This is a genomic window from Natrinema salsiterrestre (assembly GCF_029502005.1).
Lineage (GTDB): Archaea > Halobacteriota > Halobacteria > Halobacteriales > Natrialbaceae > Natrinema > Natrinema salsiterrestre.
Genome location: NZ_JAMQOT010000003.1, coordinates 227,523 through 283,414, shown reverse-complemented (window position 1 = coordinate 283,414; position 55,892 = coordinate 227,523). Strand labels below are relative to the sequence as shown.

At 66.5% G+C, this 55,892-nt stretch carries 55 protein-coding genes (2 of these 55 cut by a window edge); 28 read left to right on the top strand and 27 right to left on the bottom strand.

The window, feature by feature from the left end; all coding sequences use genetic code 11:
* Positions 1–1,223, top strand: the end of a protein-coding gene (locus NDI89_RS10880) for an FAD-binding and (Fe-S)-binding domain-containing protein (RefSeq protein WP_277521591.1). The gene continues 1,840 nt to the left of window position 1, outside the view; 1,223 of the gene's 3,063 nt are visible here — the last part of the coding sequence; the start codon falls outside the window, past its left edge; it ends in the stop codon at positions 1,221–1,223.
* Between the two features lie 38 nt (positions 1,224–1,261).
* Here the strand turns inward: NDI89_RS10880 and NDI89_RS10875 are convergent, their stop codons facing one another.
* Positions 1,262–1,945 (bottom strand): RNA ligase partner protein, encoded by a 684-nt coding sequence (locus tag NDI89_RS10875; RefSeq protein ID WP_277521590.1) that lies wholly within the window; start codon positions 1,943–1,945, stop codon positions 1,262–1,264.
* 122 nt (positions 1,946–2,067) lie between these two features.
* Here NDI89_RS10875 and NDI89_RS10870 point away from each other — a divergent pair, with 122 nt between their 5' ends.
* The gene (locus tag NDI89_RS10870; RefSeq protein WP_277521589.1) at positions 2,068–3,201 is read left to right on the top strand and encodes an RNA ligase; all 1,134 of its coding nucleotides are present in this window, start codon (positions 2,068–2,070) and stop codon (positions 3,199–3,201) included.
* Between the two features lie 45 nt (positions 3,202–3,246).
* Here the strand turns inward: NDI89_RS10870 and NDI89_RS10865 are convergent, their stop codons facing one another.
* Both NDI89_RS10865 and purF read right to left on the bottom strand, forming a co-directional pair.
* Positions 3,247–5,010: a sensor histidine kinase gene (locus NDI89_RS10865; RefSeq protein WP_277521588.1), complete on the bottom strand. Its 1,764-nt coding sequence runs from the start codon at positions 5,008–5,010 to the stop codon at positions 3,247–3,249.
* A 541-nt stretch (positions 5,011–5,551) separates the two neighbouring features.
* Positions 5,552–7,024, bottom strand: coding sequence for an amidophosphoribosyltransferase (purF, locus tag NDI89_RS10860; protein ID WP_277521836.1), 1,473 nt, complete (start codon positions 7,022–7,024; stop codon positions 5,552–5,554).
* A gap of 534 nt (positions 7,025–7,558) precedes the next feature.
* Between purF and NDI89_RS10855 the strand changes: the two genes are divergently transcribed.
* Positions 7,559–7,936: a hypothetical protein gene (locus NDI89_RS10855; protein WP_277521587.1), complete on the top strand. Its 378-nt coding sequence runs from the start codon at positions 7,559–7,561 to the stop codon at positions 7,934–7,936.
* A 103-nt stretch (positions 7,937–8,039) separates the two neighbouring features.
* Positions 8,040–9,815 carry a MutS-related protein gene (locus NDI89_RS10850; protein WP_277521586.1) on the top strand — a complete coding sequence of 592 codons (1,776 nt, stop codon included), beginning with the start codon at positions 8,040–8,042 and terminating at the stop codon, positions 9,813–9,815.
* A 24-nt stretch (positions 9,816–9,839) separates the two neighbouring features.
* Here NDI89_RS10850 and NDI89_RS10845 read toward each other — a convergent pair whose 3' ends face one another.
* Together NDI89_RS10845 and NDI89_RS10840 are read right to left on the bottom strand one after the other, a co-directional pair.
* Positions 9,840–10,445, bottom strand: coding sequence for a DUF6735 family protein (locus NDI89_RS10845; protein WP_277521585.1), 606 nt, complete (start codon positions 10,443–10,445; stop codon positions 9,840–9,842).
* 200 nt (positions 10,446–10,645) lie between these two features.
* Positions 10,646–12,202, bottom strand: coding sequence for an HTTM domain-containing protein (locus tag NDI89_RS10840; protein ID WP_277521584.1), 1,557 nt, complete (start codon positions 12,200–12,202; stop codon positions 10,646–10,648).
* A 180-nt stretch (positions 12,203–12,382) separates the two neighbouring features.
* On the opposite strand from NDI89_RS10840, the gene NDI89_RS10835 reads away from it, so the two are divergent.
* Complete coding sequence (locus NDI89_RS10835) at positions 12,383–13,042, top strand: HAD family hydrolase (RefSeq protein ID WP_277521583.1); 660 nt, start codon at positions 12,383–12,385, stop codon at positions 13,040–13,042.
* A 208-nt stretch (positions 13,043–13,250) separates the two neighbouring features.
* On the opposite strand, the gene dps is transcribed toward NDI89_RS10835, so the two are convergent.
* Positions 13,251–13,913: a DNA protection during starvation protein gene (gene dps, locus NDI89_RS10830; protein WP_277521582.1), complete on the bottom strand. Its 663-nt coding sequence runs from the start codon at positions 13,911–13,913 to the stop codon at positions 13,251–13,253.
* 175 nt (positions 13,914–14,088) lie between these two features.
* Between dps and NDI89_RS10825 the strand changes: the two genes are divergently transcribed.
* Both NDI89_RS10825 and NDI89_RS10820 read left to right on the top strand, forming a co-directional pair.
* Positions 14,089–15,369 carry a DUF7405 family protein gene (locus NDI89_RS10825; RefSeq protein ID WP_277521581.1) on the top strand — a complete coding sequence of 427 codons (1,281 nt, stop codon included), beginning with the start codon at positions 14,089–14,091 and terminating at the stop codon, positions 15,367–15,369.
* Between the two features lie 180 nt (positions 15,370–15,549).
* Positions 15,550–17,157, top strand: coding sequence for a cupredoxin domain-containing protein (locus tag NDI89_RS10820; RefSeq protein ID WP_277521580.1), 1,608 nt, complete (start codon positions 15,550–15,552; stop codon positions 17,155–17,157).
* A 62-nt stretch (positions 17,158–17,219) separates the two neighbouring features.
* On the opposite strand, the gene NDI89_RS10815 is transcribed toward NDI89_RS10820, so the two are convergent.
* Both NDI89_RS10815 and NDI89_RS10810 read right to left on the bottom strand, forming a co-directional pair.
* Complete coding sequence (locus NDI89_RS10815) at positions 17,220–17,654, bottom strand: thiol-disulfide oxidoreductase DCC family protein (RefSeq protein ID WP_277521579.1); 435 nt, start codon at positions 17,652–17,654, stop codon at positions 17,220–17,222.
* An 80-nt stretch (positions 17,655–17,734) separates the two neighbouring features.
* Positions 17,735–18,109, bottom strand: a complete 375-nt coding sequence (locus tag NDI89_RS10810; protein WP_277521578.1) for a 2Fe-2S iron-sulfur cluster-binding protein — start codon at positions 18,107–18,109, stop codon at positions 17,735–17,737.
* Between the two features lie 164 nt (positions 18,110–18,273).
* On the opposite strand from NDI89_RS10810, the gene NDI89_RS10805 reads away from it, so the two are divergent.
* From NDI89_RS10805 to NDI89_RS10795, 3 genes are all read left to right on the top strand, one after another.
* Positions 18,274–19,287, top strand: coding sequence for an alcohol dehydrogenase catalytic domain-containing protein (locus NDI89_RS10805; RefSeq protein ID WP_277521577.1), 1,014 nt, complete (start codon positions 18,274–18,276; stop codon positions 19,285–19,287).
* 285 nt (positions 19,288–19,572) lie between these two features.
* Positions 19,573–20,379, top strand: coding sequence for an NAD-dependent epimerase/dehydratase family protein (locus NDI89_RS10800; RefSeq protein WP_277521576.1), 807 nt, complete (start codon positions 19,573–19,575; stop codon positions 20,377–20,379).
* A gap of 108 nt (positions 20,380–20,487) precedes the next feature.
* On the top strand, positions 20,488–20,853 hold the full coding sequence (locus tag NDI89_RS10795) for a DUF7535 family protein (protein WP_277521575.1): 366 nt from the start codon (positions 20,488–20,490) through the stop codon (positions 20,851–20,853).
* Between the two features lie 21 nt (positions 20,854–20,874).
* Here NDI89_RS10795 and NDI89_RS10790 read toward each other — a convergent pair whose 3' ends face one another.
* Both NDI89_RS10790 and NDI89_RS10785 read right to left on the bottom strand, forming a co-directional pair.
* Positions 20,875–21,885: a glutathione S-transferase family protein gene (locus NDI89_RS10790; RefSeq protein WP_277521574.1), complete on the bottom strand. Its 1,011-nt coding sequence runs from the start codon at positions 21,883–21,885 to the stop codon at positions 20,875–20,877.
* A gap of 99 nt (positions 21,886–21,984) precedes the next feature.
* Positions 21,985–22,962 carry a calcium/sodium antiporter gene (locus NDI89_RS10785; RefSeq protein WP_277521573.1) on the bottom strand — a complete coding sequence of 326 codons (978 nt, stop codon included), beginning with the start codon at positions 22,960–22,962 and terminating at the stop codon, positions 21,985–21,987.
* 118 nt (positions 22,963–23,080) lie between these two features.
* Between NDI89_RS10785 and NDI89_RS10780 the strand changes: the two genes are divergently transcribed.
* The gene (locus tag NDI89_RS10780; RefSeq protein WP_277521572.1) at positions 23,081–24,193 is read left to right on the top strand and encodes a DNA methyltransferase; all 1,113 of its coding nucleotides are present in this window, start codon (positions 23,081–23,083) and stop codon (positions 24,191–24,193) included.
* Between the two features lie 183 nt (positions 24,194–24,376).
* Here NDI89_RS10780 and NDI89_RS10775 read toward each other — a convergent pair whose 3' ends face one another.
* Complete coding sequence (locus NDI89_RS10775; protein WP_277521571.1) at positions 24,377–25,039, bottom strand: potassium channel family protein; 663 nt, start codon at positions 25,037–25,039, stop codon at positions 24,377–24,379.
* Positions 25,040–25,256: 217 nt separating this feature from the next.
* Between NDI89_RS10775 and NDI89_RS10770 the strand changes: the two genes are divergently transcribed.
* Together NDI89_RS10770 and NDI89_RS10765 are read left to right on the top strand one after the other, a co-directional pair.
* Complete coding sequence (locus NDI89_RS10770) at positions 25,257–26,672, top strand: NCS2 family permease (RefSeq protein ID WP_277521570.1); 1,416 nt, start codon at positions 25,257–25,259, stop codon at positions 26,670–26,672.
* Positions 26,673–26,779: 107 nt separating this feature from the next.
* On the top strand, positions 26,780–27,037 hold the full coding sequence (locus NDI89_RS10765) for a glutaredoxin family protein (RefSeq protein ID WP_277521569.1): 258 nt from the start codon (positions 26,780–26,782) through the stop codon (positions 27,035–27,037).
* 148 nt (positions 27,038–27,185) lie between these two features.
* On the opposite strand, the gene NDI89_RS10760 is transcribed toward NDI89_RS10765, so the two are convergent.
* Positions 27,186–28,151 (bottom strand): transcriptional regulator, encoded by a 966-nt coding sequence (locus NDI89_RS10760; protein WP_277521568.1) that lies wholly within the window; start codon positions 28,149–28,151, stop codon positions 27,186–27,188.
* 167 nt (positions 28,152–28,318) lie between these two features.
* Here NDI89_RS10760 and NDI89_RS10755 point away from each other — a divergent pair, with 167 nt between their 5' ends.
* Positions 28,319–29,632 (top strand): tRNA(Ile)(2)-agmatinylcytidine synthase, encoded by a 1,314-nt coding sequence (locus tag NDI89_RS10755; RefSeq protein WP_277521567.1) that lies wholly within the window; start codon positions 28,319–28,321, stop codon positions 29,630–29,632.
* 93 nt (positions 29,633–29,725) lie between these two features.
* On the opposite strand, the gene NDI89_RS10750 is transcribed toward NDI89_RS10755, so the two are convergent.
* On the bottom strand, positions 29,726–29,929 hold the full coding sequence (locus tag NDI89_RS10750) for a VNG_1110C family protein (RefSeq protein ID WP_277521566.1): 204 nt from the start codon (positions 29,927–29,929) through the stop codon (positions 29,726–29,728).
* Positions 29,930–30,183: 254 nt separating this feature from the next.
* Positions 30,184–31,815 carry a COG1361 family protein gene (locus tag NDI89_RS10745; RefSeq protein ID WP_277521565.1) on the bottom strand — a complete coding sequence of 544 codons (1,632 nt, stop codon included), beginning with the start codon at positions 31,813–31,815 and terminating at the stop codon, positions 30,184–30,186.
* A 224-nt stretch (positions 31,816–32,039) separates the two neighbouring features.
* Here NDI89_RS10745 and NDI89_RS10740 point away from each other — a divergent pair, with 224 nt between their 5' ends.
* The 3 genes from NDI89_RS10740 to NDI89_RS10730 all read left to right on the top strand — a co-directional run bounded on the left by NDI89_RS10740 (position 32,040) and on the right by NDI89_RS10730 (position 35,921).
* Positions 32,040–33,152, top strand: coding sequence for an OBG GTPase family GTP-binding protein (locus NDI89_RS10740; RefSeq protein ID WP_277521564.1), 1,113 nt, complete (start codon positions 32,040–32,042; stop codon positions 33,150–33,152).
* Between the two features lie 216 nt (positions 33,153–33,368).
* On the top strand, positions 33,369–35,084 hold the full coding sequence (locus tag NDI89_RS10735) for a Na+/H+ antiporter NhaC family protein (RefSeq protein WP_277521563.1): 1,716 nt from the start codon (positions 33,369–33,371) through the stop codon (positions 35,082–35,084).
* Positions 35,085–35,132: 48 nt separating this feature from the next.
* A complete protein-coding gene (locus NDI89_RS10730) occupies positions 35,133–35,921 on the top strand; it encodes a VOC family protein (RefSeq protein ID WP_277521562.1) in 789 nt (262 codons plus the stop codon).
* Between the two features lie 92 nt (positions 35,922–36,013).
* On the opposite strand, the gene NDI89_RS10725 is transcribed toward NDI89_RS10730, so the two are convergent.
* The 4 genes from NDI89_RS10725 to NDI89_RS10710 all read right to left on the bottom strand — a co-directional run bounded on the left by NDI89_RS10725 (position 36,014) and on the right by NDI89_RS10710 (position 38,252).
* On the bottom strand, positions 36,014–36,397 hold the full coding sequence (locus tag NDI89_RS10725; protein ID WP_277521561.1) for a universal stress protein: 384 nt from the start codon (positions 36,395–36,397) through the stop codon (positions 36,014–36,016).
* Positions 36,398–36,748: 351 nt separating this feature from the next.
* Entirely contained in the window at positions 36,749–37,060 is a 312-nt protein-coding gene (locus NDI89_RS10720) for a DUF7521 family protein (RefSeq protein ID WP_277521560.1), read from the bottom strand.
* On the bottom strand, positions 37,057–37,404 hold the full coding sequence (locus NDI89_RS10715; protein ID WP_226007240.1) for an ArsR/SmtB family transcription factor: 348 nt from the start codon (positions 37,402–37,404) through the stop codon (positions 37,057–37,059). Before NDI89_RS10715 ends, NDI89_RS10720 begins: the two co-directional genes overlap by 4 nt.
* A gap of 107 nt (positions 37,405–37,511) precedes the next feature.
* Positions 37,512–38,252 carry an alpha/beta hydrolase family protein gene (locus tag NDI89_RS10710; RefSeq protein WP_277521559.1) on the bottom strand — a complete coding sequence of 247 codons (741 nt, stop codon included), beginning with the start codon at positions 38,250–38,252 and terminating at the stop codon, positions 37,512–37,514.
* A gap of 192 nt (positions 38,253–38,444) precedes the next feature.
* On the opposite strand from NDI89_RS10710, the gene NDI89_RS10705 reads away from it, so the two are divergent.
* From NDI89_RS10705 to NDI89_RS10685, 5 genes are all read left to right on the top strand, one after another.
* On the top strand, positions 38,445–39,407 hold the full coding sequence (locus NDI89_RS10705) for a S49 family peptidase (protein ID WP_277521558.1): 963 nt from the start codon (positions 38,445–38,447) through the stop codon (positions 39,405–39,407).
* Positions 39,404–40,435, top strand: coding sequence for a hypothetical protein (locus NDI89_RS10700; protein WP_277521557.1), 1,032 nt, complete (start codon positions 39,404–39,406; stop codon positions 40,433–40,435). Before NDI89_RS10705 ends, NDI89_RS10700 begins: the two co-directional genes overlap by 4 nt.
* Positions 40,436–40,530: 95 nt before the next feature.
* Positions 40,531–40,695: a hypothetical protein gene (locus tag NDI89_RS10695; RefSeq protein ID WP_226007244.1), complete on the top strand. Its 165-nt coding sequence runs from the start codon at positions 40,531–40,533 to the stop codon at positions 40,693–40,695.
* A gap of 202 nt (positions 40,696–40,897) precedes the next feature.
* Entirely contained in the window at positions 40,898–41,035 is a 138-nt protein-coding gene (locus NDI89_RS10690) for a hypothetical protein (protein WP_277521556.1), read from the top strand.
* Entirely contained in the window at positions 41,032–42,180 is a 1,149-nt protein-coding gene (locus NDI89_RS10685; RefSeq protein ID WP_277521555.1) for a tyrosine-type recombinase/integrase, read from the top strand. The genes NDI89_RS10690 and NDI89_RS10685 overlap by 4 nt, the downstream gene beginning before the upstream one ends.
* Positions 42,181–42,262: 82 nt before the next feature.
* Here NDI89_RS10685 and NDI89_RS10680 read toward each other — a convergent pair whose 3' ends face one another.
* The 9 genes from NDI89_RS10680 to NDI89_RS10640 are packed head-to-tail and all read right to left on the bottom strand — an operon-like array spanning position 42,263 to position 50,736.
* Positions 42,263–44,116, bottom strand: coding sequence for a Na(+)/H(+) antiporter subunit D (locus tag NDI89_RS10680; protein WP_277521554.1), 1,854 nt, complete (start codon positions 44,114–44,116; stop codon positions 42,263–42,265).
* Positions 44,116–46,056 (bottom strand): proton-conducting transporter transmembrane domain-containing protein, encoded by a 1,941-nt coding sequence (locus tag NDI89_RS10675; protein WP_277521553.1) that lies wholly within the window; start codon positions 46,054–46,056, stop codon positions 44,116–44,118. The genes NDI89_RS10680 and NDI89_RS10675 overlap by 1 nt, the downstream gene beginning before the upstream one ends.
* Positions 46,056–47,645 (bottom strand): proton-conducting transporter transmembrane domain-containing protein, encoded by a 1,590-nt coding sequence (locus NDI89_RS10670; protein ID WP_277521552.1) that lies wholly within the window; start codon positions 47,643–47,645, stop codon positions 46,056–46,058. Before NDI89_RS10670 ends, NDI89_RS10675 begins: the two co-directional genes overlap by 1 nt.
* Positions 47,638–48,015, bottom strand: a complete 378-nt coding sequence (locus tag NDI89_RS10665; protein ID WP_277521551.1) for a cation:proton antiporter subunit C — start codon at positions 48,013–48,015, stop codon at positions 47,638–47,640. The genes NDI89_RS10670 and NDI89_RS10665 overlap by 8 nt, the downstream gene beginning before the upstream one ends.
* The gene (locus tag NDI89_RS10660; protein ID WP_277521550.1) at positions 48,008–48,526 is read right to left on the bottom strand and encodes an MnhB domain-containing protein; all 519 of its coding nucleotides are present in this window, start codon (positions 48,524–48,526) and stop codon (positions 48,008–48,010) included. Before NDI89_RS10660 ends, NDI89_RS10665 begins: the two co-directional genes overlap by 8 nt.
* Positions 48,526–49,065: a DUF4040 domain-containing protein gene (locus NDI89_RS10655; RefSeq protein WP_277521549.1), complete on the bottom strand. Its 540-nt coding sequence runs from the start codon at positions 49,063–49,065 to the stop codon at positions 48,526–48,528. Before NDI89_RS10655 ends, NDI89_RS10660 begins: the two co-directional genes overlap by 1 nt.
* On the bottom strand, positions 49,062–49,427 hold the full coding sequence (gene mnhG / locus NDI89_RS10650) for a monovalent cation/H(+) antiporter subunit G (protein ID WP_277521548.1): 366 nt from the start codon (positions 49,425–49,427) through the stop codon (positions 49,062–49,064). Before mnhG ends, NDI89_RS10655 begins: the two co-directional genes overlap by 4 nt.
* Entirely contained in the window at positions 49,424–49,702 is a 279-nt protein-coding gene (locus NDI89_RS10645; RefSeq protein WP_307729352.1) for a cation:proton antiporter, read from the bottom strand. Before NDI89_RS10645 ends, mnhG begins: the two co-directional genes overlap by 4 nt.
* A complete protein-coding gene (locus tag NDI89_RS10640; RefSeq protein ID WP_277521546.1) occupies positions 49,702–50,736 on the bottom strand; it encodes a monovalent cation/H+ antiporter subunit E in 1,035 nt (344 codons plus the stop codon). Before NDI89_RS10640 ends, NDI89_RS10645 begins: the two co-directional genes overlap by 1 nt.
* A gap of 241 nt (positions 50,737–50,977) precedes the next feature.
* Here NDI89_RS10640 and NDI89_RS10635 point away from each other — a divergent pair, with 241 nt between their 5' ends.
* The 6 genes from NDI89_RS10635 to NDI89_RS10610 form a co-directional block, all read left to right on the top strand.
* Positions 50,978–51,163, top strand: a complete 186-nt coding sequence (locus NDI89_RS10635) for a CbtB domain-containing protein (RefSeq protein WP_277521545.1) — start codon at positions 50,978–50,980, stop codon at positions 51,161–51,163.
* Complete coding sequence (locus NDI89_RS10630; RefSeq protein ID WP_277521544.1) at positions 51,163–51,927, top strand: CbtA family protein; 765 nt, start codon at positions 51,163–51,165, stop codon at positions 51,925–51,927. The genes NDI89_RS10635 and NDI89_RS10630 overlap by 1 nt, the downstream gene beginning before the upstream one ends.
* Entirely contained in the window at positions 51,924–52,256 is a 333-nt protein-coding gene (locus NDI89_RS10625; protein ID WP_277521543.1) for a (2Fe-2S) ferredoxin domain-containing protein, read from the top strand. Before NDI89_RS10630 ends, NDI89_RS10625 begins: the two co-directional genes overlap by 4 nt.
* 69 nt (positions 52,257–52,325) lie before the next feature.
* The gene (locus tag NDI89_RS10620) at positions 52,326–54,008 is read left to right on the top strand and encodes a class I adenylate-forming enzyme family protein (protein ID WP_277521542.1); all 1,683 of its coding nucleotides are present in this window, start codon (positions 52,326–52,328) and stop codon (positions 54,006–54,008) included.
* 75 nt (positions 54,009–54,083) lie between these two features.
* On the top strand, positions 54,084–55,289 hold the full coding sequence (locus NDI89_RS10615) for an acyl-CoA dehydrogenase family protein (protein WP_277521541.1): 1,206 nt from the start codon (positions 54,084–54,086) through the stop codon (positions 55,287–55,289).
* A gap of 31 nt (positions 55,290–55,320) precedes the next feature.
* On the top strand, positions 55,321–55,892 hold the 5' portion of the coding sequence (locus NDI89_RS10610) for a MaoC family dehydratase (RefSeq protein WP_277521540.1). 16 nt of this gene lie beyond the right edge of the window; 572 of the gene's 588 nt are visible here — the first part of the coding sequence; its start codon is at positions 55,321–55,323; its stop codon lies beyond the right edge, outside the window.

Here is a 55,892-nt window from a genome sequence, read left to right as displayed (position 1 = left end):
ACGTGATGTGTCCGACCTACCGGGCGACCGAGGAGGAGATCGCGACCACGCGAGGGCGGGCCAACCTGCTCCGGGCGGCGATCAGCGGCGAGATCGATCCCGAGGAACTCTACGGCGAACGGTTCCAGAACGAGGTGCTCGACCTGTGTATCGGCTGCAAGGGCTGCCAGAGCGACTGTCCCACCGGGGTCGACCTCGCGAAGCTCAAGGCCGAAGTCAAACATCAGTACCACGACCGCGAGGGAACGAGTCTCCGGGAACGGCTGTTCGCGAATATCGATCGGCTCGCAGCGATCGGAAGCACCCTCGCGCCGGTCGCCAACCGCGCGACCGAACTGCCGGGTGCGCGGACCGCACTCGAGAAGACGCTCGGGATCGCGGCCGACCGGACGCTGCCGACGTTCCGGCGGGAGTCGCTGGTCGAGTGGTTCGAGGGGCAAGGCTCGCGAGTCGACCCCGACAGCGCGACCGCAGGGGTCGTCCTCTTCCCCGATACGGACACGAACTACTCGAACCCCGAACTCGGAAAGGCCGCCGTCGAGGTCCTCGAGGCCGCGAACGTCCGCGTCGCGATCCCGGATCTCGGTCCGACCGGGCGGGCGGCGTACTCGACGGGGATGCTCGACGCGGCCGCGGAACGGGGGCAGGCGTTGCTGGACGACCTCGATCCGTTCCTCGAGCGGGGCTGGTCCGTGCTGTTCGTCGAACCCTCGGACGCAGCCATGGTCGTCGACGAGTATCGGTCACTGCTCGCGGACGACCGAGTCGAGACGCTCGCCTCGAACGCGTACGGCGTCTGCGAGTACCTCGACGAACGCCGGCTGGACGAGGAGCTGTCGTTCGACCAGTCAGCGACCGCGGAGGAGCGGCTGACGTTCCACGGCCACTGCCACCAGAAGGCTCGCGGTGCGGACCACCACGCCGTCGGCGTGCTTCGACGGGCGGGGTACGCCGTCGACCCCGTCGATTCGGGCTGCTGTGGCATGGCCGGCAGCTTCGGGTACGAAGCCGAACACTACGACCTCTCGACGGCGATCGGCTCGTTACTGCGGGAGACACTCGAGGAGAGCGGGACTCGCGATCCCGAGAGCGGTCAGTCACGACCGAGCGACGGGACGACCGTCGCGCCCGGCACCTCCTGTCGGACGCAGATCGGCGACTTCGAGGGCCACGACCGGCCGGCCCACCCCGTCGAACTGCTCGCGCGGGGGCTCGAGTCGTAGCGCCCGGCGACGGGACGACCCCGAGGTCGCGGCGATCTTCACTCGTCCTCGACGCCGGTCGCGCGCAGGTACTCCTCGAGCAGCGTCGGGAACTGGCCGCCGCGGACGTACCGGAGGCCGAACTCGTCGGCCCACGAGATGATGCCCCGATCCTCGGTGACCACGCCGGCGTCGAGTTCGCGGGCGAGAACGAGCAGGTCGAAATCCTCGCGCGAGTCGAGGACGCCCCGTCTGAGCGCCCGGCGGTACTTGTCGCGCATATCCGAGAGGATCCGATCGGCGTCGGTCATGTACTCCTCGCGCCCGTCGTCGTTCCCACCGCCCGCGAGCGCGTCGGGATCGAGCTGTTCGACCTCGCGGATCGCCTTCTCGGAGACGCGGAGGCCGCGGTCGACCCGGTCGCTCATCTCGTCGATGAAGTTGTAGACGATGTTCGCCGGGATCGTGACGCCGTACCGGTCGGGGCTCTTGCGGACGACCCACGTATCGAGCCGCGAGAACACCGCCTCGTCGACGTCGCGCTCGCGCAGCATCGTCGCGAGTTCGTCGTGAATCGACGGCGGGACGTAACAGGAGATATTGAGCTCGAGCCGCGCGGTCGCCACGAGGTCCAGGAGGCGGACGACGGCCTCCTCGAGCGATTCGTCGTCCCGACGGATCTCCTCGGTGATGAACAAGGACGTGTCGAGAACGAACCGTTGGCGCGGCAGTTCGCCGGGCATAGGCTGACGTTGAACGGTGCGCTACAAAGGTTTCACCCAGCGTTCGGTCCGTCAGTGGAGTGCCCTGACCGACGACCGGATATCGACCCGGTTTTTTCACCGAGAACGTGGTCGAGCGACGTATGGACCGCGAGGAGTACCGCGCGCGGCTCGGGGCGACCACCGACGAGCCCGACGACCTCTTCGAACACTTCGAGCAGCGGTCGGTGGCCGGCCGGACGCACTACGTTCTCACCGCCGGTCGCCACGGCGTCGAGCGCGGGACCGTCATCGTCGAGGAGACCGACACCGTCGTCCGCGGCTATCCGAGCGTTCCCCGTCTCCTCGTGCTCGATCCCGGGGTTCCGTCGTTCTTCGAGGGGGGCGAATCCGTCGCGATCGAGGAGAAACTCGACGGGTTCAACGTTCGGATCGCAGCCGTCGACGGCGGCGACCCGCTGGCGTTTACCAGAAGCGGCTACGTCTGTCCGTACACGACGGCCCGTGCGCGCGACCTGCTGCCCCTCGAGGACTTCTTCGCCGCCCGTCCGACGGAGACCCTCTGCACGGAGCTGATCGGACCCGAAACGCCGTACACGACCCGCGACTACGAGGAGGTCGACTTCCACGAGTTCCGCGTCTTCGACGTCCGCGACCGCGAGTCCGGGACGCCTCTCCCGGTGGCCGATCGGCGGTCCCTCTGCGAGGAGTACGGGTTCGACCAGCCCCGATACTTCGGACGAGCGGAGCCGTCGGACGCGGTCGGAACGGTCCGCGGCGCGATCGGCGAGCTCGATTCCACGGGCCGAGAGGGCGTCGTCCTGAAATCGGCGGACGGCGAGTCGATGGTCAAGTACACGACCGAATCCCAGCACCACCAAGAGCTCGCGTACGCGTTCTCGCTGCCGTTCGATCGCGGGCGGGACTTCGTCTTCTCGCGGATCGTTCGAGACGCGTTTCAGGCGGCCGAGCTGGACGAGACCGACGACCGGCTCCGAGAGCGGGCGCGGGACCTCGGCGAGTCGATCCTCCCGCCGATGGTATCGGCCATTCGACGCGTGGAGAACGACGAGCCCGTCGGCGAGCGACACACGGTCAGGGGCGAGGCCGACACCGTCGACGCGCTCCTCGAGCACCTGCGCGGACAGTCGCTGACGATCGACGTCGAATCCGACCGCCGCGAAGACGGCGAGCACGTCGTCGAATTCCTCAAAGTGGCGGACTCGAGTCGCGACCGGATCCGGTACTATCTGGAAGGTGGCACGCGGGACGAATGACGAGGCGCTCGTGTCCGTGACCACACCGGCGACTCGATGAGCGGCTCAGGATCGCGACGACTCGGCCTCGAAATCCGATTCGGAGCCGTCGGTCGGGGTCGCCTCCGTGGTCGGTTCGACGCCGCGGAACTCGAATCTGGCACCGCCGCTCTCGCTCTCCGTGACCGTCACGGTCCAGCCGTGGGCCGTCGCGATCTCGTTCACGATCGAGAGGCCGAACCCCGTTCCGTCCTCATCGGTCGTATAGCCGTCAGCGAAGACGTCGTCGCGGTCGGACGGCGGGATCCCGATCCCGTCGTCCGCGACGTAAAACCCCTCGACGGATCCGTCGGCAGCGTCGCCGAGCGTTCCCACCGCGATCTCGAGGTCGTCCCCGTTACCGGACTCGGTCCCGTGTTCGATCGAATTGCGGAACAGGTTCTCGAACACTCGCGCGGTCCGATTCGGATCGGCGAGAATCGAACCGTCGGTGTCGATCTCGATCGTCGCTGCCCCGGTAGCGACGCCGTTCCACGCCCGCTCCGCGACGTCTGCGAGGGAGACCGGCTTCGGGTCGGTAACGTCGGCGCCCTCACGAGCGAGCGCGAGGACGTCCTCGATGATCGTCTCCATCCGCTCGTGGGACCGCTCGATCTCGTCGAGATACGCCTCGGGATCCTCGTCATCGCGAGCGAGCTCGAGGTAGCCGTCCGCGACGTTCAGCGGATTGCGCAGGTCGTGAGAGACGAGATCGGCGAACCGCTCGAGGCGTTCGTTCTGGCGCTGTAACTGCGCTTCACGCCGTTTGCGGTCGGAAATGTCGCGAACGATGAGCAGCCAGCCGGCGTGGCGGTCCCGCCCGTCCTCGATCGGCGTCGCCCGGATGTGATAGTGGCCGCCGAACAGTGCCAGTTCGCGGTCGGTCTCGACGGGGCGTTCCGTGAGTTCGTGGTACTCGTCGCGTAATTCGGGAATCCCCTCGAGCAGCGAGTCGAGGCTCGCTCCGATCGGCGATTCGTCGATCTCCTCGAGCATCTCCCGGGCCACGGGATTGATATCGATGAGCCGATTCTGCGTGTCGACGACGAAGACCCCGTCAGTGACGTTGTCCAGGACGCGGTCGCGAGCGATCGGAACGATGTCGACCAGGCGGTAGCGGACGATCGCAATCGCGTACAGCGTGCCGGAGAGGATGAACCCGATCGGTGTCGTATCGAACGGGATCTCTCCGATGATATCGAAGATGTGGATCGCGTTCAACAGTACCGGGAGCGTCGTCGCTCCGAGTAACGCTCCGGCCTGGCCCCGATACAGCGCCCGGGAGTTGTACAGTAATTCGATGATCATCACCATCCCGGCGAGAGAGAGGCCGTACGAGTAGAGGACGTGGACGTCGAACGCGATTCCGGTCTCGTAGGTGATACCCGCGACGGCGCTCGAATTGTAATTGAACGATCTGAAAAACAGGTCGCCGGGATTCACGAACGCGAACAGGACGAGCACCACCGGCTCGATCGAGAGGAGCGCGACCGTCTTTCGCGTGATGAGATGCTCGCGCCCGCTGTACGCGAGAACGAAGAGGAACGTCCCGAGGACGCTGGGTCCGACACCGACGTAGAGGAGTCGAGCCATGAGCTCAGCCAGTGCATCTCCCCTGGCCATGGTTCGCACGACCAACGTTCCCGCCCAGAACGCCGCGCCGGCCAACCCCACCGTTAACCAGACGGCCCCGCTTTTCTCCCGATGACGCCAGACGACACCGGCGAGGACCGCAGCGACCGCCGTCGCAACGAAGTAGACAATCAGGCCGAGGTCGGGAGTGACTTCCACAGACTCAATCGTTCGTCTGAATTATAAAAATTTGTGGCCACTAGCCTTCGAAGGACCAGATTCCGTCTGAAAATGGACGGAATATAACACCAGTCATTGTCATAACAGGGGTATCAAAACCAGTGTCAGAAATAGTTTAATTCCGGTCCCCGAGTGTCGCGGAGACACCGCTTACAATCGCGAGCGGAGCCAGATGCAGCGCGTTGCGCCGCGAGAAGCGAGCGGCGGGGAAGGAGGAGTACGTTGATCGAAACTGAACAAACGATTTGGAAGGTATCACCCGGTCCAACAGAGCGCTGGGGGCTCTGTTGCAGATTTCACCGAGGGACACCGCGGTCGCAAATCGTCGCGATCGCGATAGATCGCCGTTCGAGACGGCCTCGTCGGCTCGTGATTGAGCGAATCGAAGCTGAGCGGGAGCTTCGCTCCCGCGAGGTCAGCGGGACGTACGTCCCGCCAGAATTCGCGATGTCCGCGACCCGAAGCGTTCGCTTGATCGCGGAAGACGGTTCGCGTCCTCGAACGACAGCGCGATATTTCGTCAGTCGTCCGCGGGGACCTGTTCCCCGACCGTGTCGGGACGACTGACGTCGCGGTCGGTTTCCTCCCCGTCGATATCGTAGGGGTACTCCCCCGTCACGCAGCCCAGACAGAGATCGATGCGGTCCTTCTCGAGGACCTCGGCGACGGCGTCGGTCGAGAGGTAGGCGAGGCTGTCGGCGGCGATCTCGTCGCGGATCTCGGCGGTGGATTTGTCCGACGCGATCAGTTCCTCGCGGGTGGCCATGTCGATGCCCATGTAGCAGGGGGCGACGATCGCGGGCGCGCCGATGCGGACGTGGACCTCCTCGGCACCGCAGTCCTTGAGCAACTGGACGAGCTGGGTCGAGGTCGTCCCGCGGACGATCGAGTCGTCGATGACGGTGACGGTCTTGCCCTCGATCGTGGACTTGATCGGGTTGAGCTTCAGCCGCACCGCGCGTTCGCGCTCGTCCTGCGTCGGCATGATGAAGGTCCGGCCGACGTAGCGGTTCTTCATCAGTCCCTCCGCGAACTCGACGCCGTCGTCGTCGGCGGCTCGCTGCTCGCCGTCGGCTGTCGTCTCGCTCGCGGCGTCCGCGTATCCGGCGGCGAACGCGCGCCCGGAGTCGGGAACCGGCATCACGACGTCCGTCTCGACGCCGCTTTCTTCCCAGAGCTTCCGTCCGAGGTTGCGGCGCGCCTCGTAGACGAGCGTGTCGTCGATGACGCTGTCGGGTCGCGCGAAATAGACGTGTTCGAAGAAGCAGTGTGCGGTGTTCTCGTTCTCGACGAGTTGGTAGGAGTCGAAGCCCTCGCCGTCGTCCTGCAGGACGACCAGTTCGCCCGGTCGAACGTCGCGGACGAGGTCGCCGTCGAGCGTGTCGATCGCAGCCGATTCCGAGGCGAGAATGTAGCCGTCCTCGAGTTCCCCGATACACAGCGGCCGATTCCCTTCCGGATCGCGCACGCCGAGGACGGTGTCGTCGTGAGTGATCGTCAGCGAGTAGGAGCCGTGAATGCGGCCCATCGTGTGTTTGACGGCGCGCACGAGGTCCTCTTCGAGGAGGTTCCGCGCGAGGTCGTGGGCGATGACCTCGGTGTCGCCGTCGCTGGTGAAGGCGTGGCCCGCGTCGGCGAGTTCGTCGCGGATCTCGTCGGCGTTGACGAGGTTACCGTTGTGGGAGAGCCCGAGCGAACCGCTCTTGAACGAGACGGAGAAGGGCTGTGCACAGGAGGAGTCGACCGAGCCGGCCGTCGGATACCGGACGTGGCCGATCCCTGCGGATCCGTTGAGCGTGTCGAGATCGTCCTCGTCGAAGGCGTCCCCCACGAGCCCCATATCGACGTGGCTGTGTTGTTGGAATCCGTCGTGCGTGACGATTCCCGCGGATTCCTGGCCGCGATGCTGGAGTGCGTAGAGCGCATAGTACAACGGACGTGCCGCGTCTCGACCGTCGAGTGAGACGCCGACGACGCCGCACTTTTCGGTCATTCCTGTTCGCCGGGGAGTCTCGCCCCGCCCATCAGTCATGGAAGTCAGTAGGGCACCGAGACGATAAAAATCCCCGTGTTTGTGCCTCTCCGGCTGCCTGTAGCCCCGAGAGTTATACACTGTTATGCATAGAATCGCGGAGACTGCGTGACGGCTACTTCGCGTCGCTACGGGATCGTCGGCAGCGCTCGGTGGCACGGTGGCCGGCAGCGGCGTCTCGAGCGATCGGCTCGTTCGACTCTCCGCGGACTCACGCACGAACGTGAACAGATATCTCGGTATCGCCGACGGAGTTCCGCACTACTGGAAGCGACAACTCGAGGGGAGATGCACCAGCCGGGCGCGATATCCGGTAGCGCGGCTTCGAGCGGGTGAACGGATACACGCCACAGCAACGAACCGTCCAGTGAGAACAGTGCCGACTCCCTCAGCGCCGGATCTCCTCCTATATTCTCGATGAAATGGCGTAAATTTTCGACTGTGGGCCGATTTCGGCCGGAACAGTTAACGAGTGCTCGCCGCTGCTCCGTATCAATGCACCGACGACATTACTTGGCGATAACCGCGACGATGACGGCCGGATTCGCCGGCTGTACCGGCAGCCGCAGTGGCACCGATGGCAGTCCCGAAGGGGTAGTCGAACGGTTCTATACGGCGATCGGTGACGGCGATCTGGAAACCGCGAACGCCCTCATTCACTCCGAATCACCCGTGGGCGAGATCTCCGAAGAGGACATGTCGAACTACGATAATATGGACATCGCGATCGAGCGAACCGAGCTCCTCGAGGAATCGGACGACGTCGCCGAAGTCAGGATAGAAGTGACGATGGAATCGGACGGTAACTCACGCACGAGCGAATCAACGCACGAGCTCCGGACTGAGGACGGCGAGTGGAAGCTTTACGAGTGATCTTCCGTCGATAGTACGAACCCTGAGCGGGACCCCAACGGGGAGAACCCGCTTCGACACTCGAGGCACAGTGTTCAAGACGGTCGCCTCGAATCCGACGAGTATGCGACTCGAGGAGTACTGGGGGGTCGGCCCGAAGACGCGGGAGACGCTGGTCGACGAACTCGGGAGAGAGCGGGCGATTCGGGCGATCGAAAGCGGCGACGTGCGGGCGCTGTCCGACGCCGGACTCGCGCGCGGCCGGGCGACGCGCATCCTCCGCCGAGCGACCGGGGGCGCTGGAATGGACATTCTCGCGACCAGTGACGCCCGGTCGGCGTACAAGGAGCTGCTCGATCTCGCGGTCGAACACGCCGTCACGCAGCGCGCGGCCGACCGGATTCGGGTTCTCACGCCGCTCGGGAGCCGCGAAGAGATGGAGGATCGCCTCGACGACGTACTCGCGGCCCGAGACGCCTGGGCGGAGCTTACGGACGACGACCGAACCGCCGTGCTCGATGCCTACGAGCGCTACGACGAGCGCGACGGGAGCGAGCACGCGGCCGTCGAGGCCGCGCTCGCACTGCTCGCGGCCGGCGTCGACTCCGGCCCGTTCGCCGCGATCGCGGACCTCGAGCGGGACCGGCTCGAGGACGCGGGCGACGCGCTGGCGGCGCTCGACGACGGACGGGTACGAGACGGTGCGGACGAGGAACTCGACCGCCTCCGAGGCGCGCTGGGCGCCGTCGAGGACATGGACGCGAACGTGCTCGCGCTGATCGAGGACCTCCGTTCGGAAGGGGTCCGCGACGTCGAGGGATTTCGGCAGTCCTTCGAGGACCACCTGCTGACCGAGACGGCCGTGACGATCGATCGGGTTCGGGACGCGATGCCGACCGACGCGACGGACGCGACCGACTTCGTCGGCGGAACCCTCCGGACGCTCCGGAGCGACCTCACCGAAGCGGTCGACGAACGCGAGGGAGCCGTCGCGAGCGAGTTCGAGGAAACGCTCGCGGAGGCACGCGACGCCGTCGATCAAGCGGTGAGCGCGGTCGACGACATCGCCCTGCACCTCTCGCTGGCTCGCTTCGCGCTCGAGTACGACTGTACACGGCCCGTCTTCGTAGAGGGGGAGGACGCTGCAGTGTCCGTCGTCAACGCGCGGAATCTCACGCTCGCAGCCCGCGACGACGAATCCGTTCAGCCGGTCAGCTACGCGCTCGGCGAGCACGGCGTGACGAGCGTTCCCGCCGGCGTCAACGCGGTTCCCGGCCAGCAGCGCGTCGCCGTCTTAACGGGCGCGAACAGCGGCGGGAAGACGACGCTGCTCGAGACCCTGTGCCAGATCGTCCTGCTGGCGACGATGGGGCTCCCGGTTCCCGCCGACCGGGCCGAGGTGACGCCCGTCGACTCGCTGGTCTTCCACCGCCGGCACGCGAGTTTCAACGCGGGCGTCCTCGAGTCGACCCTCCGATCGATCGTGCCGCCGCTGTCCTCGGGCGGGCGCACGCTGATGCTGGTCGACGAGTTCGAGGCGATCACCGAACCGGGAAGCGCGGCGGACCTGTTACACGGCCTCGTCACGCTCTCCGTCGACCGCGAGGCGCTGGGCGTGTTCGTCACCCACCTCGCCGACGACCTCGAGCCGCTGCCCCCCGAAGCGCGGGTCGACGGCATCTTCGCGGAGGGGCTGAATCCCGACCTCGAGTTGCTCGTCGACTACCAGCCGCGGTTCGGTACCGTGGGACGGTCGACGCCGGAGTTCATCGTCTCCCGACTCGTCGCCAACGCCGGCGACCGGGGCGAACGGGACGGGTTCGAGACGTTGGCGGAAGCCGTCGGCAACGAGGTCGTCCAGCGGACGCTCGCGGACGCCCGCTGGACGGCCGACGAGTGAACACGAGCGCCGAATCCGTCGGCGCTACTCGTCTCTCGTTCGCTCGTCGGATTCGTCGATGCCGTCCGTCGGTCCGTCGCCCTCCCGACGGTCGCGCTCGAGCCACCGGTCCGGTGTGGGCGTATACGTCGAGTCGCCGTCTTCGAGCGACTCCTCGTAGGTATAGAGGATCCCGTTTCGCTCCTCGCACACGCGCGCCTCGAGATACGCCTGTGCGGCCCGTCGCGAGAGCGCACCCATCTCGACAATGTCGGCCAGGGCGGTCTTGGTCGCGCGAAACCAGCGCCCGACCGTGCCGTCGTCGGGCCGGGTCGAAACGATCGCACCCCGGCCGCCGTCGCGGCCGTCGCCCCACTCCAGCCAACAGATCCGGTAGGGATCGACCTCGTAGTCCGCTTCCGGATCGACGAGGTACAGTGCCTCGTACACGCAGGGGTCGAGATAGTCGGAGAGGATCCGATCGCGGGCGATCGAATCCGCTACCAGGGAGCCCTCGATCGCGCCGTCGGCGAGCGGCGTCGCCGCAGTGATCTCGGTCGCGAGCGTGAGGTCCTCGCCGCCCCAGTGACTGTAGCGCAGATCGTAGAGCCGGTCCGGTCGCCCGTAGGCGACGAGCGCTCTATGTCCCATCGTCCACCCGCTCGAAATCGCGTGAATCGATCCGCCCGACGCTCGAATGGGGTGCCGTGTCGCGGGTCACGAGGGCTCTGGTCGCCCGTCCCTACTTGAACCCACGGACGAGTTCGGGAGCACAGTGAACTCCCGCCGAGAATGCGGACCGTCGACGAGCGGCCGCGCGCACACCTCTCGAGGAGGCGGTCGGAACCGCGTCAGCACGCACGTGAGAGGCGCTGGTGTCGGATCGGCTCGCCGACCGGCCCGTCAGCGTCGACCGGCTGTTCGACGCGGTAGACGGTCACCGACTCGATCCCAGCGGGTGCGCGGTCACAGAAGTACGCGCCCGCCGACTCGAGAACGGGATCGCCCGCGCCCTGTGCTTTCGTTCCGTATCGCTTCCAGAGCGTCGACGGATATCGATCCATGGCGTTGGGCGGTCGGTCGAACGTCACCGGCCCGCCGGTGACGAGATCGGTCGATGCCCCGGATTCGTCTGTCGCTTCGACGACGTACCAGCTGTAGGAATCCGGCGGATCCGGTGCGAAGAAGGCCCAGCTCGCACTGCCCAGCGTGCTATCGTCTCCCGAAACCGGGGTATCGACCAGCCCTGCCGCGGCGACCTGCCAGCCCACGATGGCGACGAAAACACAGACGAGGAGCACGGACGCAGCGAGTCGGACACTGCGCAGAAGACCCGGTGACAGTACCGCACCGGCCGATTCTGCACCGGTCGTCGCGTTCTCTTCGCTCGCGGGCTCGCTCTTCCGTTCGATCCGTGCACCCCTCACGAACGACTCGAGACGCCGCCCGAACCCGATCGTCGAGCCGTACCGGTCGATACGGTCCCAGAACTGCGGCGGCAGGAAGACGAGGAGGACCGCGACCATGACGAACGGAAAGGCCCCGAGCCGCATCGTGACCGCCATGCCGAGGTGGGCCCCGACGAACGCGGCGACCGTCGCCGTCCGGAGCCGACCGGTCGCGAGGACGAGCAGTACCGACGCAGCGAGGGTGGCGGTCCAGAGCCAGTTGATCGCGACCAGGACGGCGGGAACCTCCGCGATCGCCGGTCCCAACAGGTAGACGAAATCCTCGAGCTGCAAGATCCGCTGGGCTCCGACGCCCGCCATCCAGGCGTCACTCCGGAACTTGAGGATCGCGTTGATCGCGTAGATGACGACGACGTGCAGGAGGAGGATCGCAGTTGCGACCGAAACGACGCGACCGTCATCGCGATGTGAATCGCTGGTACCCCGGCTCCGGGACCGACGCGAACGGAGCGACCACCGCAGCTCGAGCGGGAGGAGAGCCGCGAAGACGAGCAGCGAAATGAGGATCGTATCGCCGCCGTTGACCAGATACGGGTTGCGCGCGTGCAGCGACGCGAGGAGGAGCGTGATAGCGAGCGCCGCGAGTCGGTGTCTGTAGCCGACGAGCACGCAGGCCGCGAGGACACCGGTCGCTCCGAGCAACAGGGCCTGAACCCAGACCGAGCCCGACAGGGCGTGGAGCGACCACCGGGCGAGCACCGGCGTCGTCTCCGCGAGTGCGGATCGGGTGAGGACGCCCTCGTCCGTGTAGAACGTCACCAGACCCGGTGCCCGAAGGGCGAGCAGATCGAACAGGACGACGAGCCCGAGCCCGATCCGGAACGCGGCGAGCGCTCGCGGATCGATCCCGAGACGCGACCGGACGAACGCTCGAAGCGACGCGAGTCTCGACGCGTCAGCGCCGGTCGCGGTCGTCGATTCGGATGATACCGCTGTCATTGGGAGGGGCGACGTCGCTCCTCGGTTGTCAGCCGGTATATAAGTATTTTCTCCCGAGTCCCGGCCGTGGAAATCGGCGCGGGACGCCGGTGGAGCACTCGAGCGGCCACCGTTTCGGACGGCGGCATCGTTCGAGCACGGACACAACGCCGAAACCTCTCCGCCCACTACTGGACCCATATGGGAGCTCGGACCACGTACGATGCGGTGATCTTCGACAACGACGGCGTGCTGACGACGCCGACGGATCGCGACGTCCTGGTCGACGCCGTGCACGAGGCGTTCGAGACCGTCGGCGTCGCGGATCCGTCTCCGGACGACGTCGATACGCTCCTCGGTCCGGACGTGCCGTCGCTTCGTGGAGTCGCGGCCGACCACGGTATCGGCCCCGACGAGCTCTGGACCGCCCGCGAAGACGCCGCGATCGCGGCCCAGCTCGCGGAGCTTCGGGCCGGCCGGAAACGGCACTACGACGACGTCGCGGCGCTCGAGTCGCTGTCGGTACCCACGGCGATCGTCAGCAACAACCAACACGAGACGATCGGCAACGTGCTCGAGCACTGCACGCTCGCGGAATTCGACGTCTGGTACGGCCGCGAGCCGACGCTCGAGGGGATCGAGCGGAAGAAACCGAGGCCCTACTACCTCGAGCGGGCGCTCGCGGACCTCGGGATCGAGAACCCGCTTTTCGTGGGCGATAGCCGGGTCGATATCGCCGCGGCCGACGCAGTCGGGATCGACGCGGCGTTCATCCGTCGCGATCACCGCACCGGCTACGAACTCTCCGCGGAGCCGGCGCACGAAATCGAGTCGCTGGCGGCGCTGCCCGAGTTCGTCTGACCGGTCGTTCGGCCGCTCCCTCGCGACTCGACCGGCAGCGCGCGCTCAGGCGGTCGCGCTCGCGTGCCGTTCCCTGGTTCAGGTGGTCGAAAATCATGCGTTAGACGGTGAGCCGTGACCGATCGTGACGCACCGGATTCGACGGTGAACGACCCGCGTGCGACGCTCACGTGGGTGCCGTTCGAACGGTCCGAGCGCTGGCGGCCGCTCACGCGCTGTCGTTGAACCGGCGGTTCGTCGAGAGCGGTGCATCGCCGGGTTCGCCCCGGACGAAGTGGCCAGCGGGGTTGATCTCACCGTCTCGTTCCATCGAGAGGAGTTCGACGAACCAGGCCTCGTGTTCGATCTCCTCCTGGAGAATGCGCGAGGCCATGTCGTAGGTCCGCGGATCCTTCCCGTGGGTCATGTCGCAGATCTCCGACCACGTTCGAATGGCACAGCGCTCGGCCTCGAGCAGCACCTCGAGGACGTCCTCGGCCGCGAGTTCGGTGATGTCGAGGCGGCCGCCCTCGTCGTCGTACGGGACCGGTACTTCGGCGTCCGGGCAGGACGCCCGATCCGCGAAGTCGCGGATGTCGTTGGGCAGATGGCCGCCCAGTTCGTACACCCGCGGTGCGACGAGTTCGAAGTGCGCCCGGTCCTCGAGGCGAGCGTCCTCGGCGATCTCCTTGTAATCCTCGTGCCCGGCGAGGTGCATTCGGAGGTTCGTGTAGTAGTAATAGGTGGTGAACTCGGCGCCGATCGCGTCGATCAGTTTCTCGCGCAGTTCCTCGGGCTCGAGCCCGCGTTCGCGAAGCACCGCCATTCCGACCCGTTCGCTCGTGTCTCCGGCGTCGACGTTGCCTGCGGCGTGTGGTTTGTCGTCGGACATTCACCGGGTCACTCCCATAACTCGAGGCATCAATCTTTGCTTGCAACTGCCGACGGTCACTCGCGGCCAAAAGGACGCCTGACGGCGGTTCTAGAACCGCGACGCCGTACAGACGTCGCGCCCGACACCCGGTCCGACCGCAATATCCTTACTCGTCAACCCCCGAGGGTCGTGTATGAACGGTTCGGATCGCGGGCTCTCCCGTCGCGCGTTCGTCCGCAGCGCGGTCGCCATCGGCGGCGCGAGCGCACTCTCCGCCTGCCTCCAGCGCGAAGACGTCGAGGACGTCCCGCAGGCCTCGCTCGCCCCCGACGAACTTCCCAGTCGGCAACACGCCTGGAACGACTTCCTCTCGACGGACGACCACGGCAACGTCGAGCCGCCCGAACACCACCTCCTGCTCGCCCTCGAGTACGTCGGCGACGGCCCGGCAGCCGCCGACGGCGAACGCGAGCGACTCGAGGCCGCCTTCCGAACCCTCGAGCGGGCGTACGAGCGCGGAAACGGAGGACTGGCGTTCGCGGTCGGCTACGGCCCGGCGTACTTCGACCGGTTCGAGGACGATCTCCCCGACGGAGTCGACCTCCCCGACCCCGAAGCCCTCGCGCCGATCGAGGACCCGCAGCTCGACGAGTACGACGCGCTCGTTCACCTGGCGAGCGACTACGGGCACGTGACGCTGAGCGCCGAAGAGGCCCTGAAGGGGGAGATCGAGGAGCTGAACGGGCTCGAAGTCGAGGCGAGTTTCGATGGCATCTTCGACGTCGCGGAACGCCGAACGGGATTCATCGGTCCCGGCCTCCCCGCGGAGCGCCAGTCCGGCGTCAGCGGGATTCCGGACAGCGAGCCCGTTCCGGAGGACGCGCCGCTGTTCATGGGGTTCAAATCGGGGTTCAGGCAGACGCAGGCGAGCGAGGATCGCGTGACGATCCGGGACGGTCCCTTCGCCGGCGGGACGACGATCCACCTCTCGAAGATCGACCTGCACCTCCACCAGTGGTACGAACAGGACAGCCGCGAGCAGCGCGTCGCCAAGATGTTCTCGCCGGCCCACGCCGAGGAGGATCTCGTCGAGGGCGTCGGGGACAACCTCGGCGACTCGAGCCGCGTCGCCGAGGTCGGCGGCAGTGCGGCCGAGGACGCCCGGAGCGAGGGGACAGTCGGCCACGCTCAGAAGGCGGCTCGAGCCCGCGAGGACGGCGAGCCGATCATCCTGCGGCGGGACTTCGACTCGACCGACGACGACCGGGCGAGCGTTCACTTCCTCTCCCTGCAGCGCTCGATCGCGGACTTCGTGAAGACGCGGCGGGCGATGACCGGAACCGACCTCACCGAGGGTTCGGTCGGCTCGCGGACGAACAACGGGATTCTCCAGTACATCAGCGTTCGCAACCGGGCGAACTACCTCGTGCCGCCGCGGAGCCGTCGGGCCCTGCCAGAGCCGAACCCGGCGTAGCGGATCGAGCCGATCTCGACGCCATCGCGTCGCGAGTGGTCTCGGTGGGAACGCGATCAGCGTCTCCGACGTGTCGCTCGGACTGTCTGTTCTCACACCCTCGCTTTCATGACCAATGGCTATTCGATCGCCACACACCACCGGGACGGCTTTTATCGGCGTCCTCGGTGTCGGTCTCGTATGTCGTCATCACGACGGCGGTTTCTCGAACTGGGGGCGATAGCATCGATCGGCGGCATGGCGAGCGCGTACGGCGTCGGCGCGAGCCGGAGTCAGCAAGGAAACGGCGACGGATCCGAGGACGGCGACGGTACAGGCGATAGCGAGGAGCCGGCAGTGACGGTAACCGCGAGACAAGAACCGGACAACGCCTTCTACTGGGTCCTGCCCGGCGAACGGCGATTGAGCCCGATGGTGTTCGGGACGGCGGAGAACCCGCGGAACGGGACCGATCTGCTCGAGGCGCGAATCGAGCAGGCGCGACAGCTCCCGGACCCGCTCGGGGAGGCCGTTCCGCAGTTGCTCGAGGACCTCCCGTTCCTCGTGGCCGCGCCCGACGAGGCCCGCGAGCCGATCGAGGAGGCGGGCGAAGGCGGTATCGCGGGAGGTGGCCTCGGGAACGAAACCAACGCCACTGCCGGGAACGAGACCAACGTCACCGACGCGAACGTGACGGATGGCGGGAACGGCGGTCTCGGGAACGAGACCAACGTCACCGACGGAAACGTGACGGCCGGCGGGAACGGCGGCCTCGAGGAGACCGGCGAGGACGCGATCGCCCAGCAGGTGCTGGCCGAGCCGACCCTGTACAGCGACAATGCAGAGGTGACGAGCGGCTCGTTCGAGATCACCTACGAGGACCACCGGCCGTACGACCTCCCCGGGATGCCGGGAGATACGCCCGACGCGATCGATCTCAGCGCGCAGTTTACCGACCCGGCGGGCAACGAGTACGAGATCGAGCACGACCACGTCATCCAGCCGCCGATCCCCGGCTACGAGACCGGCGGTGGCGTGTTGACCGACGGCTTCCTCCACGGGATCACCGGCACCGGCTCCCCGCTGTTTCCGCGAGCGTACACCTACGGCGCGTCGTGGGGCGTCGGAAACCTCCACGTCAACGGCGAGCTGGCGACCGAAGAGGGGTTCCGCGTCATCCACTTCATGACCACGCAGACGGTCCGAGACGCGCAGTACGACATGGCACTCGACGAGGAGATGCCCCTCGAGCCGAGCAATACCATCGCGGGGCAGATCCACCACACGCACGGCGTGGTCCTGCCGATCCGGCCGACGGACGACGGCCCGGTGTACGATCCGGTCCCGACCGCGTTCGAGCTTCCGAACGGCGACACGCAGCCGTTCATTCACGCGATGTGGGAGCAAGACGAACTCGTCGAGGGGCCGTTCGCGGACTGGGAGTTCCCCGGTGGTGAAGGCAGTCAGGAGACCGACGAGAACGGCGAGACCGACGCGGAAGCCGACATCCGACTCGTCGGTGAAACGCAGGGCTGGCAAGGGGAGGCACCTGACGATATCTCGGGAACGGAGAACCCGACACTCGAACTCGAGGAGGGAACCGAGTACGTCCTCGTCTGGGAGAACGGCGACGGCCTGCAGCACAATTTCGCGATCGAAGACGAGACCGGCGAGGACCTGCTCGCCTCCGAGTTCATGGGCGACGAAGGCTCGACCCAGACGGTCACGTTCACGGCGTCGGCGGAGATGGCCGAATACTACTGTCAGGTCCATCCCGACTCGATGCGGGGCTCGGTCGACGTGCAGTGATCGAACGGCTCGAGCGGCCGCTCGGTCGCTCGAGATCCGCTGACCGATACCCGAGATCGGACTCAGCCGCTCGGTACGTGCGTCCGATTCCCGGTAGCCGCGAGGTCGTCGAACAGCGCCGCTGCGTCGTCGGCCATCGGATAGGCGTCGTGATAGGGGTCGATCTCTCGGTCCGTGCTCGAGACGAACCGAATTGCGTCCGCGACGCGTTCGTAGTTCTCGTCGACGACGTCCTGAACCAGCACCGGCATCCCGGCCCGCTCGCACAGTTCGGTCGCGGCGGCCCGGCCCGCCCAGACGGTCTCCGCCTCGATGTCCGCGAAGAACAGCGCGAAGGGGACCTCGCCGAACTGCGCCTCGAGGAACGCCCGTGCGGCCGGTTCGTCCCAGGGGACGACGCCGACGCCCTCGAGTTGCCGCATCGCGGTCGAGGCCGCCGAGCAGAACGGACAGTCGCCGTCGTAGAGCAGGATCCCGGTGAACCGCGGCTCGGTCATATCGGCTCCTACGTCGCGGTGCCGGAAAACGTTCCGTGGGGCAGGTGCTGGTGGCAGTTTCTCCGGAGCGATATCGACCGTTAGCCGAGCTTCGACCGACCCGGTGGTCTGTCGTGGTCGGCCCGGTGCCGGAGCAGTTCGCCGTACCGTTCGACTTCGATGACGCAATCGGCGCGGGGACGAGCGACGCAGGTGAGGACGAAGTTCGCCGCGTCGTCCTCCGGATAGTATCGCTTGGCCCGACTGTGATCGACCTCGCCGGAGATGAGCTTCGCGCCGCAGGTGATACACCACCCCTGCTGGCAGTCCGCGGAGAGCCAGAGATCCGCAGCGCGGGCCGCGGCGAGGATGGTTTCGTCTTCCCGGACCTCGATCGTTCTGGACTCGCCGGCGGCGTCCATATCGGCGCCCTCGGGGACGCGAAGTTCGACCTCCCACGTAGCGGGGTCCGTCACGGGGACCCATAGGCGTCCCCGGACCAAAGACCTGCGCTGGACAGGTGCAAGCCGAGCGGTGATCGGAACTGATCACTGCGGACGACGCAGCGAAGGACGTCTCGCCGACGGGGAGAGTGCCGGCTTCCCTAGGGTCTTTGCCCTCGAGACCGACCGGGAAAGCGATGCGAGCAGCAGCCTTCACCGATCTGATCGGCCCCGAGGGAGTGAGTCTCGTCGACCGACCCGACCCCAAGCCCGGTCCCGGCGAGGCGGTGGTCGACGTCGACGCGTGCGGGATCAACCGTCACGACCTCTTCATCCTCGAGGGGGACTCGGCGATGGTCGACGCCGACGACCTCCCCTTCGTCACGGGACTCGACGCGGCCGGCGTCGTCGGCGAGGTCGGCGCTGACGTTCGCGGTATAGAACCCGGTGACCGGGTAGTCCTCTGTCCGAACCAGACCTGCGGAACCTGTCGGTTCTGCCGCGAAGGGCCGGAAAACACCTGCGAGCGGTTCTCGCTGTACCACGGCGGGCTCGCGGAGTCCGCCCGCGTACAGGCCGATCGCCTGATTCCGTTACCGGACGGTGTCGACACGACGACCGCCGCAGCGATCCCGACGGCGTACATGACCGCGTTCCACATGCTCCGGCGGGCCGAGGTCGGACCCGGCGATCTGGTCTTCGTCCCCGGGGCGACGGGCGGCGTCGGCGTCGCCACCGTCCAGCTCGCGACCGTCTTCGGTGCCGAGACGATCGGGACGTCATCCTCGGCGGCGAAACTCGAGCGCGTCCGCGAGCTGGGACTCGACCACGGCATCGAGTCGGCGGCGATCGACGAGATCCGCGAGGAAGTCGAGGCGATCGGCCGACCCGACGCGGTGATCAACCACCTCGGGGGCGAGTTCACCGGACTCGGCCAGTCGGTACTGCGCCGCGGCGGGACGATGGCGATCTGCGGCCGCACCGCCGGCAACGAGTCGACGATCGATATCTCGAACCTCTTCCTCGGCCACAAGCGCGTCGTCGGCTCCACGATGGGCACCCAGGACGACCTCCGCCGGCTCGTCGAACTCGTCGCCGACGGCGACGTGGCACCCGAGATTGATCGGACGTATGCGCTCGAGGACGCCGACGCGGCGTTCGCGGCGATGCAAGACCGGGAGAGCGTCGGCAAGATCGTCGTGGAGCCGTAGAACGGCGAACTCCGCCGTCGATGTCTGTCGACTCCCCGACTTTCCACCTCCGGGCGGGAATGAAAGGGGCTTCCGGTCCGGGCGAACCCGGACGACGCAAGCACTACAGGGAGTGAGCGTAGCGAACGACCGAAGCGCGCAGCGAGGCCCGGGAGTCCGGACCGGAAGGGGCTTTCGGGACGATGTCGTCGATGCCCACAGAACAGAATCGAAACACAGCTGCTCACACGACTAGCCGGAAGGCGCTGGGCCGAGCTATTTCGGCTCGGTCGCTGTCCCTCCCGTATGACGGACATCGCCATCACCGGCGCGGCAGGGAACGTCGGCAGGGAAGCCGTCGACGCGTTTCCGTCCGACGACCACGCACTCACGCTCTTCTCCCACAGCGAGACCGAGGATCTCGACGCGACGCCCCTCGAGATCACCGACCGCGAGGAATTTCTGGACGCCCTCGAGGGCCAGGACGTACTCGTTCACCTCGCGGCCAACGCGTCCCCGCGGGCCGAGTGGGACGAGGTGCAGGGACCGAACGTCGACGGCGTCTCCAACGCCTTCGCGGCCGCGGCGGAGAACGACCTCGAGCGGGTGGTCTTCGCGAGTTCGAACCACGCGGTCAATATGAAGAACACCGTCTCGGGGATCCGGCCGGAGTCGACCGTCGGCAGCCCCGAAATCGTTCGCCCGGACGACCCGACGGATCCCGACACCTACTACGGCGTCACGAAGGTCTTCGGCGAGGCGATGGGGTCGTACTACGCGAAACGACACGGGCTCGATGTGGTGAGCCTGCGGATCGGGTGGCTGCTCAGCCGCGACGAACTCCGGCAGGAGTGTGCGGACCGGGACGGTGCCGGCGAGCGCTACGCCCGCGCGATGTGGCTCAGCCCCGGCGACTGCCGGCGAGTGCTCAACGCCGCCGCGACGGCGACGCTCGAGGGATCGCCCCTGATCGCACACGGTATCTCGGACAACTCCGAACGGTTCCTCTCGCTTTCCGAAACCATGCGCGACCTGAACTATCGACCGCGGGACGACGCCGAAGTCGTGCTGAGCGACGAGTCGGACGGGCGGGACGGGCTCGAGACGACCTGATTTCCTCGTCCGGGATCCGACTCCCGCACGGAGTCGCCGCCGTCTCGCGGAGCGCGGCGTATCCGTGGGATCGAAAGACGGAATACCGACACGTTCGTACCGTCGCACATGTCAGTCAAGGTGTCCGAGTCGACGGGCTACGGACCGAACACACAGATGTCGCTGTTCGGGTATATCATGGCCGCGATACTCGTCGTCGTCTTGCTCCCGGTACTGCCCGTCATCGCCGTCGTGTGGCTTCTCTGGAAGGTGTTCGTCGCGGACGAGGAGATCGAACACAGCTTCGAGCACTGGCGTCGCGAATCCGGCCGGAGCAGGTCCGACCGACTCGAGGCCGCGGAGACCGAGGACGCCGAGACCGATGCTGAAGACGCCGAGACCGATGGCGAAGAATCCGACACCGAAGAAGCCGACGCCGAAGACGTCGACGCTGCCGGTGAAGACGGCGCAGATCAGACGACGGCGGAATCGTAGAATCTCGGCTCTGTTTCTCCCTCAATCGTCGGCGTTTGCCGCCCGACCGACGTCCGAGGGCGGGCCGCCGGACAGTTCGTCGCGGTCGTGGGGCGCTTCGAAGTCCAGGTCGGGGCCGCGGGCGACGATTCGATGCGGATTCACGTCGGGGTGGGTCGTGTAGTAGTGTTCCTTGATGTGGTCCATGTCGACGGTCCCAGCGACGCCGGGCGTCTGATAGAGGTCGCGCAGGTACGGCCAGAGGTTGTCGTACTCGCGGATGTACTGCACGTTACACATGAAGTGGGTGTGGTAGACGTTATCGAACCGGACGAGCGTCGTGAACATCGCGACGTCGGCTTCGGTCAGCCGATCGCCGGCGAGGTAGCGCTGGTCGGCCAGTACCTCGTCCCAGTGATCGAGCGCCGAAAACAGGTCGTCGATCGCCGCGTCATAGGGGTCCTGCTTCCTGGCGAACCCGGCGCGGTAGACGCCGTTGTTGATCGGCTCGTAGATCTCGTCGATGATCCGGTCGACCTCGTCCCGGTATCCCTCGGGGTAGAGATCCACGTCCTGCGAGGCGACGCTATCGAATTCGGTGTCGAGCATCCGCATGATCTCCGCGGACTCGTTGTTGACGATGGTCTCCTCGTGCGTGTCCCAGAGGACCGGCACCGTCACCCGGCAGGTCGCGTCCGGATCCGCCGCCACGTACAGTTCCCGCAGGAAGTCGGCGTCGCGGACGTGATCCCGCGTACAGCCCTCCTTCTCGGGCGTGAACTGCCAGCCGTCCTCGTCGCGGTACGGATCGACGACCGAGACGGAGATGGCGTCCTCGAGGCCTTTCAGCGCCCGCGTCACGAGCGTCCGGTGTGCCCACGGGCACGCGTAGGAGACGTACAGGTGATACCGGCCGGCCTCGGGTTGGAATCGAGCGTCGGGATCGTCCCGGACTTCGTCCCGGAACGGGGTCGTCTGGCGTTCGAACGAGCCGTCGTCGTCAGTCGATTCGTAGGCGTCAGTCTGCCACTCGCCGTCGACGAGCATGTTCATGGGAGAACGGAGGACCCGAACGGACAAAGGCTCTCGCTAACCCTCGTGTCACCGGGTTCTCACGACGGATCGCCGCCGGTCGGTTTTTCGACTGTCGGCTCAACCCAGCAGGCTCACGGCCGAGTAGCCCGCACCGAGGATCACGAGAAGCGCGCCCTCGAGTCGGGTCAGTCGTCGCCCGGTCGCGAGCACGGCCGTCGCGAACGCGGTCAGGACGCCCAGCCACGCCAACCCGACGAAGACGGCGGGGTCGACGGTCAGCGGCCGGGCGACCGCGGCGATCCCCAGCACGCCGACGACGTTGAAGACGTTCGAGCCGACGACGTTCCCCGCGGCGATGCCCGTGTTCCCGCGACGGGCGGCCACGACGGAGGTCACGAGTTCCGGAATCGAGGTGCCGGCCGCGACGACCGTCGCGCCGATCGCCCACTCCGAGACGCCGGCGGCGAGCGCGAGCCCGACCGCCGAATCGACCAGCACGCGCCCCCCGACGATGACGAGAACGAGTCCGGCGAGGACCCGTCCGACCTCGAGACCGAACCGGACCTCCCCTCGATCGCGGGCGTCGGGAACGGTCTCCGATCCGTCAGTCGATCCGGAGCTTCCGCCGTCGCCGTCGTTCTCCCGTCGAATCGCGAGCCAGAGCGCACCGAGATAGCACCCCAGCAGTGCGAGGAGGATCGCCCCGTCGAGCCGCGAAACGACGCCGTCGGCGAGGACGACCGCCGCGACGACCGTCGACGCGGCCATCGCGAGCGCGTCGCGGCGGAGGAGCGTCTCCATCACGCGGAACGGCGCGATAACGGCGACGATTCCGAGGATCACGCCGAGGTTGAACACGTTCGAGCCGACGACGTTTCCGACCGAGACGTCGCCCTGCCCCTCGAGCGCGGCCCCGGTCGAGACGACGACCTCCGGCGCGGAGGTCCCGAAGGCGACGACCGTGAGGCCTACCACGAGCGCGGATATTCCGGCCGCGCTGGCGAGCCTCGAGGCGCCGGTGACGAGCGACCGCGCACCGATCCACAGAGCGACGACGGCGACACCGAGCAGGACGACGTCTCCCACGAGTACCATCGATAGCAGTCCCGTTCGCAGGCGAGCGTCAAAAACGGCGGGTAACCGGAACGCCGGCCGACTCGCGCCGGGCGGGCCGAGCACAAGCGTTTAACTCACCGGCGTGAGGACTCGAGGTATGGCAGACGACGGGGATCGACACCGCCAGAGCCGCCTGTTCACGGACGACGACGGCGATTTCGACGCCGATCGGGCGCGGGAGGAGTCCCTCCCGGTCGAGGACGGCGAGGTGATCGATACCGACGACCTGGCCGACCACCAGCGCTACGTCGAGGGACGCGGGATCTACGACGAGCGAAATCGAGTGAACGACCTCACGGGCAAGGAGTGGAAGTACGCCACGAAGTCCGTGATCGCCGAGAGCTACCCGCCCGCCGTCCAGCACGAGCTGCGCAGCGAGCACGGCGGCCAGAAACCGCCGCGACTCTGTGCGGAGCTGATCGGCCGGTTCAGCAAGGCCGGCGACACCGTTCTCGATCCCTTCGCGGGCGTCGGCGGCACCCTGCTCGGCGCGAGTTTCTGCGAACACGAGGGGACCGGCCGCCGGGACGCGATCGGCTTCGAGCGCACCGAGCGCTGGATCGAGATCTACCGGGCGGTCCTCGAGGCGGAAAACGAGGAGCGCCGCGCCCGCGGCGAGCCGCCGCTCGCCGAACAGGAGATGCGACACGGCGACTGTGCCGAGTTGATCGACGACGTGCCCGGTAACTCGGTCGACCTCCTGCTGACCGACGTCCCCTACTGGCACATGGACGAACTCGAGCAGACGCGCAACGAGCGCGAGACGCGCGAGAGCAAGCTGGGCTCGTTCGACGGCGCTGTCGACGCCGACGGTACTGGGACGGATGCAGACGACGCGGACTCCGGTCCCGCTTCGGGCGAGGAGGGCGGCGAGCGGCAGACGAAAGACGAGTGGCTGGCCGAGATGGGCGAACAGTTCGATCGCTTTACCGACGCCGTCGCCCCGGACGGCCACGTCGTCGTCTTCATCGGCGACATGTATCGCGAACAGTCCTACGAGTTCCTCTCGGCCGATCTCGCGCGTGCGATCGAATCGAACGCCCCGCTGACGCTCGCCGCAAACCTGATCTGGTACGATCCCTCGAAGGACCTCCACGTCTACGGCTACCCGTTCTCGTTCGTCCCCTCGATGGTCCACCAGAACGTCCTCGTCTTTCGGCTCGAGGACGACGCTGCAGACGAGCAGGCGTCTCGATCGAGCCCCGTCTGACTCCCGTCGGTCGATCGTCTGACGCGGTTTTATTTGCCAGCGGGAACACGGATCGGATAGGCGCGCAGACGGCCTCCACCCCTCCCCCATCCAGCCGTTCGCGCGCCTGCTCCCGTTTCTCTCCACTTTTGATACCGGGGCCAGTGCCGCGAACGACGGACGGTCCGGTCGAAGATCCCTCAATCAGGCAGTCGCCGGCAACAGCGCGGATCGAACCTCCGCTGCGCGGTCCGTTTCGGTGATGACGGCGACCTCGTCGCCGATCTCGAGTTCGGTGCCCGGAAGCGGGATCGTCAGCGATTCGCGCGCGCGTCCGTGAGCGTAGATCCGCGCCGATTCGGGGAGCTCGAGTTCGCTCATCCGCTTGCCGACGGCCGGCGACCCCTCTTTGATCTCGAGGACGGTCAACTGGAGGTTCGTCGCGAGATCGGCGACGACGTTGAAGTCCCCGCCGAGGAGGGCGGTCTTCGCGCCCGCGGCACCGAGCCGTTCGGGGTAGATGATCTCGTCGACCTCCTCGGCGTATTTTTCGTAGATGTCCTCGCGATAGTCCTCGTCGATCCGCAGGACGGTCCGGCAGCCGTGGTGAGTGCCGACCATACAGGCCGCGAAGTTGGCGTTGAGGTCCGGCGTGAACGCACCGATCGCGTCGGCGGACTCGATCCCGGCGTCGACGAGCACCTCTTCATCCGACCCGTCGCCCCGGACCGTCTCGAGGCCGGCGTTGGTGGCACGCTCGACGCGATCCGCGTCGTTGTCGACGATGACGACATCGTGACCCTCCTCGGCGAGGATCGTCGCGGTCCGCGAGCCGACCCGACCGTATCCCACGATAACAAACCTCATGCTATCGTCGTATGCGCTCCGAGGTGAAATACGTTGGTCCGTCTCACCGCTCTGTCGCGTTCGACCGAGCGGCCGGATCGAGCGACTACGCCCGCAACGGCTCGCCCTCGCTCGCAGTCCCGTCCCATCACCGAATATACACGGATATGCCTATACTGCTCACCGATGCGGACAAGAATCTTTAACTAACCGGTGTGGGTATGCTCGAACGTCCAATATGGGGATCGCCGATACGCTAGAGAATTACTTCGGACTCGCCGAACACGACTCCGACGTCGGTACCGAAACCATCGCGGGGGTGACGACGTTCCTCGCGATGTCGTACATTATCTTGGTCAATCCGTTCATCCTGGCGGACGCGATCGAGATTTCCGGCTACTCCTACTTGCAGGTCGTCCAGATGATCGCCATCGGGACGATCATCGCGTCGGCGGTCGCCATCTTCGTCATGGCGTTCTACGCGAACAGGCCGTTCGGACTCGCCCCCGGCATGGGGTTGAACGTCTTCTTCGCGTACACCGTCGTCCTCGGGATGGGGATCCCGTGGGAGACGGCCCTCGCAGCCGTCTTCGTCGAGGGGATCGTTTTCATCATCATCACGGCGATCGGCGCTCGAGAGTACGTCATCAGGCTGTTCCCGGAGCCGGTGAAGTTCTCCGTCGGCGCCGGGATCGGGATCTTCCTGCTGTTCATCGGTCTGCAGGAGATGGGCGTCGTGGTTCCGGACGAAGCGACCGCGGTCGCGCTCGGTGATATCGCGACGAACCCGGCGGCCCTGCTCGGCCTGTTCGGGCTCTTCCTGACGTTCGTGCTCTGGGCGCGCGACGTCACCGGATCGATCATCCTCGGTATCCTCGGCACGTCCGTCGCCGGCTGGCTCGCGTACTTCGCGGGGCTGGCCGGCCCGTCGTCGGTTCTGCCGACGGCGCTACTGAGCGAGGAGGGCCAGCTGTCGTTTGCCGTCGTGACCTCACCGCAGTACGACATCTCTCCGCTGCTGTTCGCGTTCGTCGACGGGCTCCGAGATATCGATCCGTTCACGTTCACGCTGGTCGTCTTCACGTTCTTCTTCGTGGACTTCTTCGACACCGCCGGGACGCTCATCGGCGTCTCGCAGTTCGGCGGCTTCCTCGACGAGGACGGGAACCTCCCCGACATCGACAAGCCGCTGATGGCCGACGCGATCGGGACGACGGTCGGCGCGATGGTCGGGACCTCGACCGTGACGACGTACGTCGAATCCTCGACCGGCGTCGAGGAGGGCGGCCGGACGGGCCTGACGGCGCTCGTCGTCGGCGTCCTGTTCCTCGCCACGCTCGTGCTCATTCCGCTGATCGCGATGATTCCCGCGTACGCGTCGTTCATCGCGTTAGTCGTCGTCGGGATCATCATGCTCCAGGGCGTCCTCGATATCGACTGGGACGATCCGGCGTGGGCCGTCTCCGCGGGGCTGACGATCACGATCATGCCGCTGACCTACTCGATCGCCAACGGCCTCGCGGCCGGCATCATCGCGTTTCCGATACTCAAGGGAGCGATGGGCGAGTTCGACGACATCCGCCTCGGTCAGTGGCTCATGGCCGCCGTCCTCGTGGGCTACTTCTACGTCCACACGAGCGGCATCGTCGGCTAAGTCGCGCCACGCATCGGTCCCTCGTCCGTTCCCAACCCTCCCGCTCAGTGGCGGAGACCGCCGCTACCCGTGCGCTCTTACGCCTCGAGTCCCCTATTACCGGTACAATGGCAGACATCACCATGTACGAGCTTCCCGGCTGTCCGTACTGCGCAAAGGTCCGTTCGAAACTCGACGACCTCGACCTCGAGTACGACACCATCGAGGTCCCCCGCTCGCACGGCGAGCGCACGGAAGTCGAGGAAGTAAGCGGCCAGACCGGCGTTCCGGTCATCGTCGACGAAGCAAACGGCGTCGACGGCATGAACGAGAGCGACGACATCGTCGAGTACCTCGAGGAAACCTACGGCGGCGGCGCAGCGTAAGCGCTTCCCGGCTCTCGGTCGATTCCGCTCCGAAGAGATACCGCGGTCACAGTGATTGCGACGCCCGCCGGTGGCCGGTGGCACCGGCCGACGGTATCGACGCTACTCGGACGGAGATACAGTTCGAAAACCGGCGTTCATCGACCGGTCAGGCCGCTTCTTCGTGCTCCGAGCGCTCCCGGATGACGTCTCTGAGGTCGTCGGCGTTCCGGAGCTTCGCGAGCTCGTCCCGTTCGACCAGCGCGGTGCCGTCGACGGCGTCCTGTTTCGCGCGGTCGACGACGTAGACGGATCGCGTCCGCGTGACCTGCCCGATCGAGCTCATGATCCGGGCGCGTTTCTCCGCCGCCTTCGTGAACTTCGAATGGCCGGTCAGGACGATGTCGCTGTCGTCTTCGTCCTCGCTGACGGCCGTAAACGGCGATCGGGCCGTCGGGTGAACGCTGTAGCCGGCCCGCGTGAGGACGGCGACCACCTGTTCGTCGTCGGGATCCGCCTCGGGGTCGTCCGGCATCGCCTCGCTCTCGTGCACCTCGTCGGCCCCCTCGAGCACGTCGACGGGGCTCGTCAGGGGCGCTTCGAACATCTCCTCGAGGTCCATCGCGACCTCGACGGAGGCGTTCATGCCGTCTTCGTACTTCGAAACGGTTCGTCGAGAGACGCCGAGTTCACTGGCGAGTTGGCCGAGACTCCAGTCGCGGTCCTCGCGTTCGTCGGCCAGCAGGTCGCCGTCGATGTTGACGTAGAGGCCGCCGGGTGCGGCGTAGATCAGCGGCGGGACCTCCTCGATGAACAGGTTGTACGCCGTGTCGGGACTGAACACCGGAACGCCGTGTCGGAAGTAGACGACGTCGGGTTTCAGGTCCTCGTCGCGGCTTCGCAAGCCGATGACCAGCGGCGTCGCGTTGAGGTAGGTTCCCAGCCGCCGCATCTCCTGGCCGGTCGCCTGGTTGAACGCGTCGATGTTGGCGAGGATCTTGACGAGGATGAGGTCCTCGCCGCGTCTGGCGGCGATGTCGAAGCTCTTCGGCCGAATCGCACACCGTTCACTCACCATGAATCCCGCGTCCTCTAACATCGCGGTCACGTTGCCGACTAGTGCGGAGCGGGACATACGGGGTTGTAAGCGATTCCTCCTATAAGACGTTTTCCCCGAGATGTCCGGGTGCCGTGTCCCGATTCGACCCTGTATCGGGAGTATACTTATATACTGGTTTCGGGCCCTCGGAGCCGCCGGGAGAATCCCGAAACTGTTAGCCGATCCCCTCCCAAGGACCGCCGATGACAATCGTCGGGATCGACGATACCGACTCGCGCGAGCGGGGGATGTGTACGACCTACGTCGCCGCGACGATCGCCGAGCGACTGCGCCGCGAGGAATCGGCCGTCGCCCGCCTGCTCCTCGTGCGACTCAACCCCGCCGTGGAGTACAAGACCCGCGGGAACGCCGCGCTGGCGATCCACACCGACTGTGATCCCGCCAGCGCGTTCGCGATCGCCCGCGAATCGCTCGAGTCGCTGGCCGAAACCGAGGACGAACGGACGAACCCCGGACTGGTCGCCGCGGGCCACGACCCCGCGGAGCGCGCGGTTCCGGACGAGGTCGGTCGGTTCACGCGGACGGCGATCCGCGACCACCTCGAGCCGGCCGACGCCGCGGCGCTGATCGACCGCCGCGGCTACCGGTCGTGGCACGCCGGCGACGGCCGCGGCCGGATCGGCGCGCTGGCCGCGGTCGGAGCCTGGACGGCCCTCGAGGAGTGGACCCGCGAGTACATCTCCTATCGCGAGCCCGATCGCTGGGGGACGCCCCGCGACGTGGATCACGAGAGCGTCTTCGCCGCGGCAGAGTGGGGGTATCCCGAGGTCTGGGACACGGTTGACCGGGGCGAGGACGAAACCGTCTGCGTCCCGCACACGCCCGGCCCGATCCTGCACGGCATCCGCGGCGACGATCCCGACGCGGTCCGGGCGGTCGCCGAGCGCATCGAGAGCGAGCCCGTCGCGACGAGTCAGCGCTTCGTGACCAACCAGGGGACGGACGTCCACCTCCGGGACGGCTCGATCGGGGACGTCGAGGACGGACGCGCCTACCGGCTGGAGGGCCGGGTAGCGAGCGAGCCCGAAACGCGCCGCGGCGGACACGTGTTCGTCGATCTCGAGTCGCCGCGGGAGGCAGATGCGAGAGACGAGAACCCGGAAAGCTCGGACGAGCGCCTCACCTGCGCAGCGTTCGAGCCCACGAAACGGTTCCGCGATCGGGTCCGGGCGCTGCGAATCGGCGATCGGATCACCGCCTGCGGGGAGGTCTCCGAGGGGACGCTCAAACTCGAGAAGTTCGCCGTTCGCGACCTCGTGGAAACCCAGCGAGTGACGCCGACCTGTCCCGGCTGCGGGCGAACGATGAAAAGCGCCGGCCGGGAGCAGGGCTATCGCTGTCGCGACTGCGGAACCGGGACGGACGGGAAGGTCGAACGCCCGCTCGAGCGCGACCTCGAGGACGGCTGGTACGAGGTGCCGCCGTGTGCGCGTCGACACATCGCGAAACCGCTCGTCAGAGGCGGGTTCGACGCGCCGACGCATCCGGAGCGGTAGCGTCGATCGATCTCCGTCCTCGAACCGACAGGTGTCCCGATTACATCGATCCCATGCAGAACTTCGGCCGTTTCGCGAACGCTACCCGCGCGCTCAGCGGACAGTGACGCCGTGACGCGTGAGGAACTCGCTCGCCTCCTTGATCTCGACGGGGCTGCCGATGATCCGCCAGCGGTCGTCCCCGTCCGGAACGATGGTCACGGTAAACTCGTCGTCGAGCTGCGACTCGAGTCCCTCGAGTGTCTCCCGCGGGAGAACGATCTGGGTGCTGTCACGCAGCTGCGACGCGGTTGGCATAGCTAGTCGGTCCATAGCCCGTCTTTTATGTGTGTCGAAGTCGGGTTAGCATCGGTAATCGAGCCGGCTCCTCGGAGACGGCAATGACGCGGTCGAGGGGGAGACCTCGAAGAAGCGGGCCTCGACGGTCAGAAGACGGTGACGTCGGAACGAGCGTATCTGCGGGGCTGGTGTCCCGACGAGACTCGCTACACGTCCGTCTCGGCTCCCGACCGAGGACGCTGGCGACCGATGGAATCGGCTAGCTGCTGCGATCAGCCCCTTCCGTGAACCGTCACCGTCCGCGTGTCGCTCGCATGCGGCGACCGAATCGTGACCGGAAACGTGTCGTCGTTTCGTACGGGATAGGTCTCGTAACCGAGCGAAACCGTCGCCGTCTCGTCGGGTGCGAGCGTCACGCTCGTGGCATCGACCACCTCGGGGGTCCGGCCGACGACGAGTTCGATATCCTGGGTCCCGGCAGCGTCTCCGACGTTCTCTACAGCGGCGGTGGCCGAGAGCCACTCACCGCCGGTCACCGGCGCGTTCGTCCCGGTTACCGAGATTGCGAACGTCGCCTGCCCGCTCTCTCCGTTCCCGCTACGGCCGTGAACGAGCACCGTCTGCGAGGCAGTGTCGTCGCCCGTCCCCACCCGAACGGGGAACTCGTCGTCGTTTTCCACGGGATAGGTCTCGTAGCCGAGCGACACCGTCGTCGCTTCACCCGCATCGACGATCACCGACCGCGTGTCCACCGTCGTCGGATCGTGGCCGACGACGAGTTCGACGTCGCGGTCGGCCGGTCCGTTACCCGTGTTCTCCAGCGCGGCCGTCACCTCGAGCCGCTCCCCACCCGTCACCGGCGCGTTCGTCTCGAGCCCCGTCACGTCGAGGTGCCCCTGCGACCCGGCGTCGTCGGTTCCGATGACGGTGACGTCCGTCTCCGAGGCGTCGGTGCGCGTCTCGACGCGAACGGGGAACGTCTGCGTGTTGCGGACGGTGGCCGTCGTGAACTCGAGCTGAACGGTCTCAGTGTTCCCCGCGAACACCTCGAGCGTCTCGCTGTCGACGTGCGTGGGGTCGTGGCCGACGATCAGGTCGGCCGCCACGTCGACGAACGCGTGATAGGTGGAGTCGCCGTCGATTTCGATCTCGGCCTCGACGAGGAGGTCCTCGCCCGCCCGGACCGGCGCGTTCGTGCCGGTAATCGAGACGCCGCGCCACGTGATGACCGACGGCCCCTCGGTGCGAGCGGTCGACAGTCGGCCGTCGCGACACGCGACCCAGGTCATCATCGGGTAGTCGCCGATGAACCAGACGGCGTCGCCGCCGGTCGTCTCGTACGTCGCGGTCGCAGTCGACCCCGAGAAGTCGGTGCTGTCGACGTAGGTCGCGTTGCGGCCCTCCTGCCAGAAGAGCCGCCGGAGCGTCCCGAAATCGTCGGCTGCAGACGCGGCTACCTCGATCTCGTCGCGGACGGTGATCGTGGCGTCTGGCCCTGGGTCAGGCGTCACCTCGACGCTCGGTGAACCGGGTGCCGCTTCGGTGACCTCGACGGTCCAGGAGACGGACCTCCCAGCGGCGGCCACGCTCACCTCGCAGGTCCCCGGCTCGTCGAACCGACCGTAAGCGGCCGGCTGTCCCGTGACGTGGGTATAACTGTAGAACGGCGCGCCCGGGTCGATCTCGTTCCCGTCGGGCCCGTCGATCCGCCACTCCGTCGCAGTCGGTTCGACGCCGGGAGCCGCCGCGGCTTCGAAGAGGATCTCGCCGCCCGGTCGAACTGCCGTCGCGTCGTCGACCGGGCAGACGCGCTCGAGCGAAACCGTCTGCGCGGTTCCGATCCTCGTCGACGCGAGCGCGCCCACGCTACCCCCCACCGCCGTAACGTATTCTCGCCGCCGCATACGGTGTACTCCGTCCTACAGGCCAGTATAGCTAACACAACCTTGACGATACGAATACGCTCGATGAAACGAGTATGTCGCTCACCGAGAGGTCGTAATCGACGCGTTCACCCCGCTGGGCCGCTGGGACGGACCGGGAGTGCGTTCGGATTCCCCGTCGCTTTCCCGTCCCTCAGCGTGTGTCTCGAAAGGGTTTTTCGGCCCGACCGGTTCAATACTGACAAATGGGGCTCGAGGACGAAATCGAGGAAATCGAGGACGAAATAGCCAATACGCCCTACAACAAGTCGACGGAGGCCCACATCGGCCGGCTGAAGTCGAAGCTCGCGGAGAAGAAGGAGAAACTCGAGACCCAGCAGTCCGGGTCGGGCGGCGGCGGGGGGTACTCCGTCGAGAAGCACGGCGATGCCACGGTCGCGCTGGTCGGATTCCCGAGCGTCGGCAAGTCGTCGCTGCTGAACTCGCTGACCAACGCCGAAAGCGAGACGGGGTCCTACGAGTTCACGACGCTGGACGTCAATCCGGGGATGCTGAACCACCGCGGCGCGAACATCCAGTTGCTCGACGTGCCGGGGCTGATCGAGGGCGCGGCCGCGGGGAAAGGCGGCGGCCAGCAGGTGCTCGCCGTCGTTCGGAACGCCGATCTGATCATCTACATGCTGTCGGTGTTCGAACTCGAGCAGTACGATCGGCTGCAAGAGGAGCTCTACGACATCAACATCCGCGTCGATCAGGAGCCGCCGAAAGTCACGGTTCGCCCGAAGATCAAAGACGGCATCAAGATCACCTCGAGCACCGAGCAGGATCTGGACGAGGACACGATCAAGCAAGTCATCCGCGAGCACGGCTACGTCAACGCCGTCGTCAACCTGCAAGAGAACGTCACGATCGACCGCCTGGTCGACGGGCTAATGGATAACCGGGAGTACATCCCCTCGATCACCTGCGTCAACAAGGTCGACCTGATCGATCCCGACTACAAGGAGACGGTCGACGAGCAGTTGCGCGAGCGCGACTTAGATCCCGAGGAGGTCACCTTCATCAGCGCCGAGGAGGAGAAGGGGCTCGACGTGCTCAAAGACCGGATCTGGGAGCGACTCGGCCTCATCCGGGTCTACATGGACAAACCGGGCCGCGGGATCGACTGGGAGGAACCGCTCGTCATCGAGCAGGGGACCACCGTCGGCGAGGCCATCGGAAAACTCGGCGGCGAGATGGAAGAACGGTTCCGCTTCGCCCGCGTGACCGGCCCCAGCGCGGCCCACGACCAGCAACAGGTCGGGAAGGATCACGTGCTCGAGGACGAGGACGTGTTGAAGCTGATTCTGCGGCGATAACCGGGCGACCCGGTCGCCCGCTCGTATCCGTCACGCGCTCGTCTCGGAATAGTTCTAATTCAAAATTATTTAAATTATTATGGTTATTTTAAAAGATCTGATTTAGGACCTCTACAGTGCCCGTTCGCACATATTTCCTCGATCTAAAATGATTGATTTGACAGTATTCGGATCGGAACGGTGAAGAATATACGACGGCCCGAAGACTAGGTACGTATGGCCGAATTCGGCGCACTCTCGCTGGCTCCGCCGCTGCTCGCGATCGTCCTCGCGATCTGGACGCGCCGACCGATCCTGTCGCTGTTCCTCGGGATCTGGTCGGGCGGAGTCATCGCCACCGGAAGCATCGGCATCGGACAGACGTTCGAGTGGATCACCGGAGCGATCGCGGACGTGTTCCACGCGAATATCCTGGTGTTCACCCTGCTGCTCGGATCGGGCGTCGCGTTGATCTGGCGACTCGGCGGTGCGAGCGCCGTCCGCAACTGGGCGACGAGCCGGCTCGAGACCCAGCGCAACGCCGGTGCGGCGACGTGGATCCTGGGAATCCTCCTGTTTTTCGACGACTACGCCAACACGGCGATCGTCGGCAGTACGATGCGCGAAATCTCGGATCAGCTGCGCATCTCCCGCGAAAAGCTCTCCTACATCGTCGACTCGACGGCCGCGCCCGTCGCGACGATCGGGCTCTCGAGCTGGGTCGCGTTCCAGCTCTCGATGATCGACGAGGGATACACCGCCCTCGTCGAGAGCGACGACTACGCCGTCAGTGCGGCCGACACGCCGGGCGTGTTCGAGACGTTCGTCGGCTCGATCCCGTTCAACACGTACTCCCTGCTCGCGATCGTCATGGTGGGCGTCATCGTCCTCTCACAGCGCGACTACGGGGAGATGCTCGACGCCGAACACCGATCCTGGCAGACCGGGAAGGTGAACCGCGACGAGGCACAGCCCCTGCAGGAAGTCGAGAAGGATCTGGGCGCGCCGATCGAGGATCGGCCGATGCTTCGAACGTTCTTCGCACCGATCGTCGTCCTGGTCGCGGTCACGCTCTCCGGGGCGTTCTGGACCGGCTATCAGTCGTGGCTCGACGAGCAGGCCGAGGCCGACGCGACGACGTCGCTCGAGACCGCCATCGGCAACGACGGCGTCGTCCAGGTGCTGGTCGACGTCGTCGGCGCGGGCGACTTCGCGGCCGCGCTCGTCTGGGGCTCGTTCGCGATGGTCGCGACCCTGCTCCTCATCGGACTGGCCTACGACCTCTTCGATCTGGGTGACGGCGTCGACACGATTCTCGAGGGCTTCTCGCTGATGCTGACCGCGGTGACGATTCTGGTCCTCGCCTGGGCGATCAGTGCGGTCGCCGAGGAACTCGGCACGGGAAGATACGTCGCCGGCGTCGCGGAAGGGGTCGTCTCGCCGGCCGTCCTCCCGATCGTCGTGTTGCTCGTCTCCGCGTTCGTCGCGTTCACCATGGGCTCGTCGTGGGCGACGATGGGCATCGTCACGCCGATCTCGATCCGCGTCGCCTACGAACTCACCGGCACGTTCGAACTCATGCCGGTGATGGTCGGCGCGGTGTTTTCGGGTGCGATCTTCGGCGATCACTCGTCGCCGATCTCCGACACCTCGGTCCTCTCGGCGACGTTCACCGGTGCCGACCTCATCGATCACATCCGCACGCAGCTCTACTACGCCGGAACCGTCCTGTTCGTCGTGGTCGTCTGTTACGCGCTCTACGGCTTCCTCGGCGTTCCGTGGATGATCTTCCTCCCCCTCAGCGTCGTTCTGCTAGTCGGACTCGTCTACGGGCTCTCGGAGATCGACGCCCAGCGCAAGGGCCTCGCTCCCAGGGCCTCCTCGACCGACGTCGACCGCACCGGTCGAGAGCCCGAGGCCGAACCGGGCTCCGCCCCGGAAGACCTCGACTAGACCGCCGTCTCCGCCATATTTTTGCCGTCCGCAGGACAGAGCTAACGTATGGACGGAACGCTCGACCACACGATGATCCGCGTCGCCGACCTCGAGGAATCGCTCGACTGGTATGAGACCCACCTCGAGTACGAGGAGAAGGATCGCCACGAGGGCGACGGCTTCACCATCGTCTATCTCGGGCCCGAGGAGATGCACGAGGAGGGGGCGATGCTCGAGATCACCCACAACGAGGGCGAGGAACCCGAAGTGGGCGACGGCTGGGGACACATCGCGGTACGGGTCCCGGAGGGCGAACTCGAGGACTATTACCAGCAGCTCATGGACGAGGGCGTCGACGACTACCGCGATCCCGAGTCCTGTGGCGGCCGGTACGCGTTCGTCAAAGATCCCGACGGTCACGAGATCGAGATCGTCCAGCGCGAGGAGGGCGCGCTCTGGTCGCTCGATCACACCATGATCCGCGTCGAGGACGCCGACGAGGCGCTGGGCTTCTGGACGCGCAAGTTCGAGTACGACGAGGTCGGCCGCTGGGAGGCAGACACGTTCGCGAACTACTTCGTCGAGCCCGCTGACGCCGCCGACGAGGCGATGTCCGTCGAACTCACCTACAACTACGACGGCCGGAGCTACGACATGGGCGACGCCTGGGGCCACCTCTGCGTCCGCCTCGACGACCTCCACGAGGACTGGAACCAGCTCATGACGCGCGAGGCCGCGGACTACCGCGATCCCGAGAGCTGCGACGACATGTACGCCTTCACGACGGACCAGGACGGCCACGAGATCGAGCTCATCGAGCGCGACCTCGAGGCCGACTCGCTGTTCCCGTTCTAAACCGGCCGCGTTCGGGTCTCGTCGAGAGCCTCGATCCTATCCGTCTCGTGCGAAGCGGACTGGTATTTCGGCCGCCCTCGCCTCTCGAGGAGTTACAGATCGGGTATCGGAACGACGACGACCGGCCGGTCCGCGTCGGCGAGAACCCGTCTCGCGGTCGACCCGAGCGTGCGCGTCGCGTCGGGATCACCGCTGTGCGTTCCGATGACGATTTCGTCGACGTCGGCGGCCGCCGCCGCGTCGCGGAGCGCCGCTGCGGGGGTCCCGGTTCGAAGTTCGGTCTCCACGTCGCCGACGGTCGCGAGCCGAACGGGGGCGACGTTGAGCGCTTCCTCGCCGTCTCTGCGGGCGGTCGGGTCGTCGGGCGATGCGACGGCGATCACGGTGACGGTGTCGTCGGGACCGGCTCGATCGACGAGGTAGTCACAGATCGCTGCCGTCGTATGGACGGAGTCGGTTCCAGCGAGGTACTGCACAGCGGTGCTTCGGTGAGTACCTCGAAGAAACCTGCGGATCGCACGCGACGCACTGATGTAGTGGCGGCGGTGGCGCAGTGGTGTATTTTCCGACCCAGAAAACGCGCTCGTAGTACTAATACGGCGGCACGAAACGACCCACACGGGGGACGAGAGATCATCCCCACATCCCTCGGTTGATCCCCCGAACTTCCCCGCATCCGATCATCCCGGGGCCGCGACGCGTGCCCGACACGTCCCCCGACCGCCTCCTCGGGACGTGCCGCGTCGTTCGGCCCTCCTCACGTCACCGAACCCGGTGACACTGGGATCGCTTCGGCCCGACACGGTCGCCGGTGAGCGACGAACCGATCAATGATTGCCGTACAGGGAGTAGGTAATCGCGACGAGCCCACACAGTCGACTCACGTTCTCGAGGAATGCGATGACGATCCGATCCGGACTCACGACCGTCGTGAGCGCGACGTTGACGAGGAACGGACACAGCGTCAACAGGAGGAGTCCGATCGCGAGATAGAGCATCGACGAGGCGTCGTTCCGTCGGTATCCCCGATAGGCCTGATACGCGATAACCGTCCCGAAGAGTGCGACGAGGAAGAGGCTCGCGACGGTCAACAACTCGAACAGGCTCGCCTGATCGATCCGGACCACGCTCCGACTCATCGCATCCCCTCCCACATGCGAGTGAACTTGTCGGCGACGTCTTCCTCACTGTAGGTCACGTCGAGCGAAAACGAGCCGTCGTCCAGCGAGAGCTCCAGCCTGTCGAGGTTCGCACTGTAGACGCTGTAGTGGTTGCCGTCGGGTGCGAGCTCCGTCTCTTCGGTGACGAGGTGACACTCCTCGAGGCGGTCGAGCCGCCGATAGATCGTCGGGAGGGAGGCGTCACACCGTTCGCTCAGTGTACTGGCAGACATGGGTTCGACGCTGGTGTGGGTGAGGATATCTCGCGCATACTCGTCGTCGAGCACTGCGAGCAGTGTCGATAGGTCGGTTTCCTCACTCACTGGTATAGCTGTTCGTTCCGGCATGGCTATCAAAAGCGGTCCGGTTTTTCTGGGCGAGAAAACACGGTCCGCGACCCGACCCAGTGGCGGCTACATGTGCGAACGCTTCACTCTCGATTGCCTGCCCACTCGAGCCAGCCGAACAGTCGCTCGAGTAACCGATCCTCGGCGGCGGCCGAAAACCGGTGTCCCTCGCCCGCGAACCGCTCGACGAGGACGTCGGTCTCGAGTCGGCGGGCGGCATCGAAGCTATCGGCCGGGTCGACGACGTCGTCGGCACCGCCGTGAAAGATCGCTACCGGAACCGCGAGCGATCCTACGACGTCCGCGAAGGGGTACCGATCGAGGGCGTCGAAAAACCGGCGGTCGATTCGCTCCCCGGTATCGAACGTCCACTCACCCTCGCTGGCGACAGTCGCCCGATACTCGTCGAACGTCTCGGTGGTAGTCACGGGCGCCCGCGTGGCGACCGCATCGACCCGGTCGTCCTCGGCGGCGGCGTGGAGCGCGACTTTGCCGCCGAAGCTCGAGCCGAACAGGGCGTAGCTGTCCGGGTCGAAGTAGTCCGCGACGCGACGGAGGTCAGCGAGCCGCGCCTCGAGCGTCGAGTCGACGAACTCGCCGTCGGACTCACCGCAACCTCTGGCGTCGAACCGGACGGCGTTGTACCCCGCCTCGCGAGCCCGCCGACACCGCCGTTCGTAGCTGCCGGACTTGTCACTGCGAAGGCCGTGGCAGAAGACGAGCCAGTCGTCGGAGTCACTCTCGTGGTGGACGGCAGCGAGCGTCGGACTCGAATCCGTCTCGATCGCCGTCCTCTCGAACGGGACGTCGTGCGATTCGGGCATTCGTTTCTCAACGGACGGTTCCGAACACCTTGACAGCGATGGTCCGGCAACCGGTGGCGACCGATCCTATCGACCGACCCGCTCCAGTGAGCACGTCTCGAAGGGGCGACGATTTCGACGATTGCCGGCGGTTTTTCTGATCGAGAAAATGGCAGTATGTTATTATTTATGCCTGCTACGAACCGCCGCCGCATGGCAGTATGGCCACTCGAACGACTCTCGCGGCGACAGCAGGTCGCTATCGCGGCGGCACTCGCTATCGTCGCAGGGGCACTCGTCGCCCCGCAGGTGTACGGAGAGACGACGGACGACGACGGAACCGTCGCAGTGATCGAAGTGAGCGGCATCATCACCTCGAATACCGCCCAGGAACTCGAAACGGAACTCAGGGACGCGCGACACAACGATTCGGTGAACGCGGTCGTGCTCGACGTCAATAGCGGCGGCGGTTCGCCCGGCTCGAGCGAACGAATGTATATGGCTGTCGAGCGAACGGCGCAAGAAATGCCGGTCATCGCGGCCGTGGACACGATCGGCGCCTCCGGCGCGTACTATACGATGTTACCGGCCGACGAGATCTACGTCACCCCGACCGCCGAGGTCGGCAGCGTCGGCGTGATCGGACCCGCGCCACAGCCCACCGGACCGAACGAGGGCGCGAGCGCGCCCGACAAGGGCTCGTTCCACCCCGACGACCACCGGGCCCAGACCGAGACGATCAAGCGAGCGTTCCTCGAGAGCGTGATGGAACAGCGCGGTGACGAAATCGAACTGAGCCGCACGGAAGTGGCTCACGCGCAGACCTATCCCGGGGTCGAGGCCGTCGAAAACGGGTACGCCGACGAGATCGGTACCGTCGACGACGCGATCGCCGACACGGCCGAGGAGGCCGGATTAGGATCGTACGAGGTCGAAATCCGCGAATCCGAACGGCAACAGAACTTACCGTTCGCGTTCGGAGCGTCCGACGGCGGTGACCGGACCGCCGTCGAATCCGGGGACTCGACGGTACACCCGTACCGCCCGCTCCTCGTGACGCCCGATCTCTGGAACGCACTGTTCGTCGGTGACTGGACGGCTATGACGGACGATGAGGGGGTTCCGAGCGTCGAAGTAAACGGGACGGGTACCGACGACGGGGGTGACGGATCGTGAGTTCGACGACGACCCTCCTCGGGACGTTCGTCGCAGTCTTCGTCCTCATCGTCGGTGCGGTCTCCGTCGGTGGGCTGGTCGTCCACGACGGCACGCCACAGCCGGCCGAGGTCGATACGGACCACTGGGACTCGGAGACGATCGTCCCGGAACAGGCCCCCGACGGGGGCGAGATCGAGATGGATAGCACGGAATCGGGGAAGACGATCGTGATACACGCGGGGAGTTCCTCGACATCCAGTTTCGGCATGGGGCAGCCGATCCCGGTGAGGGACGATGGGTCCGATCACCGGCTCTCCGTCGGCTCCCTCGGCGGCGTCGATAGGGACGTCAACCCGCTCGTCTCCACACTCGTCGAAAACGGCCACGAGGTCGTCTTCTACGACGGCGGGCCCACGTCGAACGTGAAGCTCAGCCAAACACTCGAGGACGCCGACGCATTCCTGACGGTCGGCTCCGCGACCTACACGCCGACGGAACGCAACACCCTCGAGCAGTTCATCGATTCCGGGGGTCGCACCCTCATCGTGTCCAATCCCGGCAGCACGGGCGACACCGCCCAGATCGCTTCCGCGGGCGGACTCTACACCGATGCCGGCTACCTGTACAACCTCGAGGAAAACGACAACAACCACCTCGGCGTCTACGCCGAACCGACCGGCGACTCCTCGTTGACTGAGGGCGTCGATCGAGTCGTACTCCGCGGGGCGACTCCCGTCGGAGCCAGCAGCGGTGAGCCGGCCCTCGAGGCGATCAACGGAACGACCCTCTCGACGACCAGAGAGGCGGGCACCTACGGCGTCGCCGCTCGAAACGACAACGTCGCCGTGATCGGGGACGAGAGCTTCCTCACGCCCGAGAACGTCCATCGGGTCGACAACGACGTCCTCGCGGGTAACCTCGCGGACTTCCTGGTAGCGGGTCAGGAACCGAATACCGACTTCGGTAACGATTCGGGCGTCGGCGGGCCCAATCGACCACCGATGACCCAGCCGCCGCAATCGGGCCAGACGGCCGACTCGTCCTGACGGGATCCGTTCCCGTCAGCCGACTGCGTCGAACGGCTGTATTCTAATTTACAGGTGTCGAACCGTTTATTCTTCCCCGCCGAGTCGGTTCGACCATGACCCGCACGACCTATCAGTGTCCGTGTGGTGCGCGCCTCGAGTTCAAACAGGATCTGGACAAAGAACCGGGGACGGTGACGCCGAACTGGAAGTGCAAAGACTGCGGGACGCCGGTGCCGGGGATGACCGCGGAGAAGATCAGCCACCAGCATCCGTCCTGACCGCGTTCGAGACGGAGCGGTACTCAACGAGTACGTATCGGTCCGTCCCGGAGGAACCGCAACGGGAGACGGGCGGACCGCCCGTGATTGCGATCGGAGACGCCCTCACTATTCCGGCGCGTGCGACTCGAATGAGTCGTCCGTTGCGGTCCCGGGGACCGAAACACAGATTTAGCATCGTGCAACAGAATGGAACGAACTGATGAGGCGTGACGCCATCCGCACGAGCCGCTCTCGTCGCCGTCGTACCCGCCTCGAGCAACCGGACAGCGGCCGGATCGAGAGCCAGCGATCGGTAGCGACGGTCCGGACGGACGCCGACCGGGTGATCGCGCCGTGACCGAGGTGGCGATCACGGACGCGATCGACGCCTACCTGCAGCGCAAGGCCGTCGGCGACCCGGACGGATCGGGCGCGGGCGCCTACGCGTCCAACGCGGAATCGATCCTCCGACGGTGGGCCGACTGGCTCGAGGCCGAACACGGACTGACGTCGCTGTTCGGACTCGAGGTCGGGCATATGCGCGCGTACGCCGGCGAACTCGATCGCCGAACCGGCCGGGGCGAGTACGCGGCCTCGACCGCCGGCACCTACTACGCGGTGGTCCGGGCGTTCCTCTCGTGGTGTGTCCGAGGTGGGATTCTCGAGGCCAACCCCGCCGCGACCGACCGCGCGGAGGCCGCACTGCCGACCGCCGAGGAGCGGCAGGGGAGCGACTTCTGGACCGCCGAGCAACGTCGCGAGCTCGAACGCTACGTTCGCGAGCGTGCGCTCGAGGCCCCGTCCTCGGCCAGCGAGCGCCGCAGCCGGTTGCGCGAGTACGCGATGGTCGCGGTCCTCGCCCACTCGACCGTCCGCGGGTCGGAGCTGTTCCGCGTCCCCGAGGACGACCGGCGGACGGGTGCGACCTGGGACGACGTGGACTTCTACACGGGAACGATACGGGTGCTGGGGAAGTCCCAGCGACTCGAGGACGTGCCGCTTCCCGCCCGCGCACGGACGCCGCTCCGGCGGTATCGCGTCGTCCTCGATCCCCCCGCGAACGACTGGCCGCTGTTTCCGACGGCGCACGCGCCGTCGATCGCCAGGCGGGTCCGGTCGGTCCTGCGCGAGCGGGGGTACGACGAGGAGGAAATCGAGACGCTGCTCGAGGACGCGACGGCGACGGAACTCGCCCGCGAGCGATCGATCGCGCCGCCGGCGATCACCACCGAGGGTGCCCGATCGGTCCTCAAGCGGCTCTGCGAGGCGGCCGTCGTCGACGTCGACGGGAACTACCTGACCCCGCGGGGCATCCGGCAGGCGCAGGAGGGATCGGCGTACCGGCGCGAGGCGACGGCGTCGAAAGCGACGCTTCGGGCCACGGTCCCCGAGCGATCGATCGTCGTTCCCGAGGAGGAACCCACGTCGCTGGACGTCGACCGGACCGTGATCGATATCGACGGGAGCGGGTCGGACGAGTCAGCAGACGAGTCCAGTCCGTAGGGACGCGGCGCGAATCGAGACGGACCCCCAGCACGTTCCGCAACAGTCGGATCGAAAATTCGTCGCGTGACACCCGCTGTCCTCAGACGACGAGCAGCCACAGGATCACCGTCAGGACGAGCGTCAGCAACAGGACGGTCGTCCCGATGCCGGTCCGAAGGTGGATCGTCGACGGGCGACCGCCGTCGGTCGGCCGGCGCTCGTCGACGTCGACCAGCCAGTCCGGAAGCCGGGCCGCGGCCGCGTCGACCGCGAGGACCGGGTTGTTCCCGATCCAGTAGCAGCGTGTGACCGCACCGACGACTGCACCGTCGACGGCGGCGTACGTCTCGGTGACGGCCAGCATCGTCCAGCGGCTGACGCTGTAGGTCGCCGGGTAGACGACCATCGCCGGATCGCCGAGATCGAGCTTCGAGAGCGGCTTGCGGACGACGGCGAACCCGACGAGGCCGATCGCCGTCAGGATGCCCGCGGTCTCGAGGTGACTGGCGCTATATGGATGGAGGTTGCTCTCGCCGCCCGGATACTCGAACGCGAAGTCGGCCCCCTGGATCGTCGGCGCGAGGTCGGCCAACCCCTGCCACCAGACGCCGAAGAGGAGACAGGCACCGCCCAGTCCGAGCATGGCGACGGTCTGGCCGGGTTTGGCGTCGGCGACCTCGATGTCGCTCTCGCCGTGGAGGAAGACGTAGTAGCCGAGCTTGATGAACGAGAGCAGGGTCCCGATCGCGCCGAGGTAGAGCAGCCAGTACAGCGCCTGGAACTCCGGCTCGCCGTAATATTTGGGGCTTGGGTTGGCCGCGTCGAAGAGCATCCCCTTGCTCACGTAGCCGTTGAAGCCCGGAATCGCGGTGATCGAGAGCGCGCCGAGGCCGAACCCGATCGCGGTCAGGGGCATCTCGCGCCAGAGCCCGCCGAGCTCGTACAGGTCCTCCTCGCCGGTCCGGTAGATGACGACGCCGACGGCCATGAACAGCAGGCTCTTGAACAGGATGTTGTTGAACAGGTGGCTCATCGCGCCGGCGACGGCGAGTTCGGAGTGGACGACCGTCCCCATCCCGATCCCAGCGACGATGTAGCCCAGCTGCGCCTGAATGTGGTAGGACAGCAGCGCCCGCATGTCGTGTTGCAACAGCGCGAAGGTCGCGCCGTAGACGGCCATGAATCCGCCCATGTACGCGATGTAGATCCCGAGCTCGCTCTGGGCGTCGACCGGGAACGCGCGGTAGAGGACGAACGCGCTCGTCTTCGTCGTGTAGACCGAGAGGAAGACGGAGGCCGCAATGTGCGGTCGCGGGTAGGTATCCGGCAGCCAGGTGTGGAACCCGACGAAGGCGACGTTGACGCCCATTCCCAGCACCGCGAGTATCGCCGGGATCCCGTTCGCGATCCCGGCATCGCTGTAGACGAACGTCCCGACCTCGACGTAGTGGACCGCGACGGCCATCATCACGAGCACGCCGCCCGTGCCGTGGAAGAGCGCGTACCGGAAGCCGGCCCGGACCGCCTCGCCGCCGTAGTGCCAGACGACGAGCGTGCTGGTCACGGCCATCAGCTCCCACATGAACAGGAGCACGAGCCAGTCGCCGGCGAAGGCCGCCCCGATCGACGAGGCGACGTAGACCAGTGCGAACGCGACCAGCGTCTTGCTGGCCTCGCTCGAGTAGGCGTAAATAACGCTACAGACGCCGAGGAAGCCCAGCCCGAGGCCGACCATTCGGGAGAAGTCGTCGACGTAGAACGGGACGACCTCGAACCCGAGGAAGGTGCCGGCCAGATGCTGACCTTCGGGCGCGACGAGCGAGATGGCCAGCACGGCGGCGAGACTGAGCGCGCCGACGGCGAAGCCGGCGACGCGCGGCAGGACGAGCACGAGCAGCGCCGCGGCGAAGACCAGCAGCGGCGGGTAGGCCAGCGAGAGGAGTTCGGCTTCCATCAGTCGTTCACCCCCGTGAGGGCCTCCTCGAGCGGCGTGTCGATCAAGTCCTCGAAGGGCATGCCGAAGACGTCCTCGACGATCCGGAAGGCCAACTCCAGGAAGACGGCGTAGTCGGGGCCGATCCCGAGGACGATGGCACCGGTCGCGATCACGGCGATGGGCGCGAGCATGAGCCACGTGCTCTCGGCGAACGGCGAGCGGCGCTGCCAGCCGGCAGCGGGCGGCCCGCCGGTGAGGTGGTCGTCGTGGTCGCCGTGGTGGTCGACGCTGCTGATGTGGTCCTCGGAATCGGTGTCGGCGTCGGTATCGACGTCTGCATCGGCATCGGCGTCGGGGACCGTGTGATCGCTCGGGTTCTGATCCACGGCGTATTCGAACTCCTCCTCAGCCGCGGGCTCCGAGTCCGACGCGTCGGCCGCGTCGGTTCGGTCGGTCGGCTCCCCGCCGTCGGCGGCGACCGGGTCCTCGTCACCGCCGTAGGATCGGAACAGGCCGCCCCGCGGGAACTCGAGGACGGGTTTCGCGTCGTGGCGGTCCTCGCTCTCGAAGAAGGCGGTGTAGACGACCGGCCAGAGGTAGCCGATGTTGAGCACGGCCGAGAGCAACAGCGCCGCGGCGAACAGCCAGTAGCTACCGCCGACGACGCCGGCGCCGATCAGCATGTAGAACTTGCTGACGAAGCCGGCGATCGGCGGGAGGCCGGCCATGCCCGCCGCGCCGACGGTGAACGCGGTCATCGTCAGCGGCATCCGTTTGCCGATGCCGGCCATCTCGCTGATGTAGTCCGTGTGGGTCTCGACGTGGATCGCGCCCGCACAGAAGAACAGCGTGAGCTTCGCGAACGCGTGTGCGGGGATGTGGAACAGCGCCCCGGCCATCGCCGCCGGATGAAGCATCGAGAGACCGAGGACGATGTAGGAGAGCTGCGCCGTCGTCGAGTACGCGAGCCGGCGCTTGAGGTGGTCCTTCCGCATCGCGATGATGCTCGCCGCGGTCAGCGTGAACGCGGCGACGACGGCGACCGGGATATTCAGCCCGACCTCGCCGATACCGGGCACGTCCAGCGGCAGGTCGTGGATCAGTCCGGGGCCGTGTACCTCGAGAATGACGCGGGCGATCCCGAACGCCCCGGACTTGACGACCGCGACGGCGTGGAGCAGCCCGGAGACGGGCGTCGGCGCGACCATCGCGTCGGCGAGCCAGGAGTGAAGGGGCATCAGTGCGGCTTTGACACCGAAGCCGGCGATGAGCAGGAAGAAGGCGGCCTGCGCGTAGACCGGTTCGGCCTGGGCGGCCGTCGCGAGGGCTTCCATCCCGCCCGCTTCGAAGGCGGTCGTCGGTGTGCCGACCTGGTTCGTCAGCCAGTAGACCATGACCGTGCCGGCGAGCAGGAAGACCCCGCCGCCGAAGAACGTGTACGTGAGGTACTTTCGGCCGGCGATACGGGCCTCGTTGTCCTCGTTGTGGGCGACCAGCGGGTAGGTGACGAGCGACAGGAGTTCGTAAAAGACGAAGATCGTCACCAGGTTCGCCGCGAACGCGATCCCGACGGCGGCCGAGAGGCTGGCCGCGAAGGAGGCGAAGAAGCGCGTCTGGGAGTGCTCGTCGAGCCCGCGCATGTACCCCGTGGCGTAGAAGGACGTGAAGATCCACAGGAAGCTCGCGAGCAGCGCGAAGAAGATCCCCAGCGGATCGGCCCGCAGGGCGAAGTCGATTCCCGGGAGGAACTGGATCCCCGTAGACTCCTTGAGACTCCACTTGAAGACGTCGCCACCCATGACCGCCGGGAGCATACTGGCGACGATGCCGAACTTCGCGAGGGCGGCCACCACCGACCAGCCTTCGCGGAGGTTCGGCCGGCGATGCGACGCGACGATCAGAGCGATTGCGACCGCCGACACCAACACGGCGGCGAGCGGTCGGATGTCTTCGACCATTAGTTGAACACCTCCGTCAGGAACGGCTCGAGCAGGTCGGCGAACGTGCCACCGGCGAAGCCGAGGGCGATCGAGCCGAGCGCGGCGACGACGACGATCGCGACCATGCCGACTGAAACGGTCCGCGTGTCCGTCCCGGTGACGGGGACGGTGGTCCCAATATCGTCGGTCGGGTCGGTGTCACCGGACTCCTCGTCGTCGGCGTCGCCGCCATCCGTTGCGACCGCTCCCGTCGCGTGGGGCGATTCGACCACGGCGGGCGGGGTGAAGTACATCTTCTCGAGCAGGCGGGCGGCGTAGGCGAGAGTGAGCATGGTACTGAGGAAGATCACGGCGGCGACGGGCCAGAGCTGAGATTCGACGGCACCGAGGGCGATGTACCACTTGCCGACGAAGCCGACGCCCGGCGGAACGCCGACCAGCGAGAACAGGAGGACGGCCATCGAACCGGCGACGAAGGGGCGCTCTTTCGCGAGGCCGGCGTACTCGTCGACGGTGCGAGCGCCGTAGCTCGCGGCGACGAGCGCGACTCCGAGGAAGAGCCCGGCCTTCAGGAGCCCGTGGCCGACGAGGTGGATCGCGGCCCCGATCAGCGCCGTCTCGGAGCTGCCGGCGATGACGACCCCGTAGGCGGCGATGACCAACCCGAACTGCGACACCGACGAGTAGGCCAGCATCCGCTTGACCTCGGTCTGGATCACGGCGAGCACCGTCCCCGCGAGGACGCTCACGCAGCCGATCGTGAGAACGATCGCGGCCGCGTTCGGCGTGGCGGCGAGGTAGTCGACCTCGAAGACGGTGACGATCAGGCGGCCGAAGGCGTACGCGGAAGCCGTCGAGACTAGCGCCGCGATCAGCGGCGTCACGCCGTCAGGGGCCTGCTGGTAGGCGCTGGGTTGCCAGGTGTGCAGCGGCCACTGGGCGACCTTGACGGCGAAGCCGACAGTGATGAACGCGAAGCCGGCCCGAATCAACGTCGGATTGGTTTCCGGGGCCGGAATCGCCGTCGCGAGTTCGACCATGTTGAGCGTCCCCGTCGCCATGAAGACGAAGGCGACGCCGATCAGGTACATCGACGCGGCGACGGTTCCCAGGATCAGGTACTTCAGGGAGGCGACCGCCGCCTCCGGGCCGTCGCCGCTCGCGACCAGCGCGTAGGTCGCGATGCTCGTGATCTCGAGGAAGACGAACAGGTTGAACACGTCGCCGGTCAGCGAGATGCCGAGCAGGCCGCCGACCAGCAGCAGGTAGGCGGTGTAGAACGTGTTCCCGCGCGGGCCGCCGCGGCGCGTGAACGCGAGGACACCGGTTGCGACGGCAGTGATGAGCAGGACGATCAGCATCGAGAACTCGTCGGCGACGAGTTCGATCCCGTATCGCGGTGGATAGCCGCCGAGCGTGTGATTCTCTTCTCCGCCCGTGTAGACGACGCTCGCGAGATAGCCGGCCGCGCCGAACAGGCCGAGCGTCGTGAGTCCGGCGACGGGCCAGCCGGTCCGCTCGAACCGGAGACCCAGCGCGATCGGGAGCGTCGCGGCGAGGATCGGAGCGACGATCAGCAACGGGATAATCAGATCGACGCTACTCATCGGCGCGCACCTCCCTGAGGGTGTCCTCGCGGAGCGTGCCGTACTCCGCGTAGATGCGGATGATCAGCGCCAGCCCGACCGCGGTCAGCGCGATCCCGACGACGATGGCGGTCAGCACGATGACCTGGGGGAGCGGGCTCGCGACCATGAGTTCTCCGGGGTCTTTCGTCGCGGGGACGATCGGTGCGGATGCACCCTCGACGTCGATGTAGGCCATCGAGACGAAAAACAGGAAGATGGCCGTCTGGAAGAGGTTGACGCCGATCAGCTTCTTGACGAGGTTCTCGCTGGCGATCACCATGTAGATCCCGATTCCCAGGATGACGAACATCAGCACGTACGTGTAGTGACTGAAGAGGGACTCAATCATCGTCGCTCACCTCTCCGTCGGCCGGTTCGTCGTTCTCCTCGAAGCCGCCGGTCCCGCTCGGCCGCTCCGGCGAGAAGCCCGCTGCCATCGTGAAGAAGAGACTGATGATGGTCCCCGTGACGATCAGCGAAATACCGCCGATCTCCACGGCCTCGAGCCCCCACTTGGGTTTCTGACCGAGGGCCGCGGAGATGCGCGCGAACTCGAGGAAGTCCCCGCCGAGGGCGACCATCGCGAGGCCGACCGCGCCGAAGATGACGACGCCGCCGGTGATGATCCCGACGAGGAAGGTGTTGCGAAGCCACTGGCGGGTCGGTTCGATCCCGAAGGCGAAGGCGAGCATCAGGACAGTCACACCGACGATGGTGCCGCCCTGGAAGCCGCCACCGGGGGCGTCGCCCCCGTGGAAGGTCATGAACAGCCCGTAGGTGAGCGTGAACGGTGCGATGATCTTGACAGCGGTCATGATCACCTGACTCTCGGTGTACGTGTCGTCGATAGAGCCGGACATTAGGCGAACACCTCGCGTTTCAGGACGAGCAGGGTCGAGACGCCGGCGGCGAAGACGACGACCGCCTCGCCGAAGGTGTCGAACCCACGGTAGGCGGCGAGGACGGACGTGACCGCGTTCTGTACCCTCGTGTCGTTGTACGTGTTCTGGATGTAGTACTGGGTCACGTCGGCGTTGCGCCAGACCGGCGCATCAGTGACACCGACCGCGTACATCTCGGGCAGGACCGCGGTACAGAGCAGGACCACGAACGCGCCGACGACGGCGACCGCCGGCAGGTGAATGCGCTCCCTGAGCCGGTCGGTCGAGGGCCGGGTCGTACGTGCGATCGTCAGCAACAACAAGAGCGTGGTCACGCCGGCCCCGATGGCGGCCTCGGTCATCGCTACGTCGGGAGCCAGCAGGAACGTGTAGAGGATCGCCATTCCGAGGCTGTACGCCCCGAAGACGATGATCACCGACAGGACGTCGCGAAACAGCGCCGTCGCGACGGCGGTCGCGAGGATGAACACCGCGAGGGAGTAGGCGAACAGGCTCATGTCGTCTCACCGTCCGTTTCCGCGGGGCCGTCGGTTTCGTCCGGGTCCGTCCCCTCGTCGGCGAGGAGCGGTTCGACGCCCGTCTCCGCGGCGGACCGGGCGATCGCGTGGGCCGCCGTCGGGTTCGTGATGAACACGAAAAACAACAACAGGACGGTGTAGACCGCCGCCTGTTCCCAGCCGAAGGCCAGGGCGACGCCGGCGAGTGCGAAGCCCGCACCGAGCGTGTCCGTCTGCGAGGCGGTGTGCGCACGGGCGTAGATGTCCGGGAGGCGGATGACGCCGATCGTCGAGACGAGCGTGAAGAACACGCCCAGCCCCAGCAGGACCGCGATCAGCCAGAACCGGATCGTCTCGATCACAGCACGCCACCCCGCTCGACGGTGAACTTCGAGATGGCGATCGACATCAGGAAGTTCAGCAGGGCGTAGATCAACGCGACGTCGAGGAACCACGCCTGGTCGAGCCCCGCAGCTAACAGCGCGAGGATGACGACCGTGTTCGTCCCGAGGACGTTCACCGCCAGCAGACGGTCTTGCGTCGTCGGGCCGACGACGGCCCGATAAAACACAAAGATTGCCAGGATGACGAACGCTGCGGCCGTGACGAGGAAGACGTCCTCGAGCGACGCCGGCATCACAGCTCGTCACCCCCCACGACCTCCGCGTCGTCGCGTTCGCGCGGCGAGGGGATCGCCGCCGAGTCGCGACCGTAGAAGACGAACCGGATCCCGCGCTCGAGGCCGCCGTCGAAGAGGTCCTCCTGGGCGGCTGGAATCAGCGTGTGGACGAGCAGCTGCTGGTTGTTCGCCCGGACGGTCAGCGTTCCCGGCGTGAGGGTGATGCTGTTTGCCAGCGCGGTCAGCGGCAGTCCGCTTCGGACGCGGGAATTGACCCGCGTCAGCGTGGGTTCGATCGGCATCGACGGCCGGAGGATCACGGCCGAGACCGCGATGTTGGCCTTGAGGATCTCCCAGAGCAGGTACGGAACGTAAACGGCGAACCGAACGATTCGGAGCGGCGACTGGACGCGGTCGAGGGGGACGGTAAACGTCACCTGCGCGAGCGAGAGGGCGACGATACCGGCCACCGCTGCGCCCGTGAGCAGATCGAACCAGTAGGTGGGGTCGCCGAGCACGAGATAGAATCCATAGGAGATCAGAAAGGTCGCGAACAGGCGGTCGAAGTCCTCGGTTCCACCGGCAAGCCGACCGCGCCGAGCCGACCGCTCGACCGGGGCTTCCTCGTAAGCCAGCCCGATGCGCTCGAGTTCGCGCTCGAGGGGCTGGAGCAGCTGTGCGGTGACGCCGGGCTGGTACTCCGGATCGAGAACGACTCGGTCGATGCCGTGTTCGTCGGCGTAAGCGTCGAAGATTTCGGCGTAGTCTCGTGGACCGAAGAGGTACTCGTCGGCGCCGAGTCTGGCCGTTTCGATCGTCACGTCGGCCCCGCCCGCGTCTTCCTCGACCCAGTTTCGCGCTCGCGAAAGCAGTCCGTCGGCGTCCTCGTCGTACTGGTCGCTCTCGGGGACGTCCGCGTCGTACGGCATCGCGACGACGAGGTGGCATTCGAGCGAGTCGGCCCCCTCGAGCCCCGATCGGACGGCGTAGGCGACCGTTTGCCGGACGGTCACCGTGTCCGACAGCGGGACGAGCAGGCGTTCAACCGCCACGGCGTCTCCCTCCGGGTGACCGTCGTTGGATACTCATGGCTCTCGTTGGTATCCGAATCAAGCGGTAGCCGTAGGAAAACGATTTCGTTATTCGCCAGCAGCAGTTCGATCCGCCGGTTCTCGTGAGCCGCTCGCGGCAGTCAGATCGGGATCGTACCGCCGCCGGAGTGGAAAACCCGCAGCCCCTGCTGGACGATCGGTAGTTTTACAAATGCAGTTTCAGTAGAGAAAACTGACTTGCATGACGACGACTGAAACCGTTCACGATCGAATCGGGACCGCGCGCGACGAACTAACGACCGGTCAGTTGCTGGCCGTCTTCGCGTTCGTCGCGGCGGCGACGTTCGCGCTGCTATTCCTGCAGGACCCCCTGGCCCACGACTCGATGCACAACTTCCGGCACGCGGCCGGCGTCATCTGTCACTGATGCTGGTCGATTACCTCGAGCGGGGGGTGCTCGCCGGTGCGATCGCGGGAATCGCGTACGGCGTCTACATGGCGATCGTCGCGAACCCGCTGATCGGCTACATGGAGACGCTCGCCGACGGTAGAGAACACGGCGGCCACGCTCACGGAACTGGCGACCACTCCCACGAGGCCGCCGAACACGCTCACGCGGTCAGCGAAGCGACGACCGCCGTCGTGAGCGTCGGCAGCGGCGTTCTCTGGGGCATCCTGCTCGGGGGCGTCTTCGCCCTGGCGTTCTACTTCCTCGAGCCGGCGCTGCCCGGCCGCGGGCGGCTCAAGACTTACGTGCTGGCCGGCGCAGGGTTTCTCACCGTTTCGGTCGCACCGTGGCTGGTGCTTCCGCCGGCGACGCCGGGTGCCGAGCTGGCGTTCGATCCCACGGTCCGGAGCGCGATCTACGTGGGAATGATGGTCCTCGGCGCGCTCGTCGCCGCAGTATCGATCTACGGCTATCGACGCGTTTCGGGCGGCCGGGGTCTACTCGGGGTAGTCACAGCGGCGATCCCGATCGTTTCGCTCGTCGCGGTCACCGCAGTTGCGGCGCCGACGGTCGTCGAATCCGGTTCGACGCCGACCGCGCTCGTGACCGCGTTCCGCGGGCTGACCGTGCTGAGCCAGGCCGCGCTCTGGACGCTCGTCGCCGGCTCGTTCGGCTGGCTCCAGGCTCGAGCCGGCGTGCGATCGGCCACCGACCGACGCGAGGATCTGCTGACCAGTCCATGAAGGATCGAACCGAAGAGCACCGCGAGCGCCTCGACGCACACGTCTTCGTCTGTACCAACGACCGCGATTCGGAATACGCCAGCTGCGGCGCGGTCGGTGCCGAGGAGACGGTCACGGCGGTCAAAGACTGGCTGCGAGACCGCGACGCGTTCTGGACGGCAGTGTCGGTCAGCGAAACCTCGTGTCTCGGGCTGTGCAGCGAGGGCGGCACCGCGATCTCGATTCAGCCGCGAAACACCTGGTACTCGGACGTGACTCCCGAGACCGTTCCCGAGTTGCTCGAGTCCGAGTTCGGACCCGACGCCGAGCGGACCGACGGCGGGGACTGAGTCGGTGGGAGCCGATCGGGGGCCGCACAACGGTTTTACCTGTGGTCTCCGATACCACACCCGTTACAGATGCTCACGTGGCCCGAAGAGACGATGTACGAGGGGATCGCGGCGGTCGCCAGGGAGCGACCAGACAGCCGGGCCGTCGTCTCCGACGAAACGGCGTGGAGCTACGGCGACCTGCTGGCCGAGAGCCGTTCGCTCGCCCGCGGGCTCGCCGATCTGGGCGTCTCGGACGGCGACGTCGTCGCGGTCTGGCTCGGCAACCGCCCGGAGTGGATCGCGTGCCAGCTCGCGACCTCCTATCTGGGCGCGGCGATGGTCGCGGTCAACACGCGCTATCGAACCCACGAACTCGAGTACATGCTCGCGGACTCGGGCGCGAGCGTTCTCGTCACCGAACGAGCGCTGCTCGGCCGGGACTACCACGAGATGCTCTCGACGGCCGTCCCCGAAACGGAGGCGCAGTCCCCCGACGAGTTCGATCCCGACTCGGTTCCGGGGCTCGAGGCGGTCGTGAGTCTCGAGCCGACGGCGGACCTGCCGGCGCTTCGAGGGTACGATGACGTGCTCGAGACGGGGCGGTCACGGGACGGTGACGGCTTCGAGCCGGCGACCGACCCGGACGCGCCGGCGGCGATCTTCTACACGAGCGGCACCACGAGCGATCCGAAGGGGTGTCTCCAGTCGAGTCGATCGCTGCTGAACCACTCCACCCACGTCGCGGAGTACCTCGGCGTAACCGAAGCCGACGTCGGCGTCGCGACGCTCCCGTTCTGTGGCATCTGGGGCTACAACACGCTCTTCAGCGTCCTCGCGACGGGCGGAACGCTCGTCGCCCAGACCCACTTCGATCCCGGCGAGACGATCCGGCTGGTCGACGCACACGACGCCACCTACCTCACGGGCCTCGGCGTGATGTTCGAACGGATGCTCGAGCACGACGCCTTCGAGTCCTCGCGAGTCGAGACCGTCGACACGGGCGTCGTCGGCTTCATCAGCAAGGGGTTCGACGAGGAGCTGTTCGACCGCATCGAGTCGACGTTCGGCTTCCCGGTGGTCCAGCCCTACGGCCTCTCGGAGGCCAACAGTCAGATCTTCGTCGGCGAGCCGTCGGATCCCGCCGAGCGACGAAAGCGGGTCGGCGGGCCGCCGATCCATCCGGCTATCGAGGCGAAAATCGTCGATCCCGAGACGCGCGAGCAACTCCCGGTCGGCGAGGAAGGCGAGCTCGCGATCCGGGGCTATCTCCTCGCGGACGGCTACCTCGGGAAACCCGAGGCGACCGCCGAGGCGTTCGACGAAGAGGTCCCCGGGAGCGGAGCGACCGGGGAGTCGGAAAACTCGTCTTCCGGAAGGTGGTTCTACACCGGCGACCTCGCGGAGATCGACGCCGACGGGTACGTCTACTACCGCTCGCGGCTCGACGACGCGCTCCGGGTTCGCGGCTTTCTGGTCGCGCCGCGGGAGATCCAGACCGCGATCGAGGACCATCCTGACGTGCGATCGTGCGAGGTCGTCGGCGCACCGCATCCGCGCCACGGCGAGGTGCCGGTCGCGTTCGTCGTTTCCGACGCCGGAGACGTGACGCCCGAGGGAATCGAGCGCTTCCTCGAGTCTCGCGTGGCCGATTACAAAGTCCCCGAGGCGGTCGAGTTCGTCGACGAGTTCCCGACGACGGAGGGACCGAACGGGGAGAAGGTCCAAAAGACGGTGCTCCGAGAGCGAGTCCGGGATCGATTCGAACCGTAGCGGGATGGTCAGCGGTTCCGGAAATCGAGGGGTGGCGACGCAACGTTTTTCTCCCGACTGGATGAGGATAACTCGATGGCCCGACTCCTGCACGACGCGGTCGAGTTGACCGAGAGCCAGCGACTCGTCCGCTCGAGCGTCCGCGACGTCTGTTCGGACTTCGACCGCGAGTACTGGCGCCAGCGGGCCGACGAGGGGGAGTATCCCCGCGAATTCGTCGACGCGCTGGCAGACCACGGGTGGATGGGGATCTTGCTTCCCGAGGAGTACGGGGGTGCCGGGATGGGAACCCGGGAAACGGTCGTCATGATGGAGGAGATCGCGGCGAACGGCGGCGGGTTCAGCGCCGCTCAGGCGGTCCACGGCGGCGTCTACAACTCCGTCCCGATCGTCGAATACGCGAGCGACGACATCAAGCGGGATCTGCTTCCCGACGTCGCGGCCGGCGAGAAATCGATCCAGGCGTTCGGCCTCACCGAGCCCAACGCGGGCTCGAACTCGACGGCGATCGAAACGCGCGCGGAGCGAGACGGGGACGAGTACGTCGTCAACGGCCAGAAGATCTGGACCTCCCGCGTCGACGTCTCCGACTACATCGTCCTCGTCGCGCGGACGACCCCGCTCGAGGACGTCGACAAGCGCACCCGCGGCATCTCGATGTTCCTCGTCGATCTCGAGGACGCTCTCGATCAGGGGGCACTCGAGATGGAAGCGATTCCCAAATCCGCCAGCGACTTCGTCCACTCGTTCGAACTCTGGTTCGACGACCTTCGGATTCCGGCGGAGAACCTGATCGGCGTCGAGGGCGAGGGGTTCTATCAGGTGCTGGACGGCCTCAACGAGGAGCGACTCGTCATCGCCGCCGAGTGCATCGGGCTGGGACGGCTGGCGCTCGAGCGGGCGGTCGAGTACGCGAACGACCGAGTGGTCTTCGACAGACCTATCGGCACGAATCAGGCGATCCAGCACCCGCTAGCGGAGGCCTACGCGCGCTTGCAGGCGGCCAAGCAGCTGACGTACAACGCGGCCGAGCGGGCCGCGTCCGACGAGGACGTCGACCTCGGCGCGTACGCGAACGCGGCGAAGTTCCTCGCGGCGGACGCGGCATACGAGGCGGCCGACGCGGCCGTCCAGACCCACGGCGGCTTCGGGGTCGCGACGGAGTACGACGTCGAGCGCTACTTCCGCGAGGCCAGACTGACCCGGCTGGTACCGATCACGCAGGAACTCGCCCTGAACTACATCGGCGAGAACGTCCTCGGACTGCCCCGCTCGTACTGACACCGCGATCACCGATCCGCGACTCACAGCCATGACGGACGACACTACCGACTCCGACGACGCGACGGAATCGCACGACAAACAGCTCGTGGAAGGATGGCACGGGCGCTACTACGAGGACTTCGAGGTCGGCGACGTCTACAAGCATCCCTTCGGCCGCACCGTCACGGAGACGGACAACGTCTGGATGACGAACGTGACGATGAACCTCAACCCGATGCACTTCAACGAGGCCTACGCCGAGGAGACCGAGTTCGGCGAGCGCCTCGTCGACGGCACCTTCGTCATCGCCCTGGCCGTCGGGATGAGCGTCATCGACGTCTCGGTCAACGCCACCGCGAACCTCGGCTACGACGACATCCGCCACCACGCCCCGGTCTTCCACGGCGACACCATCTTCGCCGAGAGCGAAGTGCTCTCCAAGCGGGAACTCGAGTCCCGGGAGCACGTCGGCATCGTCGAGACCGAGCTTCGAGCGTACAACCAGGACGGGGATCTCGTCCTGAGCCTCGAGCGCACGCCGATGGTGCTGAAACGCGAGCACGCCGAGCCCTCGGCGGCGAAACCCCCGGGCTGGCTCGAGGGGATCGGCACGCAGCCGGA

Excerpts from the sequence above, each read along its gene's own strand:
- NDI89_RS10775 (WP_277521571.1), bottom strand. The coding sequence starts at position 25,039 with ATGAGGTTTGTTATCGTGGGATACGGTCGGGTCGGCTCGCGGACCGCG.
- NDI89_RS10875 (WP_277521590.1), bottom strand. The coding sequence starts at position 1,945 with ATGCCCGGCGAACTGCCGCGCCAACGGTTCGTTCTCGACACGTCCTTG.
- NDI89_RS10795 (WP_277521575.1), top strand. The coding sequence starts at position 20,488 with ATGTCAGTCAAGGTGTCCGAGTCGACGGGCTACGGACCGAACACACAG.
- NDI89_RS10665 (WP_277521551.1), bottom strand. The coding sequence starts at position 48,015 with ATGATTGAGTCCCTCTTCAGTCACTACACGTACGTGCTGATGTTCGTC.
- NDI89_RS10615 (WP_277521541.1), top strand. The coding sequence starts at position 54,084 with ATGGCCCGACTCCTGCACGACGCGGTCGAGTTGACCGAGAGCCAGCGA.
- NDI89_RS10855 (WP_277521587.1), top strand. The coding sequence starts at position 7,559 with ATGCACCGACGACATTACTTGGCGATAACCGCGACGATGACGGCCGGA.
- NDI89_RS10720 (WP_277521560.1), bottom strand. The coding sequence starts at position 37,060 with ATGAGTCGGAGCGTGGTCCGGATCGATCAGGCGAGCCTGTTCGAGTTG.
- dps (WP_277521582.1), bottom strand. The coding sequence starts at position 13,913 with ATGTCCGACGACAAACCACACGCCGCAGGCAACGTCGACGCCGGAGAC.
- NDI89_RS10815 (WP_277521579.1), bottom strand. The coding sequence starts at position 17,654 with ATGACCGAGCCGCGGTTCACCGGGATCCTGCTCTACGACGGCGACTGT.
- NDI89_RS10780 (WP_277521572.1), top strand. The coding sequence starts at position 23,081 with ATGGCAGACGACGGGGATCGACACCGCCAGAGCCGCCTGTTCACGGAC.
- NDI89_RS10805 (WP_277521577.1), top strand. The coding sequence starts at position 18,274 with ATGCGAGCAGCAGCCTTCACCGATCTGATCGGCCCCGAGGGAGTGAGT.
- NDI89_RS10850 (WP_277521586.1), top strand. The coding sequence starts at position 8,040 with ATGCGACTCGAGGAGTACTGGGGGGTCGGCCCGAAGACGCGGGAGACG.
- NDI89_RS10730 (WP_277521562.1), top strand. The coding sequence starts at position 35,133 with ATGGACGGAACGCTCGACCACACGATGATCCGCGTCGCCGACCTCGAG.
- NDI89_RS10625 (WP_277521543.1), top strand. The coding sequence starts at position 51,924 with ATGAAGGATCGAACCGAAGAGCACCGCGAGCGCCTCGACGCACACGTC.
- NDI89_RS10785 (WP_277521573.1), bottom strand. The coding sequence starts at position 22,962 with ATGGTACTCGTGGGAGACGTCGTCCTGCTCGGTGTCGCCGTCGTCGCT.
- NDI89_RS10760 (WP_277521568.1), bottom strand. The coding sequence starts at position 28,151 with ATGTCCCGCTCCGCACTAGTCGGCAACGTGACCGCGATGTTAGAGGAC.
- NDI89_RS10630 (WP_277521544.1), top strand. The coding sequence starts at position 51,163 with ATGCTGGTCGATTACCTCGAGCGGGGGGTGCTCGCCGGTGCGATCGCG.
- NDI89_RS10635 (WP_277521545.1), top strand. The coding sequence starts at position 50,978 with ATGACGACGACTGAAACCGTTCACGATCGAATCGGGACCGCGCGCGAC.
- NDI89_RS10680 (WP_277521554.1), bottom strand. The coding sequence starts at position 44,116 with ATGGAAGCCGAACTCCTCTCGCTGGCCTACCCGCCGCTGCTGGTCTTC.
- NDI89_RS10770 (WP_277521570.1), top strand. The coding sequence starts at position 25,257 with ATGGGGATCGCCGATACGCTAGAGAATTACTTCGGACTCGCCGAACAC.
- NDI89_RS10735 (WP_277521563.1), top strand. The coding sequence starts at position 33,369 with ATGGCCGAATTCGGCGCACTCTCGCTGGCTCCGCCGCTGCTCGCGATC.
- NDI89_RS10840 (WP_277521584.1), bottom strand. The coding sequence starts at position 12,202 with ATGACAGCGGTATCATCCGAATCGACGACCGCGACCGGCGCTGACGCG.
- NDI89_RS10710 (WP_277521559.1), bottom strand. The coding sequence starts at position 38,252 with ATGCCCGAATCGCACGACGTCCCGTTCGAGAGGACGGCGATCGAGACG.
- NDI89_RS10820 (WP_277521580.1), top strand. The coding sequence starts at position 15,550 with ATGTCGTCATCACGACGGCGGTTTCTCGAACTGGGGGCGATAGCATCG.
- NDI89_RS10705 (WP_277521558.1), top strand. The coding sequence starts at position 38,445 with ATGGCAGTATGGCCACTCGAACGACTCTCGCGGCGACAGCAGGTCGCT.
- NDI89_RS10745 (WP_277521565.1), bottom strand. The coding sequence starts at position 31,815 with ATGCGGCGGCGAGAATACGTTACGGCGGTGGGGGGTAGCGTGGGCGCG.
- NDI89_RS10675 (WP_277521553.1), bottom strand. The coding sequence starts at position 46,056 with ATGGTCGAAGACATCCGACCGCTCGCCGCCGTGTTGGTGTCGGCGGTC.
- NDI89_RS10870 (WP_277521589.1), top strand. The coding sequence starts at position 2,068 with ATGGACCGCGAGGAGTACCGCGCGCGGCTCGGGGCGACCACCGACGAG.
- NDI89_RS10750 (WP_277521566.1), bottom strand. The coding sequence starts at position 29,929 with ATGCCAACCGCGTCGCAGCTGCGTGACAGCACCCAGATCGTTCTCCCG.
- purF (WP_277521836.1), bottom strand. The coding sequence starts at position 7,024 with ATGACCGAAAAGTGCGGCGTCGTCGGCGTCTCACTCGACGGTCGAGAC.
- NDI89_RS10690 (WP_277521556.1), top strand. The coding sequence starts at position 40,898 with ATGAGGCGTGACGCCATCCGCACGAGCCGCTCTCGTCGCCGTCGTACC.
- NDI89_RS10845 (WP_277521585.1), bottom strand. The coding sequence starts at position 10,445 with ATGGGACATAGAGCGCTCGTCGCCTACGGGCGACCGGACCGGCTCTAC.
- NDI89_RS10835 (WP_277521583.1), top strand. The coding sequence starts at position 12,383 with ATGGGAGCTCGGACCACGTACGATGCGGTGATCTTCGACAACGACGGC.
- NDI89_RS10670 (WP_277521552.1), bottom strand. The coding sequence starts at position 47,645 with ATGAGTAGCGTCGATCTGATTATCCCGTTGCTGATCGTCGCTCCGATC.
- NDI89_RS10740 (WP_277521564.1), top strand. The coding sequence starts at position 32,040 with ATGGGGCTCGAGGACGAAATCGAGGAAATCGAGGACGAAATAGCCAAT.
- NDI89_RS10825 (WP_277521581.1), top strand. The coding sequence starts at position 14,089 with ATGAACGGTTCGGATCGCGGGCTCTCCCGTCGCGCGTTCGTCCGCAGC.
- NDI89_RS10695 (WP_226007244.1), top strand. The coding sequence starts at position 40,531 with ATGACCCGCACGACCTATCAGTGTCCGTGTGGTGCGCGCCTCGAGTTC.
- NDI89_RS10755 (WP_277521567.1), top strand. The coding sequence starts at position 28,319 with ATGACAATCGTCGGGATCGACGATACCGACTCGCGCGAGCGGGGGATG.
- NDI89_RS10800 (WP_277521576.1), top strand. The coding sequence starts at position 19,573 with ATGACGGACATCGCCATCACCGGCGCGGCAGGGAACGTCGGCAGGGAA.
- NDI89_RS10655 (WP_277521549.1), bottom strand. The coding sequence starts at position 49,065 with ATGAGCCTGTTCGCCTACTCCCTCGCGGTGTTCATCCTCGCGACCGCC.
- NDI89_RS10790 (WP_277521574.1), bottom strand. The coding sequence starts at position 21,885 with ATGAACATGCTCGTCGACGGCGAGTGGCAGACTGACGCCTACGAATCG.
- NDI89_RS10660 (WP_277521550.1), bottom strand. The coding sequence starts at position 48,526 with ATGTCCGGCTCTATCGACGACACGTACACCGAGAGTCAGGTGATCATG.
- NDI89_RS10765 (WP_277521569.1), top strand. The coding sequence starts at position 26,780 with ATGGCAGACATCACCATGTACGAGCTTCCCGGCTGTCCGTACTGCGCA.
- NDI89_RS10620 (WP_277521542.1), top strand. The coding sequence starts at position 52,326 with ATGCTCACGTGGCCCGAAGAGACGATGTACGAGGGGATCGCGGCGGTC.
- NDI89_RS10645 (WP_307729352.1), bottom strand. The coding sequence starts at position 49,702 with ATGCCGGCGTCGCTCGAGGACGTCTTCCTCGTCACGGCCGCAGCGTTC.